The sequence below is a fragment of the Thermus caldifontis genome, from assembly GCF_003336745.1.
Taxonomy (GTDB): domain Bacteria; phylum Deinococcota; class Deinococci; order Deinococcales; family Thermaceae; genus Thermus; species Thermus caldifontis.
Window position 1 is genome coordinate 5,562 of sequence record NZ_KZ851836.1, and the last position, 51,720, is coordinate 57,281.

Sequence of the window (51,720 nt, forward strand, 5' to 3'; positions counted from 1 at the left end):
TAGAGGGCATCAGCTTTGGCAAGGCGAGGCTTCTACTGGATACCCATGCGCTTATCCCCTGGGTCCTGGGAGACCCTAGGCTTTCACCGCTGGCCGAAGCCTCCAGCAAAGGGGGCGGGACCCAGGTATATTTGGGCGCGGCCAGCCTCTGGGGGATGGCCATCAAGCTTTCCCTTGGGCGGCTGGGGTTGGAGGGCGATCCTAGGATTCCTGGAAGGCTACTCCAGGGCCAGCCGCCACTTGGGGCCCTCCTTGGTGTCCTCCACCACCACCCCGAGGGCTTTGAGCCGTTCGCGGATCAGGTCGCTTTTGGCGTAGTCCTTGGCCCGCCGGGCCTCCTCCCTCAGCTCCAGAAGCAGGGCGATGAGGCCTTCCAACAGGGGACCTGATACCTTCTCCTCCAGAACCCTTTCGGGGAAGAGGCCCAAGATGCCTTCTCCCAGGGTATGGAAGACCTGGGCGGTGCGCCTTAAGGTGTCCCCTTTGGCCTCTGGGAGGAGCCTATAAAGCTCAGGGAGGAAGGTGAAAAAGGCGGCCAGGGCCTCCGGGGTGCCGAGATCGTCCTCTATGGCGGCGAGAAAATCCTTCTCCAGGGCGTCAAGGGCCCTTTCCAGCTCCGGGGTGGCGCCGGGGGCCGCCGTGGGGACCCTGGACCGCACCTCGCGGTAGGCGTGGAGGAGGCGGGCATAGCCCCGCTTGGCCGCCTCGAGGCCCTCAAAGGTGAAGTCCATGGGGCTACGGTAGTGGGTCTGCAGCAGGTAAAAGCGCAAGGCCATGGGCTCGTGGGCCTTTAAGAGGTCATGGAGAAGGACCAGGTTCCCCGTGCTCTTGGCCATCTTTTCCCCTTCCAGGAGCACGTGGTTGTGGTGCATCCAGTGGCGGGCAAAGCGGTAGCCCGCCGCCTCCGCCTGGGCGATCTCGCACTCGTGGTGGGGAAACTGTAGGTCTATGCCGCCTGCGTGGATGTCAAACCCCTCCCCCAGGTACTTGAGGCTCATGGCGGTGCACTCAATGTGCCAGCCGGGGTACCCTTCCCCCCAGGGGCTTTTCCAGCGCATGAGGTGGCCGGGTTCGGCGGCCTTCCACAGGGCGAAGTCCAGGGGATCCTCCTTCTCCTCCCGCACCTCCACCCTCGCTCCTGCCCGGAGTTCTTCCAGGCGCTTTCCCGATAGTTTCCCATACTGGGGGAAGGCCCTTACCCGAAAGTAGACGCTTCCTTTGCGTTCGTAGGCGAAGCCAAGGTGCAAAAGCCTTTCCGTAAGCTCAATCTGTTCCGGTATGTGGCCACTGGCCCGGGGGGCGATGGAAGGCCGGAGAACGTTTAAGGCAGCCATGGCGTCAAAGTAGCTCCAGGTGTACTTTTCCGCCACCTCCATGGGCTCAAGCCGCTCCAGCTTGGCCCGGCGCACGATCTTGTCCTCTCCTTGGTCGGCGTCGTCGGTGAGGTGGCCCACGTCGGTGATGTTGGAGACGAAGCGCACCTTGTACCCCTGGTGAAGGAGGTAGCGGCGGAGCACATCGTAGACGATGGGGCCCCGGGCATGGCCCAAGTGGGGGTCGGAATAGACAGTGGGGCCGCACACGTAGATGCCCACGTGCCCCGGGACGGCAGAGGCGAAGTCCACCTTGGCCCGTTGCAAGGTGTCGTAGATGCGAAGGCCCATGTGGGCCATTATAGGCCCGTGGCATAATGGCGGGGTATGGGACGGATTCTGAGGGGGTTGGCGGGGGAGGGGCAGCTTAGGGTGGTGGCGGCGGACACGGGGGACGTGGTGGAGGAGGCCCGGCGCCGCCATGGGCTTTCCCCCACCGCCACCGCCGCCTTGGGGCGGGCCCTCACGGGGGCCTTGCTCTTGGCCCAGCTTCTCCTCAAGACCCCTAAGGAAAGGCTTACCTTGCGCATAGAGGGCACGGGGCCCTTGGGGGGGCTTCTGGCGGAGGCGGACGCCTTTGGGCAGGTGCGGGGCTACGTGAAGAACCCAAAGGCGGAGGTGCCCTTGCGGGAGGATGGCAAGCTGAACGTGGGGGAGCTCATTGGCGCCGGGGTCTTGCGGGTGGACCGGAGCCTGCCCAATGGGGAGGTCTACACCAGCACGGTGCCCTTGGTTTCTGGGGAGATCGCCGAGGACCTGGCCCACTACCTCTGGCAGTCGGAGCAGATCCCCTCCGCCATCCTCCTGGGGGTGCGGGTTAAGGGGGAAGGGGAGGTGGAGGTGGCGGGGGGTGTGGCCATCCAGGTGATGCCGGACACCCCCGAGGAGGTGCTATCCCGCCTCGAGGCCAACCTTTCAGGCATCAAGGGCATCACGCCCCTCTTGCAGGAGGGCCTGGAGGCCGCCTTGGAGAGGCTCCTTTTGGGCTTGGGGTTTGCCCGCACGGACCTCAGGGCCCTGGGCTACCCCTTAAATGAGATCCCCGCCCGCTTCCAGTGCCGCTGCAGCCGGGAGAAGGCCCTGGAGGCCCTGGTCTTCTTCACCCCGGAGGAGCGGGAGGACATGATCGTGAAGGACGGGGGGGCGGAGGTGGTCTGCCACTGGTGCGGGGAGGTCTACCGCTTTTCCCCGGAGGAGATCCGCTCCCTGGTGGCGGAGGTGCGCTGCCCCGATTGCGGCGCCCTTTGGCTGTATCCCAAGGCGGATGGGACCCTGTTCCGGATCGAAGGGGACACCTGCCGTTGCGGCCGCAAGGTGGAGATTCCTTCGGAAAAGAGGGCCCAGGCTTGATAAGCTTAGGGCATGTTCAAGACCATCCTCTTGGCCTACGACGGCTCGGACCATGCCAAGCGGGCGGCTGAGGTCGCTAAGGCCGAGGCCCAAGCCCACGGGGCCAGGCTTTTGCTGGTGCACGTGTATGAGCCCGTGCCCGACTACCTGGGCGAGCCCTTTTTTGAGGAGGCTTTGAAAAAGCGCCTGGAGCGGGCGGAGAAGGTGTTGGCGGAGGCCCTGGAGCTTACGGGGGTCCCGCGGGAGGATGCCCTTCTTTTGGAGGGCCGGCCTGCAGAGGCCATCCTCGAGGCCGCCATGGGGGAGAAGGCCGACCTCATCGTCATGGGTACCCGGGGCCTTGGGGCCATCGGGAGCCTGTTTTTGGGCAGCCAAAGCCAGAAGGTGGTAGCGGAGGCCCCCTGCCCTGTGCTCCTGGTGCGTTAGCCTAGGGTGGGGGAGGTGTGGCGACGCCAGCGAAGGAGCCTGGCCTCGAGGCGGTTGAAGAGGAAGAAGAGAAGGAGGACGAAGACCACGATGAGTGTGATCAGGGCTAGGCTGAGCCTCGCGTTATAGGTGCTCTGGGCGAAGGAGAGGAGGTAACCCAGGCCCCGGCTTGCCGCCACGAACTCCCCCACCACCGCCCCGGTAAAGGCAAAACCCACGGCCACCTTCAAGGAGGAGAGGACCCAGGCGGCGATGGAGGGAAGGTAGACTTCCTTTAGGAGCCAGTAGCGGCCACCTCCCAGGGTGCGGATCCTTTCCACCAGCTTAGGATCCACTTGCTTTACCCCGCTATAGACCGCAAAAAAGATGAGGACGGCCACCAAGACCAGACTGAGGGCCACTTTAGAGGCCAGGCCGATGCCCAGCCATATGACGAAGAGGGGGGCCAGGATTACCCGGGGTATGGCGTTTAGGAGGAGCATGACCGGCTCCAATAGATCCGAAGCCAGGGGGCTAAAGGCGGCCAAAAGACCGAGGATTCCCCCCAGAAGGATACCGGCCCCCAGGCCCAACAGGGCTGCCGTGAAGGTGGCCTGGAGGTGGGGCCAAATCTCCCCTTCCCGGAAAAGGCCCATGAGGGTCAGGAGCACCTGGGAGGGAGGAGGGGCGTAAAGGGGGTTAAGGAGGCCAAGGGCTGAGAGGGCTTCCCACAAGATGAGAAGGGCCATTAGGCCTAGGTTACGGCGCATCGCGAAGCCTCCTTCAGCTCCTGCCAAAGCCTTTGCAGGTAGACGCCAAACCGGGGGTCGGCCTTCACCCTCACCGGGTCCCGGGGACGGGAAAAGGGGATGCGGTGCTCTTGGATGATCCTAGCCCTAGGCCCTTGGGAAAGGAGGCAGACCCGGTCGGCCAGGCTGATGGCCTCCTCCAGGTCGTGGGTTACCAGGAGCACGGCGATGCCCTCTTCCTCCACCAGGCTGAGGAGGTCCTGGGTAACCTGAATGCGCAAAATGGCATCCAGGCTGGCGAAGGGCTCGTCCATGAGAAGGAGCCTTGGCTTCAGGGCTAGGACCTGGGCCAGGGCCACCCGTTTGCGCTGACCTCCCGAAAGCTGGTGGGGGAACCGGTGGCCTAACCCGCTTAGGCCAAGGCGCTCCAGCCAGGCCTCGGCCTCCCTCCGGGCCATTTCCCTGGGCCAGCCCCGGATTCTTAAACCCAGGGCTACGTTGTCCAGGGCGGTGCGCCAGGGGAGGAGGGCATCCTCTTGGAACAGGAAGCCGATCTCCTCCTGGGCGCAAGCCCTTTGGATCTTTCCCCGTTGTGGGGTGAGGAGGCCAGCGATGGCCCGAAGCAGGGTGCTCTTCCCGCTTCCCGAAGGCCCCACCAGGCTTACGAACTCCCCTTTCCCTACCTGGAGGTTCACGCCTTCCAGGACGGGGATGGGGCCATAACCCAGACCCAACCCCTCTACCTCAAGCACTTCCCAGCACCTCCAAATCCAGAAGCCTTTCCACCTGGAAGCCGGGAGGCAAAAGGCCAGCTTCCATCTGGCTTTCCGCCACCCGGCGGGCGGCCTCGAGGTCAATGCGCACCCCTGTGGGATAGAGGTCCTTGCGGTAGCGCTCGATGATGGCCTTGAGCCGTACCTCGTCCCCACCGGCGATGAGGGCTTTGGGCAAGGTGTCGGCGATGAGGCGGGCCTCCGCTGCCCGGATGAAGCGCAGAGCTTTTTCTAGGGCCCTGGCCATGGCCCGCATCTCCTCGAGGCGGGCTGGCCTTTCCTCCCGCCGGATAGCCACCCCCATGAACTCGTAGGGGCCTCCCAGGAAGGCGGTGGCCTGCTTCAGGTCCATGAGGTTCACCAGCTCGCGCCCTCCCGCCTCCTTGAGTAGGGAAAGGGCCGGTTCTTGGATCATCCCGGCCTCCACGTGGCCGGCCTTTAAGGCCTCATAGAGGTTGGGGCCCAGGGTGGCGTACTGCACCCGCTTGGGATCCAGCCCAGCTTTTCTCAACAGGTAGACCAGGAGCACATGGTCCGCGTTGCCCAGGGCGGACACCCCCACCGTGCGCCCCTCCAGGTCCTTAATCCCCCGGATGCCCGGTGCCTTGGGGCTGTAGGCCAGGGCGAAGAGGGGTAACCTCCCCGTGGAGGCGAAGCGCAAGATGGGGGCACCTTGCTGGTAGGCCTGGAGGGCGGCATCCAGGCTGGTGGCGGCATAGTCCACGGCCCGGCCTACCAGAAACTGGAGGGCCTGGCTTCCCCCCCGGGCGTAGACCAGCTCCACCTCGAGGCCTTCCTCCTGGAAGTACCCCCTCCGGGCGGCCACCTCGTAAGGGATGATGCAAAGGAGCTGGGAGCAGAAGGCCAGCTTGATGTGTCTCCTGCCCCTTTGTCCCAGACCGGAACCCAGCAGGGCCAGGCTGGAAAACCCCTTGACCACTGTTCGGCGATCCACGCAGCAGCCCATGTCCCTCATGGTGAGGTATGAGTCTCATCATGTCAAGGGTATAGAGCAGGCCCCGGCTCCTGGGATGTCTTGTGGGTGGCGGAGGGTGGCCAATGGGAGCGTTTGCATGAGGCCGGAGTCGGTTAAGCGTGGGGTTCCCTTATACTGGGGAAAGGAGGGGGTTTCTGGCCCTTCTTTATCCGCACAGGAGGGTTTTGGTGCCCGGCGTGTTGCTGCTGGCCTACCTTTCCGGCGTCTTATTGGTGCGCCTGGGGTTGCCGGCGTTTCTGGGTTACCTCGGTATCGGGATGGTGTTGAGGCTCCTGGGCTTTCCCGGTGATCCCCTTTTGGACTTTTTCTCAGACCTTGGCGTCTACCTTTTGCTTTTCACCGTGGGTCTCGGCCTGCGCTTAGAACGCCTGGTGCGCCGGGAAGTTTGGGTCACCGGGGTTTCTCAGCTCCTCTTGCTTCCGGTTTTCCTGGCCGCCCTCTATATCCTGGGTCTGGCGCAGAATCTCTTGTCCCTACTGGTGTTGGCCGTGGCCCTTATCAATCCCAGCACCGTGCTTCTGGCCCGGGTGCTTCAAGGCAAAGGGGAGCTTTCTGCCTTGCACGGGCAGCTGGCCTTGGGCATCTCGGTCTTTCTGGACGTGGTATCGCTGGCCCTGCTCATTCTGGTGGGGTTCCAAGGGGTCGGGGCTTTAGGGTTCTCCGTCTTGGCCCTTCCTTTCTTACGACCGCTACTGGTCCGCTTGTTTCACTTGGCCCAAAACGCCGAGCTCAAGCTCCTTCTGGGTGTGGGGCTGGCCCTTTTGGGGGCGGAGCTGGCCCGCTTCCTTCAGGCCCCGGAGGCTTTAGGGGCTCTCTTTATGGGCTTGGGGTTGTCCCGCTACCCGGGGGTAGGGGAGGTGGCGGAAAGGCTCTGGGCGCTGAGGGAGACATTTTTAGTGGCCTTCTTCCTTAGGGCGGGGATGGCGGTAGGTCCCGATGGGGTTTTTGTGGGGCTTTTGCTTTTGCTCCTGCTACTGCTGAAGCCGGTTTTTCTCTTTCTACCTCTGGTCCGCCAGGGCTTTAGAGCCCGCACGGCTTTTTTGGTGGGGGTGGGCCTAGGCACCTATTCGGAGTTTGGCCTGGTGGTGGCGGGGATCCTCCAGGGGTTGGGGCAGCTGACGCCCCAAGGGGTGGGAGCGGTGGCCCTGGCGGTGGGGGGTTCTTTTCTGTTGGGAGCCCCTATGGTCCAAAGGGCCCACCTTTTTTACGAGAGGTGGAAACCCTGGCTTAAGGGTTGGGAGAAGCCTGGTCTACACCCCGACGAGGAACCCCGGGGGGCCTTAGGAGCAAACTGGCTGGTGGTGGGCATGGGCCGGACGGGGGCAGCGGCGTATCGCTTTCTCGCGGGGAGGGGCGAAAGGGTTTTGGGTTTGGATAGCGACCCGGCCAAGGTGGAGTACCACAGTTCCAAGGGCCGGCGGGTGCTCTATGGGGATGCCGAGGACCCGGTCCTTTGGGAGGGGTTGGATCTGAATGGGGTTAAGGGGGTCGTGCTAGCGCTCCCCGACCTCGAGGCCCGCCTCCAGGCCACCAGGGCCCTGCGGGCCAAGGGCTTTGCGGGCGTAGTGGGGGCGGTGAGTTACGCCAAGGAGGAGGATGCCCGGCTTTTGGAGGCTGGGGTGGATGTGGTGTTCCATCCGCTTCTGGAGGCCGGGGAGCGGCTTGCAGAAAGGGTTTTACAGGCCAGCGAAGCCTAGGGAAAAGGTAAACTTAGGGGTATGAACTACGACACCTTGGCGGTGCTTGCGGGGTTACCCGAGGACCCCCATGGAGCGGTGGGGCTTCCCATCTACGCCGTGGCCGCCTACGGCTTTAGGACCCTGGAGGAGGGGGCAAAGCGGTTTGCCACCGGGGAGGGCTACGTATATGCCCGGCAGAAGGACCCTACGGCCAGGGCCTTGGAGGAGAGGCTTAAAGCCCTTGAGGGAGCCATGGAGGCGGAGGTTTTTGCCTCGGGGCAGGCGGCCACCTTCGCTGCCCTAATGGCGCTTCTCCGCCCAGGGGATGAGGTGGTGGCGGCCAAGGGGCTTTTCGGCCAGACCATCGGCCTTTTCCAGCAGGTTTTGGCCCCTTGGGGGATACGGGTGCGTTACGTGGAGCCCGAGCCCCAGCGGGTTCGCCAGGCCCTTACCGAGGTTACCCGGGCCATCTTCGTGGAAACCATGGCCAATCCTGCCCTGATCGTGCCGGACCTCGAGGGCCTGGCCTCCGTGGCCGAGGAGAAGGGGATTGCCCTGGTGGTGGACAACACCTTCGGCGCCGCAGGGGCGCTGGCTAAGCCCCTAAGGTGGGGAGCCCACGTGGTGGTGGAGAGCCTCACCAAGTGGGCGAGCGGCCACGGCTCGGTGCTGGGGGGAGCGGTGGTGGTGCGGGAAGCCCATATCTGGCGGAACTACCCGCAGTTTTGGGAGCCGGATGCTAGGGGCCAGGTGCCCTGGGAGGCCTTGGGGCCCAGGTGCTACCCGGAAAGGGTGCGCACCCTGGGGCTTTCCCTTATGGGTATGGCCCTATCCCCCTTCAACGCCTACCTTCTCTTCCAGGGCCTGGAAACCGTAGCCCTCAGGGTAAAGCGGATGAGCGAAACGGCCCTCTATCTGGCGGAGGCTCTTAGGGGCCATCCCAAGATCCAAGCCCTTCGTTACCCTGGCTTGCCCCAAGACCCCGCCTACCCCATGGCCCAAAAGTACCTGGCCTCGGGGGGGCCCATGTTTACCCTGGACCTGGGAAGCCAGGAGGCGGCAGGCCGCTTTTTAGGGGCCATTCCCTTGCCCAAGGCCGCTAACCTGGGGGATGCCCGCACCCTTCTCGTGCACCCGTGGACCACCACCCATAGCCGCCTTTCGGAGGAGGGGAGGCTTCAGGCGGGAGTTACCCCGGGCTTGGTGCGGGTTTCCGTGGGGCTGGAGGACCCTTTGGACATCGAGGCCTGGTTCCGGGAGGCCTTGGACGGTGTGTAGGGGGGAGGAAAAGCACAAGCGTGTTTTATCGTGAAGATATACACATGATGAGGGTTCCTACTTCCCGCCAAGGCTAATACCCCCGCGGGACGTAGGAGCGCCGTCTCCCTCTAGATCACCCAAAGCCCCTGGCGCATAAGGGGCACGCGGGTACCATCCTCCAGGATCCCATCCACCTGGATTTCCTCGGAGCCGATCATCCAATCGATGTGCACCAGGCTTTGGTTTCCCCCGCGCCTTAGGAACTCTTCCCCGGTGGGGCGTCCTTCCAGGTTCTCCGCATAGGCCTGTCCAAAGGCGATGTGGCTGGCGGCGTTTTCGTCAAAGAGGGTGTCAAAGAAAACCAGGCCCGTCCTGGCGATGGGGTTGTCGGCGGGTACCAGGGCCACCTCTCCAAGCCTCCGGGCCCCCTCGTCGGTGGAAAGGACCTTAAGGAGAACCTCCTGGCCCTTTTCCGCCCCCACCTCCACCGCATACCCCCCCTCAAAGCGGGCCCAGATGCCCTCCACCAGCTGGCCCCCCAAGGCCAAGGGGCGGCTGGCCCGCACGATCCCTTCCACCCGTTCCCGATGGGGGGCGGTGAAGACCTCCTCCGTGGGTAGGTTGGGATTGCAAAGAAGCCCCTTCTGGGTGGGGGTGGCCCCTCCTTGCCAGAGGTGCCCCTCCGCCAGGCCCACCATCAGGTCGGTTCCTGGGCCTCGGAAGTGGATAGCGGAGAAACGCCTTTCGTTCAGGTAGGCCACCTTCTGGTGTAAGGAGCGGTTATGGGCTTCCCAGGCGGCCACGGGGTCTAGGGTATCCGCGCGGGTGGCCTGGAAGATGGCCTGCCAGAGCCTACCCACCGCCTCCTCCTCGGGTAGCTGGGGAAAGACCGCCTTGGCCCAGCCAGGGTGAGCGAAGGGCACGATGGACCAGTTGGTGACGAACTGGCTGATGGCCTCGAGGGCCGGCTTGTAGGCCCGGCTTTGCGCCTGCTGGGCCCGGCCTATGCGGTCTGGGGGAATGCCCTCCAGGGCCTTGGGGTCGTTGCCGGAAACCGCCAGCCGGGCAGCCCCCTCGCGGAAGGCCTTGGCCATGCCCTCGTAGAGCCAGGCCGGGGCCTTGTCCAAGCCTTCCTCTGGCGTCAGGGAAAGGCGCTTGCGGGAAAGGACGTTATCCCCGTAGATGACCGTGAAGAGGCTTGCTCCGTGCTGGTAAGCTTTTTCCGCCAAGAGGCGGACAAAATCCACGGCCTCAATGGGGGCGGTGGCGATAACTTCCTGCCCTGGCTGAAGGTTCAGCCCTACCCGGACGGCCAGATGGGCCAACTTTTCTAGGTTTTCCTGAAAGGCACTCACGCCCCCAAGTCTTTCCTGCCGAAGGGCTTCCGTCAAGGCCGGGGGCAGCTTTTGGGCCTGCCGAGAAGGAGGGCCAGCCCGGAAAGCAGCAAAAATAGGGGCCGGTAAGCTTCCAAAAGAAAGGCGGCCAGGAGGAAGAGAACCACCAGGGCATACCGGATGGACATGCTCCTAGGGTACACCGGGAGGGGCGGGACATTCCTCACCCCAAGGGGCGCTATGGTGGGGGAGAGGTGGAGCCTATGCGTCCCATTACCGTGGACGGGAACGAGGCGGTGGCCCGGGTGGCCTACCGTTTGAGCGAGGTGATCGCCATTTACCCCATCACCCCGGCAAGCCCTATGGCGGAGTTTTGCGACGAGTGGGCAGCCAAGGGGGAGCCCAACCTGTTCGGGCTGGTGCCCCGGGTGGTGGAGATGCAGTCCGAGGGCGGGGCGGCAGGGGCCCTTCACGGGGCCCTGCAGGAAGGGGTTTTGGCCACCACCTTCACCGCCAGCCAGGGCCTCCTGCTCATGATCCCCGACATGTACAAGATCGCCGGCCAGGCCCTTCCAGGGGTGATCCACGTGGCCGCCCGTGCCTTGGCCACCCATGCCCTATCCATCTTTGGGGATCACCAGGACCTGTATGCGGTACGGCCCACGGGGTGGGCGATCCTGGTCTCGGACTCCGTCCAAGCGGCCCAGGACCTGGCAGCCATGGCCCACATCACCGCCCTGAAGGCAAGCCTCCCGGTACTTCACGCCATGGATGGTTTCCGCACCTCCCACGAGGTGCAAAAGATCCTGCCCCTTTCCGACCGGGAGCTAAAGGCCCTTTTCCCCTTTGGGGCCCTCGAGGCCTACCGCCGGCGGGCCCTCACCCCGGAAAATCCCGTGATCCGGGGCACCGCGCAAAACCCCGACCATTACTTCCAAAACCGGGAGGCCATCAACCCCTTCTACCTGCGCCTGCCCCAGGTGATGGCCGAAACCATGGAACACTTTGCCCAGGTTACCGGGCGCCGCTATGCCCCATACGAGTACTTCGGCCACCCGGAGGCTGAGCGGGTGGTGGTGGTCATGGGCTCGGCCTCCCTGGCGGTGGAGGAGGCGGTGGAGCACCTCCTGAAGCAAGGGGAGAGGGTGGGAATGGTGCGGGTGCGCCTGTACCGCCCCTTCCATACGGAGGCTTTTCTCGCTGCCTTTCCCAAGGCCACGCGTAAAGTGGCGGTCCTGGACCGGGGCAAGGAGCCGGGGGCCGTGGGAGAGCCCCTTTTCCAGGAGGTGGCGGCGGCCTTTGCCCTAAGGGGTGGGGAGGTTCCTCTGCTGGTGGGAGGGAGGTACGGGCTTTCCTCCAAGGAGTTCACCCCGGCCATGGCCCTGGGGGTGTTTGAGGAGCTGAAGAAGGAGAGGCCCCGGCACGGCTTCACCGTGGGGATCGTGGACGATGTGACGGGCACGAGCCTTTCCTACCCAGAGGTGGACTTTGAGGACCCAGCCTCGGTGCGGGCGGTCTTCTTTGCCCTAGGGGCCGACGGGACCGTGAGCGCCAACAAGAACACCATCAAGATCATCGGGGAGGAGACCCCCCTTTACGCCCAGGGGTACTTCGTCTACGACTCCAAAAAGTCCGGCTCCCGCACGGTTAGCCACCTGCGCTTTGGCCCAAACCCCTTGAACAAGCCCTACCTGGTGCAGAGGGCCAACTTTGTGGGTATCCACCAGTGGAGCTTCCTGGAGCGCCTTCCCATGCTGGGGGTGGCGGAGGAGGGGGCCACGGTCCTCATCAACAGCCCCTACCCCAAGGAGGAGGTCTGGGACCGTCTGCCCAAGCCTGTCCAGGAGGAGATCCTCAGGAAGAACCTCAAGGTCTACGTGGTCAACGCCTATGAGCTGGCCAGGCGGGTGGGCCTTCCCGGGCGCATCAACACCATCATGCAGGCTGCCTTCTTCAAGCTTTCCGGGGTTTTGCCCGAGGAGGAGGCCAAGGCCCGCATCAAGAAGGGCATAGAAAAAAGCTACGGCAAGCGGGGCAGGTCGGTGCTGGAGCGGAACTTCCAGGCGGTGGAGCTGGGCTTTGCGGCGGTGGAGCCCCTCCCCGTTCCCGGCAGGGTTACCTCGGAAAAGGACCTGGTGCCGCCGATGGTGGGCCACCCCCCCGCCTTTGTGCGGGAGGTGCTGGGGCCCATCGCCTTGGGGCTTGGGGACAACTTGCCGGTCTCCGTCTTTCCTGCGGATGGCACCTACCCCACGGGGACGGCTCGGTACGAGAAGCGGGGCATCGCCGAGTTCATCCCCACCTGGGACCCCGGGGTGTGCGTGCAGTGCGGCAAGTGCGTTTTGGTCTGCCCCCATGCGGTGATCCGGGCCAAGGTGGTGCCGGAGGAGGCCCTGGCCCAGGCCCCCGAGGGTTTCCCCTACCGCAAGGCCATGTGGAAGGAACTGAGCGGGGAGTTTACCTTGGCCATCAGCCCCGACGACTGCACCGGGTGTTCCCTTTGCGTGGAGGTCTGCCCCGCCAAGGATAAGCAAAACCCAAGCCGCAAGGCCTTGAACCTGGCTCCCCGCTTGGAGGTGCGGGAGGCCATGAACCGGCACTGGGACTTCTTCCTCTCCTTGCCGGAAACACCCAGGGCCGGCCTTAAGCTCCACACCGTGAAGGATGTGCAGCTTCTGGAGCCCTTGTTTGAGTTCCCTGGGGCCTGCGCGGGGTGCGGGGAAACCCCCTACCTTAGGCTTCTTTCCCAGCTTTTTGGCGACCGCCTCATCATCGCCAACGCCACCGGATGTAGTTCCATTTACGGGGGGAACCTTCCCACCACCCCCTGGAGCAAAAACCGGGAAGGCCGGGGCCCGGCCTGGGCCAACTCCCTCTTTGAGGACAACGCCGAGTTCGGCCTAGGCCTGCGCCTGGCCTTGGACAAGAAGGCGGAGTACGCCCGGGAGCTGCTGGGGGATTTCCGGCAGGTCCTAGGTGAGGCGCTGGTGGAGAGGCTCCTTGCGGAAACAGGGCCGGAGGAGGTGGAAAAGAGGCGGCAGGATGTGGCCCTTCTGAGGGAAAGGCTGAAGGCCCTGGACGATCCCAAGGCCCGGGACCTCTTGGCGGTGGCGGACGCCCTAATCCCCCACTCGGTCTGGATCGTGGGCGGGGATGGCTGGGCCTACGATATCGGCTACGGGGGCCTGGACCATGTGCTGGCCAGTGGGGCCAACGTGAAGGTCCTGGTTCTGGACACCGAGGTCTACTCCAACACCGGGGGGCAGGCCTCCAAGGCCACGGGCCTGGGGGCGGTGGCCAAGTTCGCCGCCGCGGGTAAGCCCACCCCCAAGAAGGACCTGGCCTTCATGGCCATGAGCTACGGGCATGTTTACGTGGCCCAGATCGCCATGGGGGCGAGCGATGCCCACACGGTGAAGGCCTTCCTCGAGGCGGAGGCCCATAAGGGCCCGGCCCTCCTCATCGCCTACAGCCACTGCATCGCCCACGGCATCGACATGGCCAAGGGCATGGAGCACCAGAGGCTGGCGGAGCGCACGGGGTACTGGCCCCTTTTCCGCTACATCCCTGGCCAAGGGCTCGTCCTGGATTCCAAGCCCCCCACGTTGCCGCTCAGGGAATACCTTTATGCGGAAAACCGCTACCGGCTTCTCCTCCAGACCCTTCCCGAGGAGGCCGAGGCCTTTTTAAAGCGGGCAGAGGAAGCGGTGCGGGAAAGGTGGGAGAGGCTTTCCCGCATGGCGGCGAAGGAGGTTGTGCCAAACTGAGGGTGTTTTCCCGTCAGGGGAACACATGAAGGAGGAGGGGTATGGATCTGAGCACCACCTACCTGGGGCTAAAGCTGGACCACCCTTTGGTGGCTTCCGCCTCGCCCCTCACGGAAAAGCTGGATGGGTTCTTGCGCCTGGAGGATGGGGGAGCGGCGGCCATCGTGATGCACTCCCTCTTTGAGGAGCAGGTGACCCTCGAGGAGGAGTTGCTGGACCATTATCTCCACTACGGCCACGAAAGCTACGCCGAGGCCCTCTCGTACTTTCCCAAAGCCCACGAGTACCGCCTAACCCCAGAGCGCTATCTGGATCTCCTCTCCCGGGCCAAGGAACGGGTTTCCGTTCCCATCATCGCCAGCTTGAACGGCATCAGCCGGGGGGGATGGGTGGAGTACGCCAAGCTCTTGGAGGAGGCCGGGGCCAACGCCCTGGAGCTCAACCTTTACTACATCCCCACCGACCCTTCCCTTTCCGCCTCAGAGGTGGAGGCCATGGACCTGGATACCATCCGCGCCGTGGTGGAAAGCGTGCGGATCCCCGTGGCGGTCAAGGTGGGGCATGCCTTCACCGCCTTCGCCCACTTCGCCAAAAGGGTGGAGGATACTGGGGCCAAGGCCTTGGTCCTCTTCAACCGGTTCTACCAGCCGGATATAGACCTGGCTACCCTTTCCGTGGTGCCCACCCTGAGCCTCTCCCGCCCCTATGAGGCCTTGCTGCGCATCCACTGGATTGCGCTCCTTTACGGCCGGGTGGGCCTGGAGCTGGCCTTGACGGGGGGTGTGCATTCGGGGAAGGAGGCGGCGAAGGGGCTTCTTTCCGGGGCCCAGGTGGTGATGATGACCTCGGCCATCCTGGAAAAGGGCCCCCATCACTTCCGCACCGTGCTGGAGGAGCTGAAGGCCTTCATGGAGGAGAAGGAGTACGAGAGCGTGGAGGAGATGCGGGGGGTCTTGAGCTACCAGAAGGTGGCGGAGCCGGCAGCCTTTGAGCGGGCCAACTACCTTAAGGTTCTGGGCTCGTATCGCCTTCTTCCCTAAGGGCGTACAGGCCCTTGCCCAGGGCCACCACCGGGCCCCTGTGCCAGCGGGCCAGGGCGGAGAGCCGGATCTTGGCGATCTTTTCCGGTTCCCGAACGTGGGCCCAAAGCCCCGACTCCTTCAGGCGGCGGCCTACCTCGGTGTAGTGAAGAGGCCGGCCCTCCTGTTTTAGCATCTCCAGCACCGCCTTGCGGAACCGGTCCGGTGGGGGCATGGCTAGCCCAAGTATACCCGTATAGTGAGGACATGAGGAACCAGGAGCTGGCCCGCCTCTTTGAGGAGATCGGGCTCATGAGCGAGTTTTTGGGGGATAACCCCTTTAGGGTGCGGGCCTATTACCAGGCGGCCCGGACCCTTTACGACCTGGATACCCCCATTGAGGAGGTGGCCAAAGGGGGAAAAGAGGCCCTTCTGACCCTTCCTGGCATCGGCCCCGACCTGGCGGAGAAGATCCTGGAGTTTCTCGCCACCGGGGGTATCAAGAAGCACCGGGAACTTGCGGAGCGCGTACCTGTGGGGGTCTTGGCGGTGATGGAGGTACCCGGGGTGGGGCCCAAGACCGCCCGGCAGCTTTATGACCAGCTGGGCATCGACTCCTTGGAAAGACTAAGGGAAGCCCTGGATAGGGGAGACCTGCTTCGCCTCAAGGGCTTCGGCCCCAAAAAGGCGGAAAGGATCCGGGAGGGGCTGGCCTTGGTCCAGGTGGCGGGTAAACGCAGGCCCTTGGGGGCGGTGCTTTCCTTGGCGCGGAACCTGCTTGCCGCCATCCGAGCCCTGCCCGGTGTGGAGAAGGCGGAACTTTGCGGGTCCGCCCGGCGGTACAAGGACACCGTGGGGGACCTGGACTACCTGGTGGCCGCCGAGAGGGGCGAGGAGGTGGTAAAGGCCTTTGTGAAGCTTCCCCAGGTGAAGGAGGCGTACGCTCAGGGCAAGGAGCGGGCCACCGTGTTCCTTAAAAATGGCCTCCAGGTGGACCTGCGGGTGGTGCCGCCCGAGAGTTGGGGTTCCGGGCTCCAGTACCTCACCGGAAGCAAGGAGCACTCCATCCAGCTCCGTTCCCTGGCCCAGGAGAGGGGTCTGAAGCTTTCCGAGTACGGGGTTTTCCGCGGGGAAAAGCGCCTGGCGGGGGAGACGGAGGAGGGGGTCTATGAGGCCTTGGGCCTGCCCTTCATCCCCCCACCCCTCAGGGAGGACCGGGGGGAGATAGAAGCGGCGCTTGGGGGGAAGCTTCCGAGGCTGTTGGAGCTTTCCCAGATCCAGGGGGATTTGCAGGTGCATTCCACCTACTCCGACGGCCAGAACAGCCTCGAGGAGCTCTGGCAGGCGGCCAAGGCCCTGGGCTACCAGTACCTGGGGGTGACGGACCACTCCCCGGCGGTGCGGGTGGCAGGGGGGCCCTCCCCGGAGGAGGCCTTAAGGCGGGTAGAAACCATCCGCCGCTTCAATGAAACCCATGGCCCCCCGTACCTCCTGGCGGGGGCGGAGGTGGATATAAGGCCCGATGGCGCCTTGGACTACCCGGACTGGGTGTTAAGGGAGCTGGACCTGGTGCTCATCTCCATCCACTCGGGTTTTAAGCTTTCCAAGGCCGAGCAGACCAAGCGCGTCCTAAAGGCCCTGGAGAACCCTTTTGTCCATGTCCTGGCCCACCCCACCGCCAGGCTCATTGGCCGGCGGGCCCCCATCGAGGCCGATTGGGAGGCCATTTTGCGCAAGGCCAAGGAGATGGGGGTGGCGGTGGAGATCGACGGCTACTATGACCGCATGGACCTACCCGACGACCTGGCGCGCTTGGCCTATGGCATGGGCCTTTGGGTGAGCCTTTCCACCGATGCCCACCAGGTGGAGCACCTGCGCTTCATGGAGCTTGCGGTGGGCACGGCCCAAAGGGCTTGGATCGGGCCGGAACGGGTTTTAAACACCCTCTCGTACCAGGAGCTTCTTGCCTGGCTCAAAGCCCGGCGAGGCCTTTAGCTTCTAGGAGAACTTCCAGGAACATTTCCCGGGTGAGCCGGCCCGTCTGCGTGTTCTGCCGGGAGACGTGGTAGCTGGCAAGGAGGTGCCTGTCCTGGGGCAAGGGGTAGTGGGCCCCGTGGAAAAAGGGATGGGCGCTCTTTTTCATGCCGAAGTGGTCAAGGAGGGCCTTGTGGGCGATCCGGCCCAGGGCCAGGTAGACCCGGGCGTTCCGAAGAAGACCCAGCTCCACCCGGGTCCAGGCGCTACAGGCCAGGAGCTCCTCCCGGGTGGGCTTGTTCTCCGGTGGGGCACAGCGCACGGCGGCGGTGAGATAGACCCCAAAGAGCCTGAGGTCGTCTCCGGGTTCACTCTGGGGCTTGCTGGAAAAGCCAGCCTGGTAGAGGAGAGGGTAGAGGAAGGCGCCCGAGGCATCCCCGGTGAAGGGCCGGCCTGTGCGGTTGGACCCGTGGGCCCCCGGGGCCAGGCCGAAGAGGATTAGGCGGGCGTCTGGGTCTCCAAAGCCGGGAACCGGCCTAGCCCAGTAGTCCCAGTCCCTATAGGCCCGGCGCTTTCTTTGCCCCACCTCTTCCCGGTAGGCCACCAACCGGGCACAGCGGGTGCAGGCGGTGAGTTCTTTTTGAAAGGTGTCCCATGGAGGAGCCTGCATTCCGGCCCCCTACTCCTAAAGGGGAATATTGTCATGCTTCTTGAAGGGGCGCTCCTCCTTCTTTTCCCAGAGCATCCTCAGGTGCTGGTAAAGGAGGCGCCTTGTGTGGGTGGGGTCAATGACATCGTCAAGGTAACCCCTTGCGGCCGCCACCCAGGGGTTGTCAAAGGCCCGGCGGTACTCCTCAATCTTGCGGCGGCGGGTTTCCTCGGGGTTGGGCGAAGACTGGATCTCCTTGCGATAGATGATGTTGGCGGCCCCCTCGGCCCCCATCACCGCCACCGCCGCCGTGGGCCAGGCCAGGACCACGTCCGCCCCCATGTCCTTGGAGTTCATGGCCAGATAGGCCCCCCCGTAGGCCTTGCGGGCGATGAGGGTGATCTTGGGTACCGTGGCCTCGGCGTAGGCGAAGAGCATCTTGGCCCCGTGGCGGATGATGCCCCCGTGCTCCTGGGCCACCCCAGGTAGAAAGCCGGTCACGTCCACCAGGGTGAGGATGGGGATATTGAAGGCGTCCATGGTGCGGATGAAGCGGGCGGCCTTGTCGGAGGCATTGATATCCAGGGCCCCTGCCATGAAACGGGGGTTGTTGGCCACCACGCCCACGGGAAAGCCTCCCAGCCGCCCCAGGCCCACGATGATGTTCCTGGCAAAACCCGGCTGGATTTCCAAAAACTCCCCGTCGTCCAGGAGGGTCCTGATGACCTGGTGCATGTTGTAAGGCCTCCTGGAGTCGGGGTGGACGATGTCCAGTAGCTCGGGGGTGGGGCGGAAGGGGTCGTCTTGGGGTTCTACCACGGGGGGTTTTTCCCGACTGTTTTGCGGAAGGTAGGAGAGGAGCTTCTTGATGAGGTCCAGGACCTCCCGGTCGTTTTGGCCCTCCAAGTGGGCCACCCCGCTCCTTTCCATGTGCACATCCGCCCCACCCAACTCCTCAAAGCTCACCTCTTCCCGGGTCACGCTTTTGATGACCTCGGGGCCGGTGATGAACATGTAGCTCCCTCCCCGGCTCATGAGGATAAAGTCGGTCATGGCGGGGCTGTAGACGGCTCCCCCGGCGCAGGGGCCCAGGATGGCGGAGATCTGGGGCACTACCCCGGAGTAGATGGCGTTGCGGTAGAAGACCTCCCCGTAGCCGGAAAGGCTGTCCACCCCTTCTTGGATGCGGGCCCCGGCGGAGTCGTTGAGGCCGATGATGGGAGCCCCCACCTTGGCTGCCAGGTCCATGAGGCTGGCGATCTTGCGCCCGTGCATCTTGCCCAAGGAGCCCCCCAGCACGGTGAAGTCCTGGCTGAAGACGAAGACCAAGCGGCCGCCGATGGTGCCATACCCGGTCACCACGCCATCGGCGGGGGCCTCAATACCTTCCATAAGCCCGGTTTCCAGGTGCTCGGCAAAGGGCATGAGCTCCACAAAACTCCCGGGATCCAGCAGGTAGTCTATGCGTTCCCGGGCGGTGAGCTTTCCCTGCTGGTGCTGCTTAAGGATGCGCTCTTCTCCTCCCCCGAGGAGGACCTTTTTCCGCCTCTCCTCCAGCTCAGCCAAGAGCTCATCCAGGATAAGCTTGGCGTTATCGGCCATACTGGCTGCATGATATACTAAGAAGCCGGGTTTGCTTCCACACAAAGGGGGCCCGGCAGAGGAGGTGAGAGGGATGAAGCGCTGGTTGGGCCTGGTCTTGTTGCTGGTGGCCCTTCTTCTTGCGGTCTGGGCTGGCTACCAGGGCTACGCCCGCCTCCGGGCCCTCGAGGGCCGGGTGGTTGCCTTGGAAACCCGGGTTCAGGCCCAGGAAGAGGCCCTCAAAGCCGTGGCGGAGCGGGTGGGCAGGCTGGAGGGTGAGGTCTTCAAGGCCCCGGCCCCACCCCTTTCCCTTCCCGAGGTACCGGAGGCCCCAGGTGCCCCTGCCTGGCCCTATGCGGTGGGGGTGGTGGTGGCGGCGGTGCTCCTTTTCTTCCTCCTGCAGCTCCTTCGGGGCAACCGGGGAAAAAAGGAGGGGGAGGCTCAGGAAACCCCGCCTCAGGAGAACCTCGAGGCTTCCCGCATGGAGGAGGAAGGGGCGCCTCCTCGGGGTGACCAGGGGGAGGGATCCCGGTAGGGTTTTGCCAAAGGGAAAAGCGGGCGGGAAATGCCCGCCCGCTTGGCCTTTCCCTCAGTCCTTCAGCTTTTTCACCGCCTCAATAAGGGCGGGAAGCACCTGGTGCACATCCCCCACGATCCCGTAGTCCGCGTGCTTGAAGATGGGGGCCTCGGGGTCCTTGTTCACGGCCACAATGTACTTGCTCTTGTTCATCCCCGCCAGGTGCTGGACCGCTCCGGAAACCCCGAGGGCGATGTAGAGGGAGGGTTGCACGGTTTTCCCCGTCTGGCCCACCTGCTCGCCGTAGGGCCGCCAGCCGGCATCCACCACCGCCCGAGTAGCCCCCACGGCCCCGCCCAGGAGGGCAGCCAGCTCCTCCACCTGCTTAAAGGCCTCGGCGCTTCCCATGCCCCGGCCCCCCGTGACCACGACGTTGGCCTCGGTCAGGGACACTCCTTTCCTCTCTTCCTGGACTCTTTCCAGTACCTCCACGGTGGCAACCGGGGGTACGTTCATGGTTACCACTTCCCCCATCTGGCCCAAGGGCTCCGCCAGAGGGGTGGTGTTGGGTTTCACCGTGAGGACCACGGGGGGGGCGCTTTTCACCTTCTGCGTCACCCGGTTCAGGTAGGCGTAGCGGGTGGCGTAGACCTGGCCGCCCTCCGCCCAGGACTCCAGGGTGTCCTCCAAAAGCCCCGCTTTCAGGGCGTAGGCCACCCGGCCCAGGTAGGCGCGGCTTTGCCGGGAGGAGGGGGCCAGGATGGCCTTGACGCCCTCCCTGGCGGCCTCCAGGATTCCCGCCGCCCACTTTTCGGCGGTGTAGGGGCCAAGCTCCGCCACGTAGAGGGTTTCCACGTACCCTCTGGCTTCTTCCAGAGGGGCCCGCTCTTCCGCAAGAAGCACCCCGGCTACCCTCTCCCCCAAGGCTTGGGCCAGCTGGCGGGCCCGGGTAAGGGCCTCGAGGCTCCCCTTGCGCAACTTGGTGCCGTCGTGGTCCAGGACAACCAGAATCATGCCTGCCTCCTTTAGATAACCTTGGCCTCCTCATGCAGGAGCCGTACCAGTTCTTCCGCTGCCGCCACGGGGTCCTTGCCGTCAAGAATCCTCTGCAGTCGGGCCTTTTCCTGGATGGTTTCCTCCAGGATCTCCACCCGGCCCTTCCCTTGGAAGGCCACCTTTTTGATCTCCTTCTTCTTGGCCTTCATGATGCCGGGCAGGGTGGGGTAGCGGGGCTCGTTCAGGCCCTGCTGGGTGGTGAACACGGCGGGCAGCTTGACCCGAACCCACTCCGCCCCCTCGTCCAGGTCGTGCTTGGCCTTGGCGGTTTCCCCTTCCAGCTCTAAGGCGGTGGTCCAGGGGACCACCGGCACCCCCAGGGCCTCGGCCAAAGCAGCCCCCAGGGCTTGGCTGTCCCAGTCTGCCTGTTGCCCTCCGGTCAGGACCAGGGTGGGGGCCTCCTCCTTCAGCACGGGGGCCAGGGCCTCGGCCACGGTGACGGGATCGGCGTAGCCCTCGTAGACCACGTGGATGCCCCGATCCATGCCCATGGCCAAGGCGGTGCGGATGGCCTCCTCCGCGCGCTCGGGGCCAAACCCCACCGCGATGGCCTCGCCCCCGTGCTTTTCCTTAAGGCGGAGGGCTTCCTCCACCCCGTACTCGTCCATCTGGTCCAGGATGAGGGTGGCGGAGGAGAGATCCACCCGGTTTCCCCCGATCCTGAGCCGGCTTTCCCCGTCCGGTACCTGTCTGATGACCGCTATGAACTTCATCCTCGCCTCCTATTCCGCCAGGATGTGCCTGGCGATGATGAGCCTTTGGATCTCGTTGGTGCCCTCGTAGATCTGGTTGAGCTTTACGTCCCTCAGGAGTTTTTCCACGGGGAACTCCCGCACGTACCCGTAACCCCCGTGGATCTGGATGGCCTGGTTGGCGGCCTCAAAAGCGATCTCCGAGGCGTAGGCCTTGGCGATGGCGCTGGCGTGAGCGTGGGGAAGACCCCGGTCCACCAGCCAGGCGGCGTAGTAGGTGTACATGCGGGCGGTTTCAATGCCCATCAGCATATCCGCCAGCTTGAACTGGATGGCCTGGAAGCCCGCGATGGGCTGGCCGAAGGCCTCCCGCTCTTTTGCGTACTTTTTGGCTTCGTCCAGCGCTCGCCTGGCCACGCCCACGCTGCCCGCGGCCACGGGGATGCGGGTCTTGTTGAGGGTGTTCATGGCGATTTTGAACCCCTCGCCTTCCTCCCCCAGGCGATTCTGAACGGGCACTTTGACATCTTCAAACACCAACTCATAGGTTCCCGAGGCCCTTTGCCCCATCTTCCCGTGGATCTTCACGGCACTGAACCCCGGGGTGCCCTTCTCCACCACCAGGGCCACCACCCCCTTGTGGCGAAGTTCGGGGTTTAAGGTGGCGAAGACCACCACCCACTCGGCCTCCCCACCGTTGGAGATCCACATCTTGGTGCCGTTTAGCACGTAATGGTCCCCCTGGCGCACGGCCCGGGTCTTGAGGGCCGCGGCATCGGAACCGTTCCCCGGCTCGCTGAGGGCGAAGGCCGCCAGGGCGGGCTTTTGTGTGAGGGGGGTAAGGAAACGACGCTTTTGTTCCTCGGTCCCCGCCAAGAGCACGGGGGTGATCCCCAGGTCGCTGGCCATGGGGATGGTGTAGATGCCCATGCAGGCGTAGGCCAGCTCCTCCCCCACGATGACCTCGTCCAGCATCTTGAGGCCCATTCCTCCGTATTCCTCGGGGATGATGGCGTTCAAAAGACCCACCTCGTGGAGTTTCTCTATGACCGGCCAGGGCACCTCCTCCTTCTCGTCGTACTCCTGGGCCACGGGCAGGATCACCTCTTTGGCGAAGCGCCGGGCCAGGGCCTGAAGCTGCCGTTGTTCCTCGGTGAGGCTAAAGTCTATGGGCATGGCTTTCCTCCCCTAGGGGCCAGGGGCCCTACTCTTTGACCCAGTCTAAGATTGTGCCCCTCCCCTTGCAACCCCGCCACCATGCTACCATTGGAGCTAGATGCGATCCGTGGGTCAGCTGGAGATTCTTGGCCGTTTTCAACGGGCGCTATTGAAGGATTTGGAGCCGGTGCAGATATTGCGCCACCTCCTCGAGGTGGCCACCGACGAAGGGGTAGAGCGGGCGGCCCTTTTCCTCTACCACCGGGGAACCCGGGAGCTTATGGGGGAGGTGGCCTCGGGCCGGGGGCGGCATTACACGGTTTCCTCCATCGCCCTTCCCCTACATGCCAAGGGGCCTGTGCAGGAGGCCTTTTTCGCCGAAGGGCCGGTGAAGCGGGGCGAGGAGTGGCTTTTGCCCGTGGTTGGGGAGGAGACCTCCTACTGCTGGGCGGATCCCGAGGCTCGGTGTACGGAACGGCCCAGGGCGAGCCGGGAAACCCGGGTCCTGGTGTGCCCCAGTTGTGCCCGGTTTACCCCTAAGGGGGTACTCAGCCTGGAAGGGGTTCCCCAAGGCCTAAGACCCCTCCTTCCCCTCCTGGCCCAGCTCACCGCCTTGGCCCTCAAAAACGGCGAGCTCTTGGCGGAGCGCAACCGGGCCTTTGCCCAGCTATCCCGCCACGTGGAGGCGCTTTCCCACGTGACCACCCTGGCCCGGGAGGTGGGGCGGGTCCTGGAGCCCAGGGCGGTGCTGGAAACCCTGGCCCGTTCCCTCTCGGAGCGGTTTGGCTTTTTCCGGGTCACCGTGGCCTTGATCCAAGGGGAGGGGCCGGACCGCTTGGGCGGTTATTTGGAAGGGTATTTGACCCTTAAGGGGGAAGCCCTTTACTGGACGGAGGGCCGTAGCCGTATCCGCCTTCCCCTTGGGGCTTCCTCGGACCCTTTGGCGCGGGCGGTGCGCGAGGGAAGGACCCTTTTGGTGGACAGGGAGCAGCTTCCGCCCCATATGGTTCCCGAGGTGGGGGCTCGGGTGGCCTTTGTGCCCATCCTGGCGGAGGGGGAACCCTTGGGGGCGGTGGCGGTGGACCACGGGCCCGGGGGGCCTGCGGTGAGCGAGGAGGAGGTGCGGTATGTGGAGCTTCTGGCCGGGGTGGCAGGGGTAGCCCTTAGGAACGCCCAACTCTACCGAGAGAAGACCCAGCTGTCCTTGGCCCTGGCGGCGGAGAGGAAGCGGCTTTCGGAGATTCTGGAGGAGCTTCCCGATGGGGTGGTGGTGCTCTTTGGCGAGGGGGGCTACGCCAACAGCCGGGCCCGGGAGGCCCTGGGTCTAAGCCGTGAGATGGCCCTCGAGGACCTTCCCGGAAGCCTGCAGCCGGCCTTGGAAGGGGGGCGGGTGGAGGTGAGCCTGGGGGGTGCCACCTATAGCGTTCGGGGCAAAAGGTTGGAGGGGATGCGCATCCTGGTTCTCCACGACATCAGCGAGCGCACCCGTATGGAGCGGGCCCTCAGGGACCAGGTGGCCTTCACCCGATCCCTGGTGGACCTGGCCCAGGAGGCCCTGCGGGAGCGGGGCCTCGCCGCCTTGGGCCGAGGGGTGGTGGAGCGCCTTAAGGGCCTTTTCGCCGCCGATGAGGGGCTTTTTGTCCTCGAGCTGGAGGGGGTGCCGAGGGTGCTCTACGCCACCTGCACCTTTCCCGGGGAACTTTCCCAGCCGAACCTTCTGCGGAGGGCCCTGGACCGCGTGGGGGTTGGGCAGGAAGGGGCGCTTACCCCCTTGGGGGCCGAGACCCTGGGCCCTGAGGACTGCGCTTTGGCCGAGGCCCTTGGGCTCAAAAGCGCCTTGGTGGTGCCCTTTGGGGCAGGGGAGGCCCGGGGTGCGGTGCTATTGGGGTACCGGAAGGAGCGGCGCTTTTCCGAAAGGCTGCTTGCCCGCCTGGCCCAGGTGGGGACCCTCTTGGCCCTATCCGTGCAGAAGGCCCGCTTCTTAGAGCTTCTGGAGCTGGAGGAGGGGCGCCTCAAGGCCCTTTTGGAGCATTCCCAGGATGTTATCTACGTGCTGGACCGGGAGGGGATCATCCGCTTTGTGAGCGCCAGCGTGCGCCATGTGCTGGGCTACGATCCCGAGGGGTACAAGAGGGGCATGGTGCACGGCCTGGATTTCGTCCATCCCGAAGACCGGCCCTTGGCGGAGAGGCTTTTCCGCGAGCTTCTTTCTTCCCCCTCGGAGGTGCGCACGGGGGAGTTCCGGGTCCTGCATGCGGATGGCACCCCCATTCCCATGGAGGCCTGGGGGCGGAACCTCTTGGAGGATCCCCGGGTGCGGGGGGTGGTGGTGGACCTTCATGACCTTAGGCCCAGGTTGGAGGCGGACCGGCTCAAGGGGGAGTTCATCGCCGCGGTGAGCCATGAGCTCAGGACCCCTCTGGCGGTGATCATGGGGTTGGCGGAGCTCTTAAGGGAGGAGGAGCTTTCCGAAACCGCCCGGGAATCGGTGGACCTGATCTTGGAGAGCTCGTTCCGCCTCAAGACCATGGTGGATAACCTCCTGGACACCAGCCGCCTCGAGGCGGGGCGGTTTGAGGTTTCCAAAAGGCCGGTAAACCTCAAGCCCTTGTTGCTGGATTTGGCGCGGAGTTTTCAGGGGGTGGCCCGGCTATCGGGGGTGGCCTTTACGGTGGAAATCGAGGACCTGTCCCTTTTGGAGGCGGATCCCGACCGGATGGTCCAGGTGGTGGGGAACCTGCTCTCCAACGCCTTCAAGTTCACCCCTCCAGGAGGCCGGGTGCGTTTGGCGGCCAAGGAAAGGGGAGGAGGCCTGGTGGTGGAGGTGGAGGACACCGGTCCCGGCATCCCCAAGGATGAGCTTCCCAACCTATTCCAACGCTATGCCCGGGCCAAAAACGCCCAGACCCGGGGGGTGGCGGGGACTGGGCTTGGCCTTTTCATCTCCAAGCACATCGTGGAGGCCCACGGGGGACGGATTGAGGTGGAAAGCGAGGAGGGAAAGGGAAGCCTCTTTAGGGTTATCCTGCCCCTATATGGCCCGCATCCTGCTGGTTGAGGACGAGCCCTTGGTGGCACACCTGGTGCGCCGCATCCTGGAGCGGGCGGGGCACCAGGTGGAGTGGGCGGCTTCGGGCCGGGCTGCCGTGGCAAAGCTTTCCCAGGCTTATGACCTTTTGGTATGCGACCTGGTGATGCCGGAGGTTTCGGGCCTGGAGGTGATCCAAACGGTGCGGCGGCTTGGCCTTCCCACCCCCATCCTGGCCCTTTCCGCTAGCGTTTCCGAGAAAAGCCGGCGGGAGGCCCTCGAGGCGGGGGCGCAGGCTTTTTTGGGCAAGCCCTTTGAAGCCCAGGCCCTACTGGCGCAGGTGGAGAGGCTTTTGGCAGGTAAGCCTGGAGGGGAAGGCCAGGGCTAGCCTGTACCTTCGTGTATACTTATACAACGAAAAGGGGTGAGGCATGAAACGGAGGCAGTTCCTCAAGAAGGTGGGGGTGGGCCTGGCGGCTAGCCTCTCCTACAGGGCTTTTGCCCAGGCTACCCCTCAGGTGCGTTGGCGGCTTGTGTCCAGCTACCCCAAGAGCCTGGACACCCTCTATGGGGGTGCTGAGGATTTGGCCAAGCGAGTGGCGGAGCTCACCGGGGACCGCTTTCAGATTCGGGTTTACCAGGCGGGGGAGATCGTCCCCGGGGGCCAGGTGCTGGATGCGGTGCAGCAGGGCACCGTGGAGGCTGGGCACACCTACGGCCCCTTCTACGTGGGAAAGAACCCCACCTTGGCCTTTGATGGGGGCGTGCCCTTCGGCATGACCTACCGGCAGCACAACGCTTGGATGCGGTATGGGGGAGGCTTGGAGCTCCTGCGGGCGGTCTATGCCGACTTCGGGGTGGTCCAGTTCCCCGGGGGCAACACCGGGGCCCAGATGGGGGGATGGTTCCGCAAGGAGATCAAGACCCTGGCGGACCTCAAGGGCCTGCGCATGCGCATCCCGGGGCTGGGAGGCATGGTGATGGGAAGGCTCGGGGTGGTGCCCCAGACCCTGGCCGCCGGGGATATCTACCCGGCCCTGGAGCGGGGTACCATAGACGCCACCGAGTTCTCCGGCCCCTATGACGACGAGAAGCTGGGCTTTTACAAAGTGGCCCGGTACTACTACTACCCCTCCTTTTGGGAGCCCAGCGCCCAGCTTTCCTTCCTGGTGTCGCAGAGGGAGTGGCAGAAGCTTCCCAAGGAGTTCCAGGAGGCCTTCCAGGTGGCGGCGGTGGAGGTCAACCTCACCATGATGGCCAAGTACGACGCCCAGAATCCTCGGGCCCTGAACCGCCTCCTCAAGGCGGGGGTGCGCCTGCGCCGCTGGCCCTCGGAGATCATGCGGAAGGCCCTCGAGGAGGCCCAGGCCCTCTATGAGGAGCAGGCGGCCAAGGACGCCACCTACCGCAAGGTATATAGCGCCTACTGGGCTTTCAGGAACGAGGAGTACCGCTGGTTTGCCGTGGCGGAACTGGGGTATGAGAGCTTCGCCTTCCCCACGGTCTAGGACCGCGCCAACCTGACGGGCTGGGCTCTCTTGCGGTGGTAAAAGGAAGAGAAGCTAGTCCAGCTTCTCCAGCCGCACCGCGCTCACCTTGTACTCGGGGATGCGGCTTATGGGGTCCAGGGCGTTTAAGGTGAGGCGGTTGGCGGGGGCCTCGGCGAAGTGGAAGGGCGCATAGACCACCCCTTCGGGGGTGCGGTCCGTGACCCAGGCCCGGGCCCGGATCCGGCCCCGGCGGCCCACCACCTGGACGATCTCGCCGTCTTGGATGCCAAGCCTTTCCGCATCCTTGGGGTTTACCTCCACCTTGAGCTCCGGGTAGGCCTCCTTAAGCTGGCTATTGCGGCTTAGGGTGCCCCCGTGCCAGTGATACAGCACCCGGCCGGTGGAGAGGACAAGGGGGTACTCCGGTGAGGGGGTCTCCACCGGGGGAGTGAAGTCCACGGGGATGAAGCGGGCCTTTCCCGAGGGGGTGTTGAAGCGTTCTCGAAAAAGCACCGCCTCCCCCGGGTGGTCCTCCTGGGGGCAGGGCCAGCGGACGCCCTCGCCCTCCAGGCGCCGGTAGGTGATCCCGCCCATCATTTCGGGAACAGCTTGGCGGATTTCCTCCCAAATGGCCTCAGGACCAGGGTAGAGGGCCCAGGGACGGCCCAAGGCCTGGGCCAGGCGCTTCCCCAGCTCCTGGAGGATCCACCAGTCGGGCTTGGCCTCCCCGGGAGGTTCTAGGATTTTCCGTACCCGTTGCACCCGGCGGTCGGTGTTGGTAAAGGTGCCCTCCTTTTCCAGGAAGCTGGCCGCGGGTAGGACCACGTGGGCGAAGGGGGTGGTTTCGTTTTCCAGGATGTCCTGGATCACGAGAAAGGGAAGGGCCTCCAGCTTGGCCTTCAGGTGGTCCTGGTAGGGCTCGCTGGTCACGGGGTCCTCGCCGATCAGGTAGATGGCCTCCACCTGGGGGATGGCCTCAAAGACCTCGGTCATGCGCAGGCCGGGCTCGGGGTTCAACCCCACCCCCCAGAGGGCTTCAAAGCGTTTCCGGGCTGTTTCGTCCGACACCTTTAGGTACCCAGGGAAGACATCGGGCAAGCCCCCCATGTCCCCCGCCCCCTGCACGTTGTTCTGGCCCCTTAAGGGGTTTAAGCCCGCTCCCTCCTTGCCCACCTTCCCCGTGAGGAGGGCCAGGTTCACCAGGGCCTGGACGGTGGCGGTTCCCTTGGTGTGTTGGGTGAGGCCCATGGCCCAGTAGGCCCCGGCCCTTTCCGTGGTGGCGTAGAGCCTGGCGGCCAGAGCGATCTTCTCCCTTTCCACCCCCGTGATGCGCTCGGCCTCCTCCAGGGTGTAGGGCTCCAAGGAGGCTTGCCACTCTGCGAAACCCTCGGTGCGCTCCTCCACGTAGCTCTGGTCCCAGAGTCCTTCCCCCAGGATGAACCGGGCCATGGCGTTGAAGAGGAAAAGGTCCGTGCCTGGGCGGGGGCGGAGCCAAAGGGTAGCCGCCTCGGCCATGCCCGTGTACCGGGGGTCCACCACGAGGAGCTTGGCCCCTTGCCGGACCCTTTTTTTGATCATGGCCCCGATCACCGGGTGGGTTTCCGTGGTGTTGGAGCCCACCACCAGGAAGAGGTCGGTCTTCCCGATGTCCTCTAGGGGGTTGGTCATGCTGGCCCCGCCCAGGGAGCGGGAAAGGGCGGCGGTGGAGGAGGAGTGGCAAAGGCGGGAACAGTGGTCCACGTGGTTGGTGCCGAGAAGGGCCCGGGCTAGCTTCTGGGCCAGGTAGACCTCCTCGTTGGTGGTCTTGGCGGAGGGGAAGACGGCCATGGCCTCGGGCCCCCGCCTTTTCAGCACGGCGAGAAGCTTGTGGGCCGTGTAGTCCAGGGCTTCCTCCCAGCTAACCCGACGGAAGGGCTGGTGGCGGTCTTCCCGCACCATGGGGTAGAGGAGGCGCTTTTCCGAGAAGGGGAAGTCCAGCCCAAAGCGGCCCTTCACGCAGAGGGCCCCGTGGTTGGGAGGGATATCCGGGGCCAACACCTGGACGATGCGGCCCTCCCTTACCGTGGGTTCCACCTGGCAACCCACGCCGCAGTAGGGACAGGTGGTGCGCATCTCACACCTCCATGCTCAAGGGCCTGAGGGCCCCTGTGGGGCATACCTGCACGCAGTTGCCGCAGAAGACGCAGGGCGTTCCGGGAAGGGGCCGGTCCAGGGGGGTGGTGGGGTGGGCGAGGAGGCCCCGGTCCTCGAGGGTCAGGGCGTAGACCCCCATGATCCCATCCCCACAGGCGTCCACGCAACGGCGGCAGTTCACGCACTTGGCGTAGTCCCGTAGGAAAAAGGGGTTGTCCCGGATGGGCTCCCGTTCCCTTCGGGTCACGGGGAGGCTACCCCAGCGCTGGGGTTGGCCCTGGTGGGCCTCGAGGAGCTCCAGGAGGGCGGGTGCTTGGCTTAAGTCGGTGCTCAGGGCCAGCCACTCCAGGAGGGTCCGGCGGAGGGCCTTTAGGTCCTCCGTGTCGGTCCTCACCTCCATGCCCTCCTGGGCCTGGGTGGCGCAGGCAGGCAGGAGGCGGCCATTCACCTCCACCAGGCAGAGCCGGCACAACCCCTTGGTTTCCGTGTGGTGATGGTGGCAGAGGGTGGGAACCTCTACCAGATCCAGAAGAAGGGTGCCCTCCTTCGCCTCCACCTGGCGTCCGTTCACCTTAAGCCGCACCTTCCACCTCCAGTAGGCTTTGGTAGGCCCAGTAGGCGGATTGGCCCAAGCCACAGAGGCTTCCCTTTAAGGTCTGGGCTAGGTCTTGCACCAAAGCCTTGCTCCGTTCCCGCCGCCGCACCATCTCCACCTGCACCGCCGTGCCCAGGGGGCAGGGGAAGCATTTTCCGCACGACTCCTCCCGGAAAAACTCGACAAGCCCCAGGAGGACTTCCCACAGGTCCACCCCCTGGCCAAAGGCCACGATGGCCCCGGCCCCTAGGGGGAGCCTCTCCCTATAGCGCAAGGGGAAGGTAAGTTCACGGGTGAACACTCCAGCGGCCCCGCCTAGGAGCACGGCCCTCAGTTCTCCTGGCTCACCCCCGGCCATGCGCACCGCGTCTTCTAAGGGAGTGCCCAGGGGAAGCTCATAGAGCCCAGGCCTGGCCACGTCCCCGCTAATGGAGAAGAGCTTAGGCTCCTTTTGCCGCCAGGTGCCAGGGCCCTCCTTGAGGATTAGGGGCAGGTTGGCCAAGGTTTCCACGTTCTGCACCAGGGTGGGCCTTCCCCATAGGCCCTTCTCCACGGGGAATGGAGGCTTTAGGCGGGGCTCGGCCCTTTTCCCTTCCATGGATTCCAGGAGGGCGGTTTCCTCGCCGCAGATGTAGAGGCCCCCGCTCCTAAAGACCTCGGTGGGGACCGGGAGGCGACCGGCTTCCTTCAGTTCGGCGATGGCCTTTTCCAGGCCCTGTATGGCGGCCTCAAACTCGTCCCGCACGTAGAGGAAGACCCGGCTAGCTCCTGTGGCCAAGGCGGCCAGAAGGGCCCCCTCGAGGACCAAGTAGGGATGGTGCTCCAGGAGGAAACGGTCCTTGAAGTTCCCGGGTTCCGACTCGTCGGCGTTCACCACCAGGTACTTGGGGGGCGCTCCCTGGGCCACGGCCCGCATCTTGATGTGGGTGGGGAAGGCGGCCCCGCCCCGGCCCAGGAGCCCGGCCTCCTCCACCGCCTGGATCAGGCCAACCGGGGATAGCCTGCCCTCTAGGAGCCCTTTCAGTCCCTCAAGCCCTCCCCTCCTTCGGTATGCCTCCAGGTCTAGGATGGGTTCCGGGGGAAGAAGCCTTTCCCCACGGCCCAGGTGAAAGGGCAGGCGGAACTCCTGAAAGGGTACCCGATGGCCCTGATGTTCCACATACCGCTCCCTCCCCTCTATGCGCACGTGGATGGGGGAGAGGGCCTCGAGGCCCAGGGGCGGATGGGTTCCGTCGGCCCCTTCTAGAAGGCGGGCGAATCCCCGGGCCCGGGCCACGGGGTCGTCCACCAAAAGCCTTCCTTGGGGAAGCCCTCGGTAGCGGGGGTAGTAGCGCACCACCCCCCAGGCTTGGGCGAGGGGCACCCCGGCCAGGCGGGCGGCCTCGGCAACGCCTTCCTCGGTGAGGGGTAGGCGGGCGTCCAGGAGGGGGAGGAGGCTGGGCTTTTCCATACCCATAGCTTACCCGCCTTGGAGGGCTAGGGGGTCAAAGGATGCGGAGCTGGGGGAAACGGGCCAGGAGGGTGTTTTGGAAATGGTCCCTAAGGCCTTCGGGCACCAGAGCCACCACCGCCCCGCCGAACCCTGCCCCCGTAAGCTTGGCCCCGTAGGCCCCAGCCTCCAGGGCGGCCTCCACCAGGGTATCCAGCTCGGGAAGGCTCACCTCATAGTTTTGCGCCAAGGAACGATGGCTTTGCACCATGAGCTCGCCAAAGGCCTTGGCGTTCCCCTTGCGCAAGGCCTCTACCCCCTGGAGCACCCGTAGGTTTTCGGCCACGATGTGCCGGGCCCTCTTGTCCAAAGGAGGGGACAGGCTTTCCACCAGGCAAAGGTCGGCCACATCCCTAAGGCTTCTCACCCCAAGCCGTCTGGCGGCCTCTTCTGCCTCCTGTCGCCTTTGGTTATAGCTGGCCTCCGCCAGGCGCCGCTCAAGCCCCAGATCCAAAACCACCACCCTCACTCCCGGCGGCAAGGGGAGGTTCTCGTGGTCCAGGGTGCGGGTATCCAGGAAAAGCGCCTTGCCCACTTCCCCTAGGCTAGCCGCCATCTGGTCCATGATGCCGCAGCGCACCCCCACGTACTCCACCTCGGCCCGCTGGCCCAAAACGGCGATCTCCTTGTCAGAAAGGGGCAGCCGGTAAAGGGTGCGCAGGGCCCTGAGCGCCGCCACCTCGAGGGCCGCCGAGCTGGAAAGGCCGGCCCCCATGGGCACCTGGCTGCGGATGTAGAACCGGGCCCCGGGCACCTTGTACCCCGCCTCCCTCAAGGCCCAGACCACCCCCAGGAGATAGTCCAGAAAGTCCCCCTGAGCGGGGCTTCCCAGGGGCCGGGCCCTAAGCTCCTTTAGCTCCTCGCTATAAGCCTCCACCCGCCCCTCGGCCTTGGCCGCCTCCACCTGGGTGAAGTAGGAAAGAGGGGTGGGAAGGACGTAGCCCTCCTGGTAGTCGGTGTGTTCCCCCAAAAGGTTCACCCGGCCCGGGGCCTGGGCGCTGGCCTCGGGCAGGGTGCCGAAGACTTCCCTGAATCCCATGCCTCCATTATGGGCATAGGGCCTTCAGGTTGTGGTCCAGTAGCGCCAGATAGCTGGGTACCTTGCGGTCTAGGGTGTCGGTGTAGAGCACAGCGATCCGGGCCCCCAGGGCCTCGGCCAGGGCTTTAAGGGCCGTGCCTTGGAACTGGGGCTCAGCCAGGACCAGCTTTACCCCTTCTTGACGGGCCTCCTTGAGAAGCCTCAGGAAGCCTTGGCTTCCCACCTCCTGCGCCCCTGAAGCGGTGAGGCTTCCCACCACCTTGAGGCCGTAGCGGCGGGCAAAGTAGGTGAAGGCGTCGTGTTGGGTGACCACCTTGAGGCCCTTCAGGTTGCAGGCCTGGAAGGCCTTATCGCGCTTTTCCACCTCGGTTTTGAAGCGCTTTAGGTTGGCCTGGTAGAGGGCTTTCCCTTGGGGATCCAGCCGGGAGAGTTCCTGGGCGATGCGCTCGGCATAGCGCAAGGCGTAGGTGGGGTCCAGCCACAGGTGGGGGTTGCAGGGGCCATGGGCGTGCCCGTCCTCCTCGTGCCCCGCTTCTTCGTGGTCCTCCTGGCAGATGAGGCCGGGTTGGCCTTCCCCCAGCTTCACCACCCGGGCTCCTTTTGGGAGGAGGTTTTGCAGCTTGGGCAAAAAGGCCTCGAGGCCAAGCCCATTGGCGAAGAGAAGCCGGCTTTGGGCCAGGGCCTTGGCGGTGCCAGGGGTGGGCTCAAAGGTGTGGGGGTCGGCCCCTGGGGGAACCACGCTCACCACGCTTACCCGGTTTCCCCCCACCTGCCGCACCAGGTCCCCCAGGATGGGGGTGGTGGCCGCAATGGAGAGCTGGGCTAGGGCGGGGTTCAGGGGAAGGCCCAGGAGGAGGAGAAAGGCTAGCGCTCGCATGTAGGTAATGATAGTGCAATATCGCTACTCCCACAAGCCTCCCTATGCCCAGGCTAGACCTAGGTAAAGCGGGTTATACTCGGGAAACCATGGACTTCAAGACCCTGCACAAGAAGCACGTCCTTACCCCTTGGGTGGCCCAGGGCCCCCTGAACCCGCCCTTGGTGGTGCGGGGGGAAGGGGTTTGGCTTTACGACGAGGAGGGGCGGCGTTACCTGGACTTTTCCAGCGGCCTGGTGGCCCTGAACCTGGGCCATGGCCACCCCAGGCTGGTGCGGGCCATCGCCGAACAGGCGGCCACCTTGGCCTACGCGGCCCCAAGCCTCTTCCACGACAAAAGGGCCCTTCTCGCCAAGACCCTTTCCGACCTTTCCCCCTGGCCGGAAGGAGCCCGGGTGTTCTTCACCCCCTCAGGCACCGAGGCCAACGAGGACGCCTTGAAGTTCGTGCGCCACCTCACAGGCCGCTTCAAGGTGTTGGCCGCCTACCGCTCCTTCCACGGGGCCACCCATGCCTCGGCGAGCCTTACTGGGGAGAACCGCCGCTGGCCAGCGGAGCCGGGCACCGTTCCTGGGGTGGTTCACTTCTTCGCCCCCTATCCCTACCGGAGCCCCTTTTACACGGAAGACCCTAAGGAGGAGGTCGCCCGGGCCCTGGACCACCTGGAGAGGGTCCTCCTCCACGAGGACCCCAAGCGGGTGGCGGCCATCTTCCTGGAGCCGGTGGTGGGCTCCAATGGGGTCATCGTTTACCCTGAGGGATATTTAGAAGGGGTGCGGGCCCTGTGTGACCGGCATGGCATCCTGCTGGTCTTTGACGAGGTGATGACCGGCTTTGGCCGCGTGGGAGCCGCTTTTGCCGCCCAGCGCCTGGGCGTGGTTCCCGACCTCATCACCTTCGCCAAGGGGGTGACCTCCGCCTACGTGCCCCTGGGCGGGGTGCTTGTGCGGGAGAGCCTGGCCCGCTACTTTGACGAGAACCCCGTGCCCACGGGGCATACCTACTCGGGCCATCCCCTGGCGGTGGCGGTGGGGCTGGCCACCCTCCGGGCCTACCAGGAGGAGGGCATTTTCCCACGGGTGCAGGCCATGGAGGGCTTCTTTCGGGAAAGCCTAAAAGCCTTGCAGGATCGGCACCCCGTGGTGGGGGATGTGCGGGGGCTTGGGGCTTTTTACGCCTTGGAGCTGGTACGGGACCGGGGCAGCAAAGAACCCCTTTCCCCCTGGCACGCTCCTTTAGGCCCTGCCATGCAGGGCTTGCAGAAGGCCCTGTGGCAGGAGGGGGTTTACCTGCTGGTCAAGCACAACATCCTCATCGTGGCCCCACCCTTGACCATCCAGGAGGAGGAGTTCCTAGAGGGTATGGAGAGGCTCTCCCGGGCTCTTGTGCGGGTGGAGGTGGAGGTCTTGTAGCCTGGAGGGGTGCGGCGCCTGGAGGAGCTTTTCCCCTTTCTGGCCTCCCTGGAGGGGAGGCCTTACCCTTTTTACAAGGATCTAAAGGGCATTTGGCGGGGGGACGGTTTTGACCTCCGCTTCGTCCACGTGCAGGGCGATCCCTTTGCCTCCCCAAGCGTGGTGGAGGTGCGCTATCCGGCCACGTCTGCGGCGAGGCTTCGGGTCTTCGCCCACCCCCTGGGGCAGGTGGCGGTGGAGGACTTCCTGCTGCGGGCGCTCAAGGCCCGTTTCCGGAACCTGCCCCATGTTGGGGGTAGCGGCCACTCGGGTAGGGTTTTGGTGGAGGTGGAAAGCCCCAAGGTCTTAAGGCGGGCTGGGGCCTATCTTGGCCAGGAGGCGCTTTACCTCCGCTTCCGGGTGGGTTTGCCGGCCTCAGGCCGGAGGATTCTGGGCAAGGAGGCGGCGAGGCTGTTTAGGGCCTTGGCGGACCACCTTGGGGGCTTTCTTGAGGAGCTGGACGAGGGGGCGCTCCTTGCCCACGTCCACCAGGTGGAGGATTTCGCCTACATCCAGGAGCGCTTGCCCCAAAGGGGCCTGGTGGCCTTTGTGGGGGATGGGGCCATCCTCCCTCGGGAAAGCGGGGTGAGCCAAAGGCCCTTAAAGGGGGCGGTGCCCTTCCAAAGTCCGCCTTCCTTGCGGGTTTCCTTCCGGGTACCCCACAAGGGGGAGGTCTTGGGGATGGGCCTTCCCCAGGGCCTTACCCTCATCACCGGTGGTGGCTTCCACGGGAAGACCACCCTCCTCGAGGCCCTGGTCCACGGGGTCCATCCCCACATCCCTGGGGACGGGCGGGAGTGGGTGGTCACCGAGGCTCGGGCGCAACGGGTCCAGTCCGAGGATGGCCGGAGCGTGGTGGGCGTGGACCTTAGGCCCTTCGTGCATGACCTGCCCTTGGGCCAGGACACCTCCTTCTTCTCCACCGAGGATGCCTCGGGGTCCACCAGCCTGGCTGCGGCCATCCTGGAGGCCTTGGAACTGGGGGCCAAGGTGCTCCTCCTGGACGAGGACACCTCCGCCACCAACCTCCTGGTGCGGGATGCCCGCATGCAGGCCCTGGTGCGGCGGGAAACCCTGACCCCGCTTTTGGACCGCATAGGGGATTTCAAGGCCCTAGGGGTGAGCCTGGTCCTGGTGGTGGGTGGGGTGGGGGATTACCTGGACCTGGCGGATACCGTCTTGCTCCTGGAGGAGTACCGCCCCCGGGAGGTTACCCAGGAGGCCAAGGCCATCGCCCACGCCCATCCCACGGCGCGCCTTTTTGGCGAGCCCCGTTATCCCCTCGCCGTGGCTTCCCGGGCCCCCTTGCCCGAAAGCTTTGATCCCCGGCGAGGCCGGAAGGCCCGGGTGAAGGGCCGGGGCCTCAGGGAGTTGGTGTACGGGGAGGGGGTGGTGGACCTCTCCGCCCTGGACCTCTTTGAAAATGCCCAGGTGCGGGCCCTAGGGGCTTGGTTGCAAAGGCTTTGGCGCCGTGCCGACGGAAAAACGCCCTTAGGGGAGTTAGTGGCGGAGGTCTTTGGAGGGGTGACGGACCTCTTTTCCCTGGAGGAAGCCCCTGAGCTGGCGGAGGTGCGGCCCCTGGAAGTGGGGGCGGCGGTGAACCGGCTCAGGAGCCTGGAGGTAAAGCGGGTGGAGGGGTAAGCTTGGGATATGTGGCGATCCTTATGGGTAGACCTTAAGGGGAAGCGGGCGCGCACCACGGAGGTCCTTCCCGAGGACGTGGCCTTGGGGGGCCGGTACCGCACGGGGAAGGTGCTTCTTGATAGGGAGGTCTACCGTGTGGATCCCCTTTCCCCGGAGAACCCCCTGGTCTTCGCCATCGGCCCGTTAGCGGGCACGGGGTTTTCCAACGCCAACCGCACCAGCGTGGGCACCCGAAGCCCCCTGACCCTGGGCATCAAGGAGGCCAACGGGGGCGGCACCTTCGGCTACGCCCTGGGGCAGATGAAGCTTTCCCATCTGGTCCTCGAGGGGGCAAGCCCCGACTGGGTGGTCCTCCGCATCACCCGGGAGGGGCAGGTCTTCTGTGACCCGGCGGGGGAGCTCCTCGGCCTCGGGAACTTCCAGGCGGCGGCCAAGCTCTTTGCCGCCTACGGCAGGAGGATCGCCTTCGCCCTTCTGGGGCCCGTGGGGGAGTATCTGGGCCTCCTTTCCGGCATCGCCTTTTCCGATATCGACGGTAGGCCCTCCCGCCTGGCGGCTAGGGGCGGCGTGGGGGCGGTGATGGGGGCCAAGCGGGTGAAGGCCATCGTGGTGGAGGTGCCGGGGAAGGTGGAGGTCTGGGACAAGCCCAAGGTCACGGGGGCTATCCGCCGCTATGCGGAGCTTTTGCGCCAAGACCCCTTGGTGATGAAGTTCTACAACGCCATCGGCACCATGGGGATGGCGGACTTCCAGAATGCCTTCGGAGGACTTCCCGTGCGCAACTTTCGCCAGGGGCAGCTTGCCCCTCCGGAGGAGTTCCCCATGGGGGGCCAGTACATCGCCCCCCTCAACAAGGCCCGGGGCGGGAAGCACACCCACGCCTGCATGCCTGGGTGCGTGATCCAGTGCTCCAACGTCATCGTGGACGAGAACGGGGAGGAGGTGGTTTCCCCTTTGGAGTACGAAACCATCGGCCTCATGGGAACCAACTGCGGCCTCAACGACCCGGACCAGCTGGCCCGCCTGAACCGCTTGGCCAACGACCTGGGGGTGGACACCATAGAGACCGGGGCCACCTTGGCCCTCCTCATGGAAAAGGGGGAAGCGGATTGGGGGGATTATACCTTCATGGAGGCCAAGCTTAAGGCCCTCTACACCCCAAGCGAGGAGGCCCGTTTCCTGGCCCAAGGCACCGCCCGGGTGGGGGAGGCCTGGGGGCTAAGACGGGTTCCCGTTATCAAGCGCCAGGCCATCAGCGCCTACGATCCCAGGGTGGTGGAGGCCACGGGCATCACCATGATGGTCACCGCCCAGGGGGCTGACCACACCGCAGGCAATGCCCCGCGCCTGGAAACCCGGGCCATGCCGGTGGCGGAGATCCTGGAGGCCAGCTACCAGGCCCAGGTGAATGCCGCCGCCAACGACGCCTTGGGCCTTTGCGTCTTTGGAGGTAGCGTAACCAACAGGCAGGTGGAGTTCGTGGTGGAAAGCCTCAACGCCGCCTTGGGCACAAGCCTCAGCCCCAGCTTTTGGCGTGAGCTTGGGGAGGGGGTTTTGCGCCTGGAACACCGCTTCAACCACCTGGCGGGCTTCACCCACGAGCATGACCGCCTTCCCGCCTTTTTCTACGAGGAACCCTTGCCCCCCAAGGGCTACACCGCCCGTTTCCGCCCCGAGGACCTGGGGCCCCTATACGAGAAGCTTCACCAGGGGTCGTAGAGCCCGGGCCTTTTGGCGCTAAGGGGGAGGGCTTCTCCTTCCAGGAAGCGCCGGGCGTAAAGGTGGGAAAGCTCAGGGAAGGGTTCTTGGGCTACCTTTGCCAAGGCGTAGACGGCTAGGGCGTCGGCCAGGGTTCGCAAGGCCTCCTTGGCGTACCAAGGGCCTTCTTCCTTTAGCCTTGCCAGCGCCCTTTCCGCATACTTTTGGGCCTGGGGATGATCCCGGAGCATTTCCAAAAGAGGTTCATGGGCCCGTTTTTTGGCCGTGGCTTCCAGCATGTCAAGGGCCTGGATGTTGGCGGGTCCCTCCCAGATGGGGGTGATGAGGGCTTCCCGGTGCCAGCGGGCTACCCCGTACTCCTCCAAGAAGCCCAAGCCTCCAAAGAGCTCCATGGCGAGGGCGGTGATGGCGTTAGCGTGTTCGGCGGTGCGCCCCTTGGCCAGGTGGGAGAGGAGGCGGGCCAGGTGGTAGTCCTGGCTGTAGGGTGGCCGCTCCTCCCAGGCCCGGTCAAAGGCCTGAATGGCCAGGAAGGCCAAGGCGGTGCCCCCCACCTGCCTTAGGCGCATCTCCAGGAGGTCGTGTTGGATGAGGTCGTGGTCCAACAGCCTCTTTCCAAAGGCGGTGCGCCTTCTCACCCGGAAGAGGGCCTCGAGATGGGCCTTCTTGGCGATGCCCATGGCGGCGGCGGCGTTGGCCAGGCGGGCCACGGTGAGGGTTTCCAGGGTGTAGTAGATGCCCTCTTCCAGCCTCCCTATGGGGTAGGCCAGGCTTCCTTCCAGCTCCACCTCCCCCGAGGGCACTGCCCGGGTGGCCAGCTTCTCCTTAAACCGCCGCACGGTGAAGTTGAGGCGCCCCTCCACCTCACGGGGCAGGAGGAAGAGGCCAAGGCCCTTAGGGCCTTCGGGGGTTCCTTCCGGCCTGGCGGTGACGATGGCGTAGTCGGCCAGGCCGGCCCCGGAGGCGAAGTACTTGTCCCCTTGGTAAAGGCGGAAGGCTTCCCCCTCCCGTTTGGCCAGGGTGCGGTTGGCCCCGAGGTCGCTTCCGCCCTGGATCTCCGTCATCCAGGTGGCGCCGAAGGCTGGGCCGTAAAGGAGTTCCCGCTTCACCGTCTCCCATTCTGGGGCGTACTTGTGCAGGGCATAGGCCACCTGATGGGTGATGGTGAGGATGCAGTAAAGCCCGCCATCCGCCAGAAGATAGCCAAAAGCGTAGTGGAGGGGCCAACCCTTGCCCTCATAGGCGGGGCGGATCATGGGGCGAAGCTTCTCCAAAAGGGCCTTCTGCGCCGGGGAGAGGAGGGCCCGGTCGATGCGGTGGCCGTCCAAGTCGTGCATCTGGAGGCGGGGTGGGGCATCCTGGTCCACGTGGTGGGCCACCTCCAGCACCTCCTCCCCCACCAGCTTCCCGAAGGCGGAAAGTTCCCCCTCTGGAAGGCCAGGGGTCAAGGTGTCCAATATCGCTTTTAAATCCGGGTCAAGCTTATAGTGGTTCTCGCCCTGGCTGTAAAACCGCAGCTTCATGGATCCCTCCGGCCCCAGGCTAACCTTGTGAGGGTAGGGCGTCAAGGTGGGATAGGGTACATTCAAATAGTTTGAGATGAAATAGTATGACCCCATGGTATGGGAGGTGATGAGTCGGATCTGGCGGCTTCAGCGTGCCTTGCGGGAGGAGATGGAAGAGGGGTTGGAGGCCCTAGGGCTTTCCGGCCTCGAGGCCTGGCTTTTACGGGTGGTGGAGGGCGTGCCCTACCCCTCGGATGTGGCCCGGCACATGGGGCTTCCCCCACCCACCGTGAGCCACATGCTCCGGCGGTTAGAGGAGAGGGGTTTTGTGGAGCGCACCTTGGACAGCAAGGACCTGCGCCGCTTCGCCTTCCGCCTGACGGAAAAGGGGAAGGTGGCCCTCGAGGAGGCAGAAAGGCTTATGGAAGCGGCCCTAAGGCGCCGCTTGGCCCGGCTTAGCCCGGAGGAGTCCGCCCAGCTCCTGGGCCTGTTGAGCCGGTTGGAGGAATCGTGAACCCCACACCACAGGAAGTCCGCTTTACCATGATCGGCGTGCTGCTGGGGGTTTTCCTGGCAGCTTTGGACCAGACCATCGTCTCCACCGCCATGCCCCGCATCGTAAGCGAGCTTAAGGGGGCAGAGTACTACGCCTGGGTCACCACCAGTTACCTCCTCACCTCCACGGTTTCCGCCCCCATCTTTGGCCGGCTTACCGAGCTCTTTTCCCGCAAGGCCATCCTGATTTGGGCGGTACTCATTTTCCTCCTGGGTTCCGTGCTTTCCGGTCTTTCCCAGAACATGGCCCAGCTCATCCTCTTTAGGGGCCTCCAGGGGGTGGGAGGCGGGGCCCTTTTTGCCCTGGCCCTGACCACCATTGCCGTCCTTTTCCCCCCTAGGGAGCGGGGCAAGCTGGCGGGAGCTTTTGGGGCCCTCTTTGGCCTTTCCTCGGCCGTGGGACCCTGGCTGGGCGGGTTGCTCACCGACCACCTCTCCTGGCGCTTTGTCTTTTACATCAACGTGCCCGTGGGGGCCGTGGCCCTGGGGTTCATACTGCGGTACATGCCCCGGCTGAAACCTGGCCAGCGCGAACCTTTTGATTTCCTTGGGGCCTTTCTCCTTGTGGCTTGGACCGTGCCCTTGATGCTGGCCTTTTCCTGGGGTGGGAGCACCTATCCTTGGGGGAGTCCCGTCATCCTGGGGCTCTTTGCCGGAGCCCTTTTGGGCCTAGCCCTTTGGGTATGGGCCGAGCTTTGGCTTCCTTATCCGCTTTTTGACCTGAAGGTGTTTCGGGGGCGGGTGTTTAGCCTATCGGCGGTGGCCGCCTTCTTTTATGGGCCGGCCTTCCTGGGAGCCGTGGCCTTCTTGCCCCTTTACCTCCAGGTGGTCAAGGGGGTTTCCGCCAGCCAAAGTGGGGTTACGGTGTTGCCCCTGGTCCTGGGGGTCATGGTGGGCAGCCTGGGAGCCGGGCAGCTATTGGCCCGGTTTGGGCGGTACAAAGTTCTTTTAATAAGCAGCGCCGCCTTCCTGCTCTCCCTTTTCCTCCTCCTGCACTTTGTCCTGGCGGTGGCAACCCCCCTGCTCTTGGCGGTGGCCCTTTTCTTCCTCCTGGGCCTTGGCCTGGGGCCGGCGCAGAGCGTGCTGAACGTGGTGGCCCAAAGCGACCTGCCTAAGGAACGCATGGGAAGCGGCACCAGCATGGTGCAGTTCATGCGCCAGATTGGCTCCACCATGGGGATCGCCTTTTTGGGGACCCTTCTGGCGCAAAGCCTGAGCGCCAACCTGCAAAGCGCCTTCCCTGGGGGTGGTTCCCAACCCGCCATGGTCCGGACGGGGGAGGGGATGGCCCTGGACCTAGACCGGGAGTTTGCCCGCCTGGAGGACCTTTTGCTTAAGGCGCTCCGGGGGGACGAGACCGCTTACCGTACCTTGATGCAAGACCCCTTCCTGCCCCAGGAGTTCAAGGGGAACCTGGTGCCTGGGGGTCTGCCCGCGCAGTTTGCCCGGACGGAAAGGCTTTTGGAAAGGGCCTTAAGGGGGGACGAGGTGGCGCGGCAAACCCTTTTGGGGGAAGCCTCTTTGCCCTTGCCGGTGAAGGCCCTCCTCCTGCCAGGTGGGGTTGCCCAGGGCACCCTTTCCCTGTTGGAGAGGGCATGGGCCGGGGACGCTATGGCTAAGGAGGCTCTTTTGCGCCTCCCTTGGGGCCAGGGGCTAGAGGAGGCGCTGGCTAAAGGGCCTTCTCCGGCTCTTAAGGCCCAACTCCTTCCCCGGCTTAAGGCCTTGGAGGACAGGGTGGTGGCCGAGGCGGTGGCCTCCTTGAGGGGGATGGAGGAGCAAACCCTTGCCCAGGTTCCCCTCCAGGTGGTAGCCCGCCTCGAGGCGGTCCGGGAAGGGTTAAAGGAGGCCTTGAAGGAGGGCATCGTGGAGGCCCTTCGCCGCATCTTCCTCTTCAGTGCCCTTTTTATCGGTCTTTCCCTCCTAACCCTCGTGGCCTTGCCGGATAGGGAGCTTTCGGGAGGCTTGGGGCCTCGCCCTTCGCTAGAGTGAGGGGGTGGAGGGTTTCTACCTGGTCTTTGGGGAAGGGCTTTCCGAGGAGGCTAACCGCTTGGCCCAGGCCCTGGCCCAGGCTCTCCTTAAGGCTCCCCCGGAAGGGCTTTGGGAGGCCATCCCCGCCTACGGCACCCTTTACCTGGAGTACGATTCCCGGAGGCTTTCCCGCGCCCGGCTCCTCACGTTGCTTCGCCGCCTAGCTTCCTGGGAGGAAGGGGAAGGGAGGTGCGTGGAGATCCCCGTGCGTTACGACGGTGAGGACCTCCTCGAGGTGGCCAGGCGCACGGGGCTTTCCTTGGAAGAGGTCAAGCGCCGGCACCAGGCACCCCTGTACCGGGTCTACGCCCTGGGGTTTACCCCAGGGTTTCCCTTTTTGGCCCCGGTGGAGGAGGCCCTCCGATTGCCCCGGAGGCCCCATCCCCGGCCCCGGGTCCCCGCCCACAGCGTGGCCATGGCCGGGCCGCAGACGGGCATTTATCCCTTGCCTTCCCCCGGGGGATGGCACCTGTTGGGCACCGCCTTGGTGGCGGTCTACGACCCCCACCGGGAAGAGCCCTTTCTCCTGAGGCCGGGGGACCGGGTGCGCTTTAGGGAGGGGGTGGGGCCAACGCCGCCGGAACCTGCCCCCTTGGAGCTCCTTCCCGCAGAACCCAGGTTTCCCGCCTTCCGGGTGGAGGAACCGGGCCTCATGGACCTGGTGGTGGACCAGGGAAGGTTTCTGGCGGGGCATCTGGGCCTGGCCCGCTCGGGGCCTTTGGACCCCTATTCCGCCGCTTTGGCCAACCGGCTGGTGGGAAACCCTCCGGGAACACCCCTCCTGGAGATGGCCTACCGGGGCCCGGTGCTCACCGCCTTAGAGGACCTGGTGGTGGGGTTTGCGGGCTATGGGTTTGTGGCCCTTTTGGATGGGGAAGAAATCCCACCGGGGCAGAGCTTTCTTTGGCCAAGGGGGAAAACCCTTTCCTTCCGGCCCTGGGGGCGGGGGGTGAGGGTCTACCTGGCGGTGGCGGGGGGCCTCGAGGTCCACACCTTCTTTGGTTCTGCCTCCCCGGATCTTCGGGGAAGGGTGGGCCGGTCTTTAAGGGCTTTGGATGTCCTGGGGCTTAGGGAAAGGAGGGCGGTGCGGCCCGGCTTGGCTTTCCGGCAGAGGCCCTTGCCGGGGGTGTTTCGCCTCCGCCTTCTGCCAGGACCCCAGTTTACGGAGGAGGCCTTTAGGGTCCTCCTGTCGGCCCCCTTTCGCGTGGCCCGGGCGGACCGCATGGGCCTGGAGCTTCAGGGCCCGGAGGTCCCGGGCGGGGAGGGCCTTTCCGAGGCCACGCCCTTGGGGGGCATCCAGGTACCTCCCTCGGGCCGCCCCTTGGTGCTCTTGGCGGACAAGGGGAGCCTAGGGGGATATGCCAAGCGGGCGCAGGTGGTGGCAGAGGACCTTTGGCTTTTGGGTCAGGCGTGGCCGGGAGCGGAGCTGGTGTACACAAGCTGGTTTAATCGTGAAGAGAAACACAAGCCACCCACCCTCCCCTGGAAAGGGAAGACCCCTTAGCCCGCCTCCACCACCATGGCGATGCCCTGGCCCACCCCTATGCACATGGTGGCCAGGCCGAACTGGACCCCTCTCCGCCCCATCTCATGGACCAAGGTGGTGAGGATCCGGGCCCCCGAGGCCCCTAGGGGATGGCCCAGGGCGATGGCCCCGCCGTTGGGGTTCAGGCGGGGATCCTCCATATCCAGGCCCCACTCCCGCAACACGGCCAGGCTCTGGGCGGCAAAGGCCTCGTTCAGCTCAATAAGGCCGATGTCCTTCAGGGTAAGCCCTGCCCGTTCTAAGGCCTTCTTGGTGGCGGGCACCGGCCCGATACCCATGATCCTGGGAGGAACCCCGGCCACGGCGATGCTCCGCACCCGGGCCAGGGGCTCGAGGCCGTGGGCCTTGGCGTAGGCATCGGAAACCAGAAGCACCGCCGCCGCCCCGTCGTTTAGGGGGCTGGAGTTCCCTGCGGTTACCGTACCCCCTTGGCGGAAAACGGGCTTAAGCTGGGCCAGCTTCTCCAGGGAGGTGTCCCGCCTGGGGCCCTCGTCCACCTCCACCAGAGCCTCCTCCTTGCCCCGCTTTACCGGAACGGGGACCACCTCCCGGGCAAACCTTCCTTCGTCCCAGGCCCGGATGGCCTTCTGGTGGGAAAGAAGGGCGAAGCGGTCCTGCTCCTCCCGGGGAATCTGGTACATCTCCGCCAGGTTCTCGGCGGTTTCCCCCATGCTCTCCGTGCCATAGAGGGCCTGCATCCTGGGATTTACCAGGCGCCAGCCCAAGGTGGTGTCGTACATGACCATGTTGCCCGTGGGGAAAGGCCTTTCCGCCTTAGGCACCACGAAGGGAGCCCGGGACATGGACTCCACCCCAGCGCCCACGTACACCTGGCCCTCCCCGGCCCAGATGGCCCGGGCGGCCTGGGCCACCGCCTCCAGGCCCGAGCCGCAAAGGCGGTTGACGGTACAGCCTGCCACCTCCACGGGAAAGCCTGCCAGGAGAAGGGCCATGCGGGCCACGTTGCGGTTGTCCTCCCCGGCCTGGTTGGCGCAGCCGGCGTAAACGTCCTCCACGGCCTCCTTGGGTACCCCGCTTCGTTCCATGAGGGCGGAAAGGACATGGGCCAGGAGGTCATCGGGGCGCACCGTGGCCAGGGCGCCCCCGTGCTTGCCGATGGGGGTTCTCAAGGCTTCTACGATCCAGGCTTCAGGCATGGGGCCTCCTTACCGACCGTTCGGTAATAGCTTAGGGGAAGCGGGCGGTGGGGTCAATACGCTTGGCGAGAGATAGTTCACGGGCACGTAAAGTCGTGAAATCAAGCACAAACCTACTTCCCCCCGTACACCGCCCCAAGCTCCTCCCACAGATCCTCCACACCCTCCACAGGCAGGCGGCAGCTCCCCTCACGGCACAGGTAGGCCCTTCCGGGTTCCCGCCCCATCAGGCTGGGAAGGGCCTCAGGTGGGCCGCTCACCAGCTGGGTAAGGGGCAGGTAAAGCCCCCGCACCACCCCCAAAAGGGGCGAGGGGATGGGAAGGGCCAGCTCCGTGCCCTCCAAAAGCAGGCGGTGCACGAGGAGAAAGCCGGGAAGGGCCTGGGGGTAGCGTTCCAACCAGAGGGCCACCTCTTCCAAAAGGGCCTGGGCCCGCTCCCGGTAGTCCCCGCCAAAGGCGGCGTGCAGCCGCCAAAGGGCCTCGGCCAGGGCGCTTGCCCCGGAGGGGAGGGTGGTTTCCTCCACGTCCCGGGTGGGGAGGGGAAGGAGGGTTTGGGCCTTAAGGCCCCCTTCCCGAAAGTGGGTCCAAGCGGCCTCCGCCAAGTACCTTGCCCGTTCCAGGTAGGGCCACTCCCCGGTGGCGGTATAGATCTCCAACAGGGCCAGGGCGGCAAAGCTCTGGTCCTGGAGGAAGGCCTCCTCCCCCAGGCTTCCCGCCCGCCACACGTGCCGCAAAAGACCTTCCCGGTGCATGCCCGTAAGGAGAAAGTGGGCCCCCCTCCGCGCCGCCATCAGGTAACGGTCATCCCCCAAAAGCCTTCCCCCTTCCGCCAGGGCCCGCACCGCCAAGCTGGACCAGTCGGCCAGGACCTTATCGTCCAAGCCTGGGGGCATGCGGCGTCGCCTTAGGGCCAAAAGCCGGGCCAAAACCCCCTCCCGCCAAGCGGCAAAGCCCTCCCCCAGCAGGCCCTTTACCTCCTCCTCGCCCCAGGCGGTGAGGACGTACCTAGGGGAACCGTCCTTACCCGTGATGGGAAAGGCGCTTTCCAAGGCAAAGTACCGCTGGGCCAAGGGGTAATCCTCGCCCAAGGCCCCTTCCAGCTCCTCTAGGCTCCAGGTGTAGTAACGCCCTTCCTCTCCCTCGCTTTCCGCATCCAGGGCCGTATAGAACCCCCCAGCCCGGTCCTGCATGGACAGGATCCAGTCCAGGGTCTCCCGGGCTACCCGCAAGAAGAGGGGCTCGTCAAAAACCCGGTAGGCCCCCAGGTAAACCCGGGCCAGAAGGGCGTTATCGTAGAGCATCTTCTCAAAGTGCGGTAGGTGCCAGCGCCGGTCCACGGCGTAGCGATGAAATCCGCCGCCCACCTGGTCGTACACCCCACCCAAAGCCATGCCCTCGAGGGTTTTGCGCACCATGCGCCTTGCCCCCTCCTCCCCCCGCCAGGCCAGGGGTAAAAGGTAGAGGAGGAGGGCTCCTTGGGGGAACTTGGGTGCCGGCAAAAACCCGCCCCATTCAGGGTCAAAGGAGGACCCTAGGGCCTGGAGGGCCTTGGCCTCCGCCTCCTTGGGCACCGGCCCAGGAGGGGGGTTAAGGCTTCGCCATAGGGCTTGCGCAAGGCGCTCGGCTTCCCCTTCCACCTCCACCCGCCTTGCCCGCCAGGCTTCGGCCACCGCCAGGAGGACCCGCTTGAAGCCGGGCAGGCCCCCCCGGTCCTCCTTGGGGAAGTAAGTGCCCCCGAAAAAGGGTTTGCCCTCCGGGGTGAGGAAGAGGCTCATGGGCCAGCCTCCTTGGCCGGTGAGGCTCACCAGGGCCCGCATGTAGGTGGTATCCACGTCGGGCCGTTCCTCCCGGTCCACCTTCACAGGTACAAAGTGCCGGTTCAGGATCTCCGCCACCTGGGGATCCTGGAAGGACTCCCGGTGCATCACATGGCACCAGTGGCAGGCACTATAGCCCACGGAGAGGAAAAGGGGCTTCCCCTCTCTTCGCGCTACGGCGAAGGCCTCTTCCCCAAAGGGGTACCAGTCCACAGGGTCCTCGGCGTGCTGGAGGAGGTAGGGGCTTTGGGAGCCTAGCAGGCGGTTAGCCATGCCTTAAGCCTAGGCCCCAGGGCCTGCCCCCAGGAAGCAGCCATCTCACAAACGCCGCCGGGGGCCTGAAGGCTTAACATAAGGGCATGCTCCGGGTATTGGGGGGCCTCGATCTGGAAGGGCATGCCTTCCACCGCCCCAAGCCCCTCCTCCTCCTGGCCTATTTGGCCCTCCAAGGTCCCAAGTCCCGCCGGCACTTGGCCGAGCTCTTTTGGCCCGAGGCCCAAGACGCCCTGAATAGCCTCTCGGTAGCCCTCAGCCAACTTAAGCCCCTGGGGGTGGTGGAGGGAGGGGAGGTCCTTAGGGCTAAGGTTTCCACCGACCTGGAGGCCCTCCGCCATGCCCTAAGGGAAGGGGATCTGGCGCAAGCCAAAGGGCTTTATAGGGGCACCTTTCTTGAAGGGGTAGAGCTTCCCTTGGGGGAAGAGTTGGAGGAATGGGTCTGGTCCACCCGGGAAAGCGTGGCCTTAGAGGTTTACCGGGGTTTCGCCACCCAGGCCCGGGCCTTTTACCTGTTGGGGCTTGCGGAGCGGGGCAGAGCCCTCCTGGAGGAAGCTTACGCCCTGCCTGGGGTCCGCTGGGCCTTGGAAGGCCAGGAAGAAACCTTCCACCCGCCACCACCCCTTTCCAAGGAGGCCCGCAGGGCCTTTTTTGGCTTCCTGTTCCGTCCCCGGGAAGCGGTAGAGGCCTTGGGGATACCGGTAACCCTCCTCGAGCTCCTTCAAGAAAAGGGTTTGGTCCGGGAAGGAGGCAAAGCCCTCACCCTGCAGGGCCTACCCCGGGGCGACCGGCTGGACCCTAACGCCTCCCAAACCCTTCCCCTCGAGGCCCAGGAGGCCGCCCTCCTCCTGGCCCGCCGCCTGCCCCTAGAGGAGGCCCTTCCCCTCTACCTCCTGGCCCGGCCCCTTTGGGGGGAGGAGGATCACCGGCGGGCGGGCAAGGGGCTTCTCAAGGAGGTGCGCAGGCTCCTTTCGCAAAACCCCCACCTGGGTTTGGAACTCCTGGCCATCCTTAGCGGAGGGCCCGAGGTACTCCTCCTCCGGTCCAGGATCCTGGAGCGGCTTGGGCGCTACCGGGAGGCCCTCGAGGCCCTGGAGGCCACAGGTACCGCCCTGGAAGGTTTGGAGGCCGAGGTGGCGGCGGTGCGGGGAAACGTCCTCTTTCGGCTTGGACAGGTGGAGGAGGCCCTGAAGGAGGCCACGCTAGCCCGCCAAGGGGGTCCCTGGGCCCAGGGTGAGGCCCTGAACCTAGAGGGCCTTTGGGCCTTCACCCGGGGGGAGTTCGCCCAGGCCGCAGAGCTTTTTGCCCGGGCAGCGGTGCGCTTCCTGGCGGCAGGGGAAACAGCTCGCCAGGTGGACGCCTTAAACAACCGGGCCATCGCCCTCTTTGAGCTGGGTCGCCCGCAAGCGGAGGGGGTCTTCGGCGAAGCCCTGGAGGCGGCTGGGGATATCCCCCTCCTCCGGGCCCGGGTGCTCCTGAACCTGGGGGTGGTGCGGGAGCGGCAGGGCCGCATCGAGGAGGCGGAGGCCCTTTACCAGGAGGCCCTGCGTCTAGCGGAGGAGGCGGGCGTGCTGGAGGCCATGGGTCGGGCTTGGAACAACCTGGGGGCCCTTTACCACCGCCAGGGAAGGAGGGAGGAGGCGGAAAGCGCCTACCTGCGGGCCCTACGCCTGGCCAAGGAGGGCCGGGACTGGGTCCTCACGGCGGCCCTTCTCGCCAACCTGGCCGAACTTCGGGAAGACCCCGCCACCTTAGAGGAGGCCATCGCCCTATTGGAGGAAGCCCACTACACGGTCCTGGCGGAAAGGTATAGGAAGCGCCTCGAGGCGTTCACCCAGCGTTAAGGCCCTGTTAGGCCCCCCCGGCCTATAAGGGGGGTGGCGGTTGGGATGGACACCCCCGCCAAGGAGGTGAAGGAGATGCTGAAGAAGGTGCTTTTGGCAAGCCTTTTGGCCCTCGTTTTCCTGACACCTGCATTGGCCTCGGGGGAGGAGACGGAGGTTTCCTTGGACCGGTACGTGGGGGGCTACTTCCTCTACCGGTACACGGGCGGCTACTTCCTCTACTAAATACTAACCTCCTGGGGGCCCTCCCCCGGGGGTTTCCGTTCAGGCTCCGTTAATCCCCCTTGGGGTACCCTCCCCCGTGGAGGTGGAGAAAGATGGAGGGCCACGGAGGGCAGGGGAAACGGGAAAGAGAAGGCGCTACGGGTTCGGGGCCGTACCCAGGGAGGCTCCTCAAGGTATGCCGCTAAGCCTGTGGGACCTCGAGGGGTTTAACCTCTTCCTAAGTGAGGTGGAAGATGAGGAGAACCTGGTTTTTGTTGCCCTTGCTCTTGCTGGCATGTACCCCCCAGACGCCGAGCCTTACCCTTTCGCCCAGCCGGGCCCTGGTGGGGGAGGAGGTGGAGGCGAGGCTAGGGGGGATGAGGGGCCTGGGGGCCCGGGTTTGGGTGGGGGAGGTGGAGGCCCAGGTAACCTTGGCTGAGGCGGATCGGGTGCGTTTCCTGGTTCCCCAGGTGCCCGGCGGCCCCAAGCCCGTGCGGGTGCTGGCTGGGGGCCGGGAGGCCCGGGGGGAGCTTGGAGTGCTTGCAAAGGTGGACCCAAGCCGGGTCCTCCTCCGGCTACCCCTGGACCAGCCGTCCCCAAGGCTTCCTGAGGGCTTCACCCTCCTCCGGAAGGACGAGCTTGCCGGGTGTGGCTTTGCCCTAGCGGAGCTGGGCTATGGCGGCAAGGAGCTGGGGAAGGCCCTGGAGGAGCTGGAAGCCTTAGACCCCAGCTATAAGGCGGACCCGGAAAGCCTCTGGAGCTTTGGAGGCATCTCGGGCGGTGAAGCGGTGGGTGCCCACTGGGCGCACCGCAGGGGCCATAAGGGCCAAGGGGTCAAGGTGGCCGTGCTGGACACGGGGGTGGACCCTGTGATCCCCCAGCTTCCGGGTTACGACTTCGTGGAGGAGGACAACGTTCCCCAGGATGCCTTCCCCGGGGGGCACGGCACGGGAGCCGCCGGCCTGGTCAAGGAGGTGGCCCCCGATGCCCAAATCCTTCCGGTGCGGGTGTGCGACGAGAACGGGGTCTGCCGGGCCAGCCGGGTGGTGCGGGGGGTATGCTGGGTGGTGGCAAACCGCCAGGGGCCCACGGTGATCAACCTGAGCCTGGGTGGGGATACCCCAGTGGAGGCCCTCAAGCTGGCCCTGCAGGCGGCCTTGAGCCAGGGGATCCCGGTGGCCGCCGCCGCCGGCAACCAGGGGAACCAGGGAAGCCCCGCCCACTACCCGGCCGCCTTTGACCTGCCGGGGCTGGTGGCGGTGGGGGCCTTGGAGGCGATCCCTGACGCCCCCGGCTGGCAACCTGCTCCCTACAGCACCCAGGGGCCCTACGTGGACCTGGCTGCCCCCGGCACCGACCTGAACTGCACCCTCCCCGGGGGTGGCACGGAAAGCTGCAGCGGCACCTCCTTCGCCACCCCCTTGGTGGCGGGGGCCATGGCCCTTTGGCTCGAGGCGCAGCCGGGCCTCACTCCAGCTCAGCTGCAGCAGAACCTTCTGCAGTACGCCAAACTCCTGCCCTACTCGTCCCAGGCGGTGGGGGCCGGGATGCTGGACCTGAGCCAAGCCCCTTGAAAAGCCCATGGGAACACCCCGGGCAACCGCCCGGGGTTTTGTTATCCCCCCGTTCAGGGTGCGTTAAGACCCTTTGGGCTAACCTACTTCACGGAATCCCCCAAAAGGAGATTCCAGAAAGGAGACTTCATGAAGAGGATTGGCCTTATCGGGCTAGGTATGTTGGGCCTTCTGGGCTTTGCGGGATGCGGGGGCACCCTCCGGACCGCAGGTCCCTGGGAGGAAGTGATTGCCAGTGAGGACCAGGTCTTCGCCCAGGCCTCATCTTTGGCAGATGGGTTTGAAGGTTGGCTAGAGACCCAATCCCTGGCCTTGCAAAGCACCTCATCCAGAATTCTCACCGTGGTAAAGGATAACGACGGCATCACCATCTTGACCCTGCCCAAGGACTTTCGGCCCCCTCGGTCCCTCGAGGACCTCTCCCAAACCCCCTTTGCGCTCGTCATCAGGTGCACGTCCACGCCCCCTATTCGCTGCGTTGGTGGAAGGGGTAACCTAGAGGGCCAGACCGGGAGCTACCGGGTACGCTGGACGGGCAAAGGAACAGAGGGAAGGCCGCTAGAGGAGGTGGTTCCTGCACAAGTGGAGCTGGGGCCTCAGGGTTCCGACCCCACAGCCAAGCCGGTGATCAGCTACAACAAGATTGGGCTACCAGGGCCCTGGGCGGATTCTCTGATCCAGTGGCCATTCCTCGTCCACATCGTCGCTCCTTTGCCCTCGTGGGACTGGACAGGCTTTACTACTCCTCGAGACCCCATGTTACCTTTCCTGGAGGCGCTACAGAGAGCTTGTTGTGGCCTGCCCACAGAATACCCAAAAAGCTGGCCTCCTGCCGTGCTCCTGCGGGATGACATCGCCTTGGCCTTTGTTCCCTTTGAAAATCCAAGGATACTTCAGGCCACCTCCCCTGAGGATTTGTTGGGAGAGCCCCTGGGCCTCCTGTATTTGCGCAGAGCCACTAGCGGCAAGCTCACCAAGGCGGATGCCGCAAGGCTATTGAGCGTACGCTTGGTTCGCGAAGAGCCTGACTGGGTTCTATTGGCTACCGACATTACGAATCCAAGTCAGAGCCTGCGTTTCTGGATAGGTCAGGTGGACTGGTGTGATGGTTGCTTTGGTCAAGATCCTCCTCCCCGGTACCTGGGCATTGAGGATCGCCTGAACGCTTCCCCCCTCCTGCACCTCCAGGTAGGCCCTCTAATGCTGCGGGGGATTGAGAAAAAGGACATCCACTAGGAGGAAGTCATGTTTCGGAAGATAGCTTCTGTTTTGGTTTTGATCCCGATTCTTTCAGCATGCACGGGACCACAGATGGCCTGCAATTCGCCGGTTTGTCCCATCGCTCATTGGCCCATGGACGTGTAATTGGCCACTACATTTGAGACACCTTGGGGAACCGACCCCTCCCGTATCTTAGCCAGG

General features: G+C 65.0%; 41 protein-coding genes. 21 read left to right on the forward strand and 20 right to left on the reverse strand.

The window, feature by feature from the left end; genetic code table 11:
- Positions 1 to 218: 218 nt before the first annotated feature.
- Positions 219 to 1,664, reverse strand: a complete 1,446-nt coding sequence (cysS, locus tag DK874_RS01170) for a cysteine--tRNA ligase (RefSeq protein WP_114312083.1) — start codon at positions 1,662 to 1,664, stop codon at positions 219 to 221.
- 36 nt (positions 1,665 to 1,700) lie between these two features.
- Between cysS and hslO the strand changes: the two genes are divergently transcribed.
- Both hslO and DK874_RS01180 read left to right on the forward strand, forming a co-directional pair.
- Positions 1,701 to 2,723: an Hsp33 family molecular chaperone HslO gene (gene hslO, locus DK874_RS01175; RefSeq protein ID WP_114312003.1), complete on the forward strand. Its 1,023-nt coding sequence runs from the start codon at positions 1,701 to 1,703 to the stop codon at positions 2,721 to 2,723.
- 12 nt (positions 2,724 to 2,735) lie between these two features.
- The gene (locus tag DK874_RS01180; protein ID WP_114312005.1) at positions 2,736 to 3,149 is read left to right on the forward strand and encodes a universal stress protein; all 414 of its coding nucleotides are present in this window, start codon (positions 2,736 to 2,738) and stop codon (positions 3,147 to 3,149) included.
- Here DK874_RS01180 and DK874_RS01185 read toward each other — a convergent pair.
- Genes DK874_RS01185 through DK874_RS01195 form a run of 3 tightly spaced genes read right to left on the reverse strand, consistent with a single transcriptional unit; the run spans position 3,146 to position 5,626 of the window.
- Entirely contained in the window at positions 3,146 to 3,898 is a 753-nt protein-coding gene (locus tag DK874_RS01185) for an ABC transporter permease (RefSeq protein WP_114312008.1), read from the reverse strand. The two genes, DK874_RS01180 and DK874_RS01185, sit on opposite strands and share 4 nt — an antisense overlap.
- Positions 3,883 to 4,629 (reverse strand): ABC transporter ATP-binding protein, encoded by a 747-nt coding sequence (locus DK874_RS01190; RefSeq protein WP_114312010.1) that lies wholly within the window; start codon positions 4,627 to 4,629, stop codon positions 3,883 to 3,885. Before DK874_RS01190 ends, DK874_RS01185 begins: the two co-directional genes overlap by 16 nt.
- Positions 4,622 to 5,626, reverse strand: coding sequence for an ABC transporter substrate-binding protein (locus DK874_RS01195; RefSeq protein WP_240307574.1), 1,005 nt, complete (start codon positions 5,624 to 5,626; stop codon positions 4,622 to 4,624). The genes DK874_RS01190 and DK874_RS01195 overlap by 8 nt, the downstream gene beginning before the upstream one ends.
- 188 nt (positions 5,627 to 5,814) lie before the next feature.
- Here DK874_RS01195 and DK874_RS01200 point away from each other — a divergent pair, with 188 nt between their 5' ends.
- Together DK874_RS01200 and DK874_RS01205 are read left to right on the forward strand one after the other, a co-directional pair.
- Complete coding sequence (locus tag DK874_RS01200) at positions 5,815 to 7,344, forward strand: cation:proton antiporter domain-containing protein (protein WP_114312088.1); 1,530 nt, start codon at positions 5,815 to 5,817, stop codon at positions 7,342 to 7,344.
- A gap of 21 nt (positions 7,345 to 7,365) precedes the next feature.
- On the forward strand, positions 7,366 to 8,604 hold the full coding sequence (locus DK874_RS01205; RefSeq protein WP_114312012.1) for an O-acetylhomoserine aminocarboxypropyltransferase/cysteine synthase family protein: 1,239 nt from the start codon (positions 7,366 to 7,368) through the stop codon (positions 8,602 to 8,604).
- Between the two features lie 110 nt (positions 8,605 to 8,714).
- Here the strand turns inward: DK874_RS01205 and DK874_RS01210 are convergent, their stop codons facing one another.
- Both DK874_RS01210 and DK874_RS11955 read right to left on the reverse strand, forming a co-directional pair.
- Complete coding sequence (locus DK874_RS01210) at positions 8,715 to 9,941, reverse strand: aminopeptidase (RefSeq protein WP_114312014.1); 1,227 nt, start codon at positions 9,939 to 9,941, stop codon at positions 8,715 to 8,717.
- Between the two features lie 32 nt (positions 9,942 to 9,973).
- Complete coding sequence (locus DK874_RS11955) at positions 9,974 to 10,108, reverse strand: hypothetical protein (RefSeq protein WP_275887325.1); 135 nt, start codon at positions 10,106 to 10,108, stop codon at positions 9,974 to 9,976.
- A 75-nt stretch (positions 10,109 to 10,183) separates the two neighbouring features.
- On the opposite strand from DK874_RS11955, the gene nifJ reads away from it, so the two are divergent.
- Together nifJ and DK874_RS01220 are read left to right on the forward strand one after the other, a co-directional pair.
- Positions 10,184 to 13,687: a pyruvate:ferredoxin (flavodoxin) oxidoreductase gene (nifJ, locus tag DK874_RS01215; protein WP_114312016.1), complete on the forward strand. Its 3,504-nt coding sequence runs from the start codon at positions 10,184 to 10,186 to the stop codon at positions 13,685 to 13,687.
- 41 nt (positions 13,688 to 13,728) lie between these two features.
- The gene (locus DK874_RS01220) at positions 13,729 to 14,727 is read left to right on the forward strand and encodes a dihydroorotate dehydrogenase-like protein (protein ID WP_114312019.1); all 999 of its coding nucleotides are present in this window, start codon (positions 13,729 to 13,731) and stop codon (positions 14,725 to 14,727) included.
- Here DK874_RS01220 and DK874_RS01225 read toward each other — a convergent pair.
- A complete protein-coding gene (locus DK874_RS01225; RefSeq protein ID WP_114312021.1) occupies positions 14,693 to 14,941 on the reverse strand; it encodes an HTH domain-containing protein in 249 nt (82 codons plus the stop codon). The two genes, DK874_RS01220 and DK874_RS01225, sit on opposite strands and share 35 nt — an antisense overlap.
- A 32-nt stretch (positions 14,942 to 14,973) precedes the next feature.
- On the opposite strand from DK874_RS01225, the gene polX reads away from it, so the two are divergent.
- Positions 14,974 to 16,701: a DNA polymerase/3'-5' exonuclease PolX gene (polX, locus tag DK874_RS01230; protein WP_114312023.1), complete on the forward strand. Its 1,728-nt coding sequence runs from the start codon at positions 14,974 to 14,976 to the stop codon at positions 16,699 to 16,701.
- Here polX and DK874_RS01235 read toward each other — a convergent pair.
- Together DK874_RS01235 and DK874_RS01240 are read right to left on the reverse strand one after the other, a co-directional pair.
- Positions 16,679 to 17,350, reverse strand: coding sequence for a uracil-DNA glycosylase (locus tag DK874_RS01235; protein WP_114312025.1), 672 nt, complete (start codon positions 17,348 to 17,350; stop codon positions 16,679 to 16,681). The genes polX and DK874_RS01235 overlap by 23 nt on opposite strands.
- Positions 17,351 to 17,365: 15 nt before the next feature.
- Positions 17,366 to 18,931 carry an acyl-CoA carboxylase subunit beta gene (locus DK874_RS01240; protein ID WP_114312027.1) on the reverse strand — a complete coding sequence of 522 codons (1,566 nt, stop codon included), beginning with the start codon at positions 18,929 to 18,931 and terminating at the stop codon, positions 17,366 to 17,368.
- 73 nt (positions 18,932 to 19,004) lie between these two features.
- On the opposite strand from DK874_RS01240, the gene DK874_RS01245 reads away from it, so the two are divergent.
- Complete coding sequence (locus DK874_RS01245) at positions 19,005 to 19,445, forward strand: hypothetical protein (RefSeq protein WP_114312030.1); 441 nt, start codon at positions 19,005 to 19,007, stop codon at positions 19,443 to 19,445.
- A 54-nt stretch (positions 19,446 to 19,499) separates the two neighbouring features.
- On the opposite strand, the gene DK874_RS01250 is transcribed toward DK874_RS01245, so the two are convergent.
- From DK874_RS01250 to DK874_RS01260, 3 genes are read right to left on the reverse strand one after another with little or no spacing between them, the layout of a single operon-like run.
- Positions 19,500 to 20,441, reverse strand: a complete 942-nt coding sequence (locus tag DK874_RS01250) for an electron transfer flavoprotein subunit alpha/FixB family protein (RefSeq protein ID WP_114312032.1) — start codon at positions 20,439 to 20,441, stop codon at positions 19,500 to 19,502.
- 11 nt (positions 20,442 to 20,452) lie between these two features.
- Entirely contained in the window at positions 20,453 to 21,196 is a 744-nt protein-coding gene (locus DK874_RS01255; RefSeq protein ID WP_114312034.1) for an electron transfer flavoprotein subunit beta/FixA family protein, read from the reverse strand.
- A 9-nt stretch (positions 21,197 to 21,205) separates the two neighbouring features.
- Positions 21,206 to 22,351 carry an acyl-CoA dehydrogenase family protein gene (locus DK874_RS01260; RefSeq protein ID WP_114312037.1) on the reverse strand — a complete coding sequence of 382 codons (1,146 nt, stop codon included), beginning with the start codon at positions 22,349 to 22,351 and terminating at the stop codon, positions 21,206 to 21,208.
- Positions 22,352 to 22,451: 100 nt separating this feature from the next.
- Between DK874_RS01260 and DK874_RS01265 the strand changes: the two genes are divergently transcribed.
- Genes DK874_RS01265 through DK874_RS01275 form a run of 3 tightly spaced genes read left to right on the forward strand, consistent with a single transcriptional unit; the run spans position 22,452 to position 26,869 of the window.
- Positions 22,452 to 25,391 (forward strand): sensor histidine kinase, encoded by a 2,940-nt coding sequence (locus DK874_RS01265; protein WP_114312039.1) that lies wholly within the window; start codon positions 22,452 to 22,454, stop codon positions 25,389 to 25,391.
- Complete coding sequence (locus DK874_RS01270) at positions 25,369 to 25,749, forward strand: response regulator transcription factor (protein ID WP_114312042.1); 381 nt, start codon at positions 25,369 to 25,371, stop codon at positions 25,747 to 25,749. The genes DK874_RS01265 and DK874_RS01270 overlap by 23 nt, the downstream gene beginning before the upstream one ends.
- A 43-nt stretch (positions 25,750 to 25,792) precedes the next feature.
- A complete protein-coding gene (locus tag DK874_RS01275; RefSeq protein ID WP_114312044.1) occupies positions 25,793 to 26,869 on the forward strand; it encodes a TRAP transporter substrate-binding protein in 1,077 nt (358 codons plus the stop codon).
- Positions 26,870 to 26,923: 54 nt separating this feature from the next.
- Here DK874_RS01275 and fdhF read toward each other — a convergent pair whose 3' ends face one another.
- The 5 genes from fdhF to DK874_RS01300 are packed head-to-tail and all read right to left on the reverse strand — an operon-like array spanning position 26,924 to position 32,984.
- Complete coding sequence (gene fdhF / locus DK874_RS01280) at positions 26,924 to 28,963, reverse strand: formate dehydrogenase subunit alpha (protein WP_114312046.1); 2,040 nt, start codon at positions 28,961 to 28,963, stop codon at positions 26,924 to 26,926.
- 1 nt (position 28,964) lies between these two features.
- Positions 28,965 to 29,567, reverse strand: coding sequence for a 2Fe-2S iron-sulfur cluster-binding protein (locus DK874_RS01285; protein WP_114312049.1), 603 nt, complete (start codon positions 29,565 to 29,567; stop codon positions 28,965 to 28,967).
- Positions 29,557 to 31,029 carry an NADH-ubiquinone oxidoreductase-F iron-sulfur binding region domain-containing protein gene (locus tag DK874_RS01290; RefSeq protein WP_114312051.1) on the reverse strand — a complete coding sequence of 491 codons (1,473 nt, stop codon included), beginning with the start codon at positions 31,027 to 31,029 and terminating at the stop codon, positions 29,557 to 29,559. The genes DK874_RS01285 and DK874_RS01290 overlap by 11 nt, the downstream gene beginning before the upstream one ends.
- A 34-nt stretch (positions 31,030 to 31,063) precedes the next feature.
- Positions 31,064 to 32,107 carry a galactokinase gene (gene galK / locus DK874_RS01295; RefSeq protein WP_114312054.1) on the reverse strand — a complete coding sequence of 348 codons (1,044 nt, stop codon included), beginning with the start codon at positions 32,105 to 32,107 and terminating at the stop codon, positions 31,064 to 31,066.
- Positions 32,108 to 32,114: 7 nt separating this feature from the next.
- Positions 32,115 to 32,984 (reverse strand): metal ABC transporter substrate-binding protein, encoded by an 870-nt coding sequence (locus DK874_RS01300; protein WP_114312056.1) that lies wholly within the window; start codon positions 32,982 to 32,984, stop codon positions 32,115 to 32,117.
- Positions 32,985 to 33,073: 89 nt separating this feature from the next.
- On the opposite strand from DK874_RS01300, the gene DK874_RS01305 reads away from it, so the two are divergent.
- Genes DK874_RS01305 through DK874_RS01315 form a run of 3 tightly spaced genes read left to right on the forward strand, consistent with a single transcriptional unit; the run spans position 33,074 to position 37,798 of the window.
- On the forward strand, positions 33,074 to 34,396 hold the full coding sequence (locus DK874_RS01305) for an aminotransferase class III-fold pyridoxal phosphate-dependent enzyme (protein WP_114312090.1): 1,323 nt from the start codon (positions 33,074 to 33,076) through the stop codon (positions 34,394 to 34,396).
- Between the two features lie 9 nt (positions 34,397 to 34,405).
- Complete coding sequence (locus tag DK874_RS01310) at positions 34,406 to 36,076, forward strand: ABC-ATPase domain-containing protein (RefSeq protein WP_114312058.1); 1,671 nt, start codon at positions 34,406 to 34,408, stop codon at positions 36,074 to 36,076.
- 9 nt (positions 36,077 to 36,085) lie between these two features.
- The gene (locus tag DK874_RS01315; RefSeq protein ID WP_114312060.1) at positions 36,086 to 37,798 is read left to right on the forward strand and encodes an aldehyde ferredoxin oxidoreductase C-terminal domain-containing protein; all 1,713 of its coding nucleotides are present in this window, start codon (positions 36,086 to 36,088) and stop codon (positions 37,796 to 37,798) included.
- On the opposite strand, the gene DK874_RS01320 is transcribed toward DK874_RS01315, so the two are convergent.
- Complete coding sequence (locus DK874_RS01320) at positions 37,783 to 39,318, reverse strand: acyl-CoA dehydrogenase family protein (RefSeq protein ID WP_114312063.1); 1,536 nt, start codon at positions 39,316 to 39,318, stop codon at positions 37,783 to 37,785. The genes DK874_RS01315 and DK874_RS01320 overlap by 16 nt on opposite strands.
- 94 nt (positions 39,319 to 39,412) lie before the next feature.
- On the opposite strand from DK874_RS01320, the gene DK874_RS01325 reads away from it, so the two are divergent.
- From DK874_RS01325 to pxpB, 3 genes are read left to right on the forward strand one after another with little or no spacing between them, the layout of a single operon-like run.
- On the forward strand, positions 39,413 to 39,814 hold the full coding sequence (locus DK874_RS01325; protein WP_114312065.1) for a MarR family winged helix-turn-helix transcriptional regulator: 402 nt from the start codon (positions 39,413 to 39,415) through the stop codon (positions 39,812 to 39,814).
- Complete coding sequence (locus DK874_RS01330; protein WP_114312067.1) at positions 39,811 to 41,844, forward strand: MDR family MFS transporter; 2,034 nt, start codon at positions 39,811 to 39,813, stop codon at positions 41,842 to 41,844. Before DK874_RS01325 ends, DK874_RS01330 begins: the two co-directional genes overlap by 4 nt.
- A 4-nt stretch (positions 41,845 to 41,848) precedes the next feature.
- Positions 41,849 to 43,387: a 5-oxoprolinase subunit PxpB gene (gene pxpB / locus DK874_RS01335; RefSeq protein ID WP_114312069.1), complete on the forward strand. Its 1,539-nt coding sequence runs from the start codon at positions 41,849 to 41,851 to the stop codon at positions 43,385 to 43,387.
- Here pxpB and DK874_RS01340 read toward each other — a convergent pair.
- Together DK874_RS01340 and DK874_RS01345 are read right to left on the reverse strand one after the other, a co-directional pair.
- Positions 43,384 to 44,586: a thiolase family protein gene (locus tag DK874_RS01340; protein ID WP_114312071.1), complete on the reverse strand. Its 1,203-nt coding sequence runs from the start codon at positions 44,584 to 44,586 to the stop codon at positions 43,384 to 43,386. The genes pxpB and DK874_RS01340 overlap by 4 nt on opposite strands.
- Before the next feature lie 113 nt (positions 44,587 to 44,699).
- Positions 44,700 to 46,676, reverse strand: coding sequence for a thioredoxin domain-containing protein (locus DK874_RS01345; RefSeq protein WP_114312073.1), 1,977 nt, complete (start codon positions 46,674 to 46,676; stop codon positions 44,700 to 44,702).
- 86 nt (positions 46,677 to 46,762) lie between these two features.
- Here DK874_RS01345 and DK874_RS01350 point away from each other — a divergent pair, with 86 nt between their 5' ends.
- The 4 genes from DK874_RS01350 to DK874_RS11640 all read left to right on the forward strand — a co-directional run bounded on the left by DK874_RS01350 (position 46,763) and on the right by DK874_RS11640 (position 51,534).
- A complete protein-coding gene (locus tag DK874_RS01350) occupies positions 46,763 to 48,520 on the forward strand; it encodes a tetratricopeptide repeat protein (RefSeq protein WP_114312075.1) in 1,758 nt (585 codons plus the stop codon).
- Positions 48,521 to 48,553: 33 nt separating this feature from the next.
- The gene (locus DK874_RS01355) at positions 48,554 to 48,745 is read left to right on the forward strand and encodes a hypothetical protein (RefSeq protein ID WP_162798684.1); all 192 of its coding nucleotides are present in this window, start codon (positions 48,554 to 48,556) and stop codon (positions 48,743 to 48,745) included.
- A 233-nt stretch (positions 48,746 to 48,978) separates the two neighbouring features.
- Positions 48,979 to 50,298, forward strand: a complete 1,320-nt coding sequence (locus DK874_RS01360) for a S8 family peptidase (protein ID WP_114312079.1) — start codon at positions 48,979 to 48,981, stop codon at positions 50,296 to 50,298.
- A gap of 834 nt (positions 50,299 to 51,132) precedes the next feature.
- Positions 51,133 to 51,534, forward strand: a complete 402-nt coding sequence (locus DK874_RS11640) for a hypothetical protein (RefSeq protein ID WP_162798685.1) — start codon at positions 51,133 to 51,135, stop codon at positions 51,532 to 51,534.
- The last annotated feature ends 186 nt before the right edge of the window (positions 51,535 to 51,720 follow it).

Excerpts from the sequence above, each read along its gene's own strand:
- DK874_RS01350 (WP_114312075.1), top strand. The coding sequence starts at position 46,763 with ATGCTCCGGGTATTGGGGGGCCTCGATCTGGAAGGGCATGCCTTCCAC.
- DK874_RS01275 (WP_114312044.1), top strand. The coding sequence starts at position 25,793 with ATGAAACGGAGGCAGTTCCTCAAGAAGGTGGGGGTGGGCCTGGCGGCT.
- DK874_RS01270 (WP_114312042.1), top strand. The coding sequence starts at position 25,369 with ATGGCCCGCATCCTGCTGGTTGAGGACGAGCCCTTGGTGGCACACCTG.
- fdhF (WP_114312046.1), bottom strand. The coding sequence starts at position 28,963 with ATGCGCACCACCTGTCCCTACTGCGGCGTGGGTTGCCAGGTGGAACCC.
- DK874_RS11955 (WP_275887325.1), bottom strand. The coding sequence starts at position 10,108 with ATGTCCATCCGGTATGCCCTGGTGGTTCTCTTCCTCCTGGCCGCCTTT.
- DK874_RS01300 (WP_114312056.1), bottom strand. The coding sequence starts at position 32,984 with ATGCGAGCGCTAGCCTTTCTCCTCCTCCTGGGCCTTCCCCTGAACCCC.
- DK874_RS01265 (WP_114312039.1), top strand. The coding sequence starts at position 22,452 with ATGCGATCCGTGGGTCAGCTGGAGATTCTTGGCCGTTTTCAACGGGCG.
- DK874_RS01235 (WP_114312025.1), bottom strand. The coding sequence starts at position 17,350 with ATGCAGGCTCCTCCATGGGACACCTTTCAAAAAGAACTCACCGCCTGC.
- DK874_RS01205 (WP_114312012.1), top strand. The coding sequence starts at position 7,366 with ATGAACTACGACACCTTGGCGGTGCTTGCGGGGTTACCCGAGGACCCC.
- DK874_RS01240 (WP_114312027.1), bottom strand. The coding sequence starts at position 18,931 with ATGGCCGATAACGCCAAGCTTATCCTGGATGAGCTCTTGGCTGAGCTG.
- DK874_RS01180 (WP_114312005.1), top strand. The coding sequence starts at position 2,736 with ATGTTCAAGACCATCCTCTTGGCCTACGACGGCTCGGACCATGCCAAG.
- DK874_RS01320 (WP_114312063.1), bottom strand. The coding sequence starts at position 39,318 with ATGAAGCTGCGGTTTTACAGCCAGGGCGAGAACCACTATAAGCTTGAC.
- DK874_RS01225 (WP_114312021.1), bottom strand. The coding sequence starts at position 14,941 with ATGCCCCCACCGGACCGGTTCCGCAAGGCGGTGCTGGAGATGCTAAAA.
- DK874_RS01185 (WP_114312008.1), bottom strand. The coding sequence starts at position 3,898 with ATGCGCCGTAACCTAGGCCTAATGGCCCTTCTCATCTTGTGGGAAGCC.
- polX (WP_114312023.1), top strand. The coding sequence starts at position 14,974 with ATGAGGAACCAGGAGCTGGCCCGCCTCTTTGAGGAGATCGGGCTCATG.
- DK874_RS01250 (WP_114312032.1), bottom strand. The coding sequence starts at position 20,441 with ATGATTCTGGTTGTCCTGGACCACGACGGCACCAAGTTGCGCAAGGGG.
- DK874_RS01245 (WP_114312030.1), top strand. The coding sequence starts at position 19,005 with ATGAAGCGCTGGTTGGGCCTGGTCTTGTTGCTGGTGGCCCTTCTTCTT.
- DK874_RS01255 (WP_114312034.1), bottom strand. The coding sequence starts at position 21,196 with ATGAAGTTCATAGCGGTCATCAGACAGGTACCGGACGGGGAAAGCCGG.
- DK874_RS01345 (WP_114312073.1), bottom strand. The coding sequence starts at position 46,676 with ATGGCTAACCGCCTGCTAGGCTCCCAAAGCCCCTACCTCCTCCAGCAC.
- nifJ (WP_114312016.1), top strand. The coding sequence starts at position 10,184 with ATGCGTCCCATTACCGTGGACGGGAACGAGGCGGTGGCCCGGGTGGCC.
- DK874_RS01325 (WP_114312065.1), top strand. The coding sequence starts at position 39,413 with ATGGTATGGGAGGTGATGAGTCGGATCTGGCGGCTTCAGCGTGCCTTG.
- DK874_RS01315 (WP_114312060.1), top strand. The coding sequence starts at position 36,086 with ATGTGGCGATCCTTATGGGTAGACCTTAAGGGGAAGCGGGCGCGCACC.
- DK874_RS01290 (WP_114312051.1), bottom strand. The coding sequence starts at position 31,029 with ATGGAAAAGCCCAGCCTCCTCCCCCTCCTGGACGCCCGCCTACCCCTC.
- DK874_RS01305 (WP_114312090.1), top strand. The coding sequence starts at position 33,074 with ATGGACTTCAAGACCCTGCACAAGAAGCACGTCCTTACCCCTTGGGTG.
- DK874_RS01195 (WP_240307574.1), bottom strand. The coding sequence starts at position 5,626 with ATGAGGGACATGGGCTGCTGCGTGGATCGCCGAACAGTGGTCAAGGGG.
- hslO (WP_114312003.1), top strand. The coding sequence starts at position 1,701 with ATGGGACGGATTCTGAGGGGGTTGGCGGGGGAGGGGCAGCTTAGGGTG.
- DK874_RS01340 (WP_114312071.1), bottom strand. The coding sequence starts at position 44,586 with ATGCCTGAAGCCTGGATCGTAGAAGCCTTGAGAACCCCCATCGGCAAG.
- galK (WP_114312054.1), bottom strand. The coding sequence starts at position 32,107 with ATGGGATTCAGGGAAGTCTTCGGCACCCTGCCCGAGGCCAGCGCCCAG.
- DK874_RS01220 (WP_114312019.1), top strand. The coding sequence starts at position 13,729 with ATGGATCTGAGCACCACCTACCTGGGGCTAAAGCTGGACCACCCTTTG.
- cysS (WP_114312083.1), bottom strand. The coding sequence starts at position 1,664 with ATGGGCCTTCGCATCTACGACACCTTGCAACGGGCCAAGGTGGACTTC.
- DK874_RS01360 (WP_114312079.1), top strand. The coding sequence starts at position 48,979 with ATGAGGAGAACCTGGTTTTTGTTGCCCTTGCTCTTGCTGGCATGTACC.
- DK874_RS01260 (WP_114312037.1), bottom strand. The coding sequence starts at position 22,351 with ATGCCCATAGACTTTAGCCTCACCGAGGAACAACGGCAGCTTCAGGCC.